The organism is Cupriavidus numazuensis, from assembly GCF_905397435.1.
Taxonomy (GTDB): Bacteria; Pseudomonadota; Gammaproteobacteria; order Burkholderiales; family Burkholderiaceae; genus Cupriavidus; species Cupriavidus numazuensis.
In genome coordinates this window covers 56,979-114,194 of sequence record NZ_CAJPVI010000012.1, presented here as the reverse complement: position 1 = coordinate 114,194, position 57,216 = coordinate 56,979, and the positions used below count along the sequence as shown (strand labels likewise).

Here is a 57,216-nt window from a genome sequence, read left to right as displayed (position 1 = left end):
GGGTCGAGCTGCACCATCGACATCAGCTCGCGTGCGCGTTCGCGGCACTGCTTCTTGTCCCAGCCGAGCATGCGCGGCACCACCATGATGTTTTCTTCGATGGTCATGTTGGGGAACAGGCCGATCTGCTGGATCACGTAGCCGATCTTGCGGCGCAGCGCCACGCCGTCGATGCCGACGGTGTCCTCGCCATCGATGCGCACGGTGCCCGAGGTCGGCTCGATCAGCCGGTTGATCATCTTCAGCGTGGTGGTCTTGCCGCAGCCGGACGGCCCCAGGAACACGCAGATTTCCCCGCGCGGCACCGTCAGCGAGACAGCATCCACTGCCCGCACTTCCGTGCCGTCTTTTTGCGGGAAGGCCTTAGTGAGTCGGTCGAGTTCGATCATAGTCGGATTCCCTTTGGCGTCAGCACCTTCTGCAACCATTGCAGGAAGGCATCCGCCACGATGGCGAGCACGCTGACCAGGACCGCGCCCACGGCCAGCTTGCTCATATTGCTCTGGCTGATCGCTTGCAGGATCAGCACCCCAAGACCACCCGCGCCGATGATGGCGGCAATGGTGGCCACGCCGATGTTCATCACCACGGCGGTACGCACGCCGCCCAGGATCACGGGCACGGCCAGCGGCAGGTCCACGCGGCGCATGCGCTGCCACGTGGTCATGCCGATGCCGCGACCGGCTTCCTGGATGCCGGGATCGATATTGACCAGCGCCGTGTAGGTGTTGCGCATGATCGGCAGCAGCGAATACAGGAACACCGCGGTCACGGCCGGCAAGTAGCCCAGCGCATGGCCGAAGCGCGCGAAGATCGGGATCATGAGCCCGAACAGTGCGATGGACGGCAGCGTCAGCACGATGGTTGCCAGCGTCAGCAGCGGCGTGGCCAGCCAGCGGAAGCGCGTGATCGCAATGCCCAGCGGCACGCCGATCACGATCGCCATGCCCACGGCCGAGCCGACGAGTGCCAGGTGTTCGACGGTGAGCTTCAGCAGCGTCGGCCAGCTATGTTGGAGGTAGGTCAGCAAGTCCATGCGTGCCTCCTCAGATCAGGCCATGGCTGCGCAGGAAGTCTGCGGCCACCTTGTCCACCGGCTGCTGGCCGATATCCACCTGGTAGTTCATCTCGGTCATCGAAGCGTTGTCCAGCTGCGCCGACAGCGCGTTGAGCAGCGTGGCGAGTTCAGGGTGTTTGTCCAGCGCGGCCTTGCGCACCACGGGCACCGCGCTGTAGTCCGGGAAGAAATGCAGGTCGTCTTCGAGCAGCACGAGTTCGAAGCCTTTCACGCGGCCATCGGTCGTGTACACCAGGCCCATGTCGACCTGGTTGTTCTTGAGCGCCGTATAGACCAGGCCCGGGTCGAGCTGGATCACATCGCGGCGCGTGAACGGCAGCTTGTACTGGGCCTTGAGCGGCTCCAGCCCGTCCGGCCGCGCGGCGAACTCCATGTCGACGGCAAACGGATGTTTCGCGTCCTCTCCAGCCTTGCGCATCTTCTCGGCATAGGCCGACAGCGTGGTGACGCCGCTTGCCTGCGCGCGCTCCTTCGGCATGGCCAGCGCATAGGTATTGTTGATGCGCGACGGCTCCAGCCAGACCAGGCCGCGCGCGCCGTCCAGCGCCTTCACGCGTGCGTAGCTTTCCTTCGCATCGAGCTTTTCCTCGACCTTGTTGAAGACGATCAGCGCGGTACCGGTGTAGTCCCACACCACGTCGAGCTGGCCGTTCTCCATCGCCTGGCGCATCAGCGTGCTGCCCAGGCCCGAAGTCAGCTCGGTGCCGAGGCCCTTGGCGCGCAGGTACTGCGACGTCATCGATGACAGGATCAGTTGCTCGGTGAAGTTCTTGCCGCCCACGCGCACGGGCGCGGCATCGGCCGCAGGTGCCTGAGCACGGGCTGGCGCGGAACCCAGCAGCACGGCGGCCACGATGGTTCCCACGAGCATGAAGGCCCAGAAGGCACGGCCTTCGCGGTCTCGTTTCGATTGCATTGGTTTCTCCTCTCGGCCGCCGCTCAGCGCGCCAGCCCGCGCCGACGCAGGTACAGGTTGCCGGCGCCGGCAAACAGCGCGTCCAGCGCCAGTGCCAGCAACGCGGTGGCGGCGGCGCCCAGCAGCAGCAGCGGCTGGTTGTTCAGGTAGATGCCCGGGAAGATCAGTTCGCCAAGGCTGTTGGCGCCGATCAGGAACGACAGCGGCACCGTTCCCACGTTGATCACCAGGCTGATGCGGATGCCGGCCAGCATCACCGGCAGCGCATTGGGCAGTTCCACGCGCAGCAACCGCTGGCATGGCGTCATGCCGATGCCGCGCGCGGCTTCCAGCAGCGTCGGCGAAACATTGCGCAGGCCTTCATAGGTGTTGCGCACGATCGGCAGCAGCGAAGCCAGCCACAGCGCCAGGATCGCGGGCCGCTCGCCGATGCCGAGCACCGCGAGCGCCAACGCGAGTACCGCGAGCGACGGCACCGTATTGCCGACGTTGAAGATCTGCATCAGGCGGTCGGCCCAGCGGCGCATGCACGGCCGGCTCAGCGCGATGCCGGCCGGAATGCCGGTGGCGAGCGCGAGCGCCATCGAGTACGCGACCAGTCGCATGTGGTCGGCCACGTCATAGAGCAGGCGGTCCTGATGCTGGTGGATGACATCCACGCCGATCCAGGCGACCAGTCCGCCCAATGCCAGCGCGGTCAGGCATCCCCAAGCGGCCACCCGCACGGATTGCTTTGACATATATCCCCTCGTTCCGGCCGAAAAGCGCGCAAAGCACCACTTTCCGATCACGGAAAACAAAATGGGCTAGGCGGCCGTGAAGTGGGGAGCCGCCGTCCCGGTTCAGATTGCATTGCCGCCATGACCGGCACGATTGCCGGCGGACGGGCTTTTGGACTCCCATGCCAGGGGGCCGGAAGTCCGATTGACGGGATGCCGCGGCGTTCTGTCCGCGGGCTCCCTGTAGCGGCGCACCCGGTTCGGTCTATGACCGGTAGCGAGTGGCCAGGGCGGCGCAAAAAAGTGAACAAATGGGCGCGCCGCCGAATCCATGAACCGTTGCCTGACAAGGCCTGGCGGGATCGCCCGGCGAATCAATCCACAGCAACGTATGACAAAGAGAGCGCTATTATACTCATCTTCATCGATCTTGTCATCTTCGCCTATCTTGCGGCATTTTCAGGGGCCTTTTGCCGCGATTCCGACTGTCGCTGATGGACTGCCAAACCTGGCTTGACGAGAAATCCTGATCGTTGCCATCGGCGCTTCGAATCCCAGCGGATTGCGTTGATGGATAGAACAATCTGTTGCCCACCCGCCCTCTACTCTTTCCCTACCAAACCTCTACATTGTCGGAGTAGCTGAACACGACGTGGCCCCGATGACGGCGGCAGCAATGCCGCCACCAGGCCCGCGAACCGGAGAAAGAATGATGGAAACCCGCACCCCTCTCGACACCGTCCCGGCCACCGCGCAGGAAACCGTGCAGCGTTCGCGCACGGTGGACCGCGTCGTGCGCGGCATCGCCACCTCGGATGGTGCCGGCGTCAAGCTGACGCGCGTGCTGACCCAGAACCTGCAACGCCGGCTGGACCCGTTCCTGATGCTCGATGCCTTCGGCACCGACAGCAAGGACGACTACATCGGCGGCTTCCCCGATCACCCGCACCGCGGCTTCGAGACCATCACCTACATGCTGGCCGGACGCATGCGCCACCGCGACAGCGCCGGCAACGAAGGCCTGCTGCAGAACGGCGGCGCCCAATGGATGGTGGCTGGCGCCGGCGTGGTGCACTCGGAAATGCCCGAACAGGAAGACGGCCGCATGGAAGGCTTCCAGCTGTGGCTGAACCTGCCGGCGGCCGACAAGATGACGGCGCCGTGGTACCGCGACATGCCCGCTGAGGCCATTCCGACGGTGGCGCTGGACAACGGCGGCACGGTGCGCGTGCTGGCCGGCGCCTCGCACGGCGTGGCTGGCGCGGTAACGCGCCCGGTGACGGAGCCGGTCTACCTCGACGTGCATCTGCCCGCCGGCCAGCAGTTCCGGCAGGCCTTGCCGGCCGGGCATAACGCCTTCGTCTATGTGTACCGCGGCGAGTTGTCGATCGGTGAAGGCAGCGAAAAGGCGGTGGTCGACGCGCAGCGCATGGGTGTGCTCGACAACGCGGACAAGGCTGACGGCGTCATCGTCAATGCCGAGTCCGACGTGCGCTTCCTGCTGATCGCCGGACAGCCGCTGGGCGAGCCGATCGCGCAGTACGGCCCGTTCGTGATGAACACGCAGGAGCAGATCTACCAGACGCTGGCGGATTTCCGCGATGGGCGATTTGCGACGATCGCGGCGTCCACGGGGGGCTAACGCTGATTTAAACCGCGTGTTGTCTCCCCTCTCCCATTTATGGGAGAGGGGCGGGGGAGAGGGCAGGAGTCGCCACGAAGTGGGGTGCTACGGTACTTGCCATGCGCCTGCCCTCTCCCCCAACCCCTCTCCCGCAGCGGGAGAGGGGGGCCAACAGCAGGAAATTTCTACCTCTCGGCGCCCCCAGACCGCCGTCCTCCGAAAGGAGGGCGGCGGTTTTTCTTTTCCTTCCCCGGCATGCGACTTGCAACCACCCGCCAACCGTTGCGCGGCTTGGACAAACACCGCAAACCGGCCGCCACAAAGCCACACACTTATATAATTCATAACCAATATCCGGCATCAGGAAATCATGATGAATGCTGCAATGCGTCGCGGCGATGCTGCGCCACGCACTGCCGCTGACTGCCTGCCATCCACGTTGCTGCCATAACAACCCGAGCCGCCTCAGTGACATCACAACTCCCCCCCAGGCTGGCGCTAGCCCATATCAGCAAGCGCTATCCCGGCGTCATCGCGAACGATGACATCAGCCTCAGCGTCGCCCCCGGCGAGATCCACGCCGTGCTTGGCGAGAACGGCGCCGGCAAATCCACGCTGATGAAGATCATCTTTGGCGCGGTCCGCCCGGACGCCGGCGAGATGCACTTCAATGGCGCCCCCGTCACGATCAACAGTCCGCACGACGCCCGCAACCTGGGCATTGCGATGGTGTTCCAGCATTTCTCGCTGTTCGACACCCTGACCGTGACCGAGAACATCGCGCTGGGCCTGCCCGGCGGACACCAGGGCGCGGGCAGCAGCATGAGGCAGCTGGCCGAGCGCATCCGCACGACAGCCGAGCGCTATGGCCTGCCGCTGGAGCCGAACCGTCATGTCCACACGTTGTCGGTGGGCGAGCGTCAGCGCGTGGAAATCGTGCGCGCGCTGCTGGCCAACCCGCAACTGCTGATCCTGGACGAGCCCACTTCGGTGCTGACGCCGCAGGCCGTGGAAACGCTGTTCGTCACGCTGCGCCAGCTCGCCGCCGAAGGCACCAGCATTCTCTACATCAGCCACAAGCTCGACGAGATCCGCGCGCTCTGCCATCACGCCACCGTGATGCGCATGGGCAAGGTCACCGGCGTGTGCGATCCGCGCCAGGAAAGCGCGGCCTCGCTGTCGCGCCTGATGATCGGCGGCGAGCCGCCGCGCGAAGCGCGCGTGGCCACGCAGCGCGGCGAGGTGCGCCTTGCCGTGGAATCACTGTCGCTGCCGCGCGCGCATGCGTTTGCGACCGAGCTGCAGCAGATTTCGCTCGACGTGCATGCCGGCGAGATCGTCGGCATTGCCGGTGTGTCGGGCAACGGGCAGCAGGAACTGCTGGCCGCGCTGTCCGGCGAGGACATGCGCGTGGACGGCACCGCGGTCCACATCGCGGGCAAGCCGGTCGGCCGGCTCGATGCACGCCAGCGCCGCCGTGCCGGGCTCGCCTTCGTGCCGGAAGAGCGGCTCGGGCGCGGTGCGGTGCCGGGCATGAGCCTGGCGACCAACACGCTGCTGTCGCACCAGACGCCGCCGTATGTAAGCAAGGGCATGATCTCGCCGAAGGCCGCGGCTGGCCTGGCCGCCGCGGTCATCGGCCGCTTCCGCGTCAAGGCGAGCGGACCCGAAGCGCTCGCCCGCAGCCTGTCCGGTGGCAATCTGCAGAAATTCATCGTGGGCCGCGAGATCGAAAGCAACCCGAAGGTGCTGATCGTCGCGCAACCGACCTGGGGTGTGGACGTCGGCGCCGCCGCGCAGATCCACAACGAAATCCTCGCGCTGAAGGCCACGGGCTGCGCGATCCTGGTCGTATCGGAAGAACTCGACGAGCTGTTCGCGATTTGCGACCGGCTTCACGTCATCGCCAAGGGCCACCTGTCTCCGTCGATCCCGACCGAGACGGCCACGCGTGAACAGATCGGGCTGTGGATGAGCGGCCTGTGGGAAGGCGGACCCGCGCAGGCGCGCGACGCCCACGCAGCGGAGGTGAACCATGGCTGAACTGCGCTCGCTCCTGCCCCTCTCCCCCATCACACTCGCGCCGCGCGGCCTGCCGTCGCGAACCATGGCCTATGCCTCGCCGGTGATCGCCCTTGCGCTGACGCTGCTGTTCGGCGCGCTGCTGTTCGTCGCGCTGGGCAAGGATCCGATGGCCGCGCTCAAGGTCTTCCTGGCCGATCCGCTGCGGGACAAGCGCGCCATCGGCGAAGTCCTGCTCAAGACGGTGCCGCTGGTGCTGTGCGCGCTGGGCCTGTCGGTCTGCTACCGGGCCAACGTCTGGAACATCGGCGCGGATGGACAACTGATCCTCGGCGGCATCTTCGCCGGCGCGACGGTGCTGTTCTTTGACGTGCCGGGCCAGACGCTGAACGGCACCGTCGTGCTGATGCTGGCGTCGCTCGCCGGCGTGATCGGCGGCATGTGCTGGGCCGCGATCACGGCGCTGCTCAAGGACCGCTTCAACGCGAACGAGATCCTGGTCTCGCTGATGCTCACGTATATCGCGCAGCAACTCATGCTGTGGGTGGTCAACGGGCCGTTGAAGGATCCCAACGGCATGAACTTCCCGCAGTCGAAGGTGTTCTCGTCCGAATACCTGCTGCCAAACCTGATGTCGGGTTCGCGCCTGCATGCGGGCTTTGCCGTGATGCTGGTGCTGGTCGTGGTGATGACGGTTTTCATCTTCCGCAGCTTCGCTGGCTACCGGCTGCAGGTCGGCGGCACCGCACCGGCTGCAGCACGCTATGCAGGATTCTCGTCGCGCAGCGCACTGTGGAGCGCACTGCTGATTTCGGGTGCGACTGCAGGACTCGCCGGAGCATTTGAAGTCACTGGTCCGATCGGCCAGTTGCTGCCGTCGATTTCTCCGGGCTATGGCTTTACGGCGATCATCGTCGCGTTTGTCGGACGCCTGCATCCTGTGGGCACCGTGCTCGGCGGCATCATGATGTCGCTGTTCTACATCGGCGGCGAGATGGCGCAGTCGCGCCTGGGCCTGCCGTCGGCCATTGGCTGGGTGTTCCAGGGCATGCTGCTGTTCTTCCTGCTCGCCTGCGACACCCTTATCGAAAACCGCCTGCGCTGGCGCGCCACGGCAGCCTGAGCGGAGCAACGTACAACATGGAACAACTCGCTCCTCTCATTGCCACCGCGATCAATGCCGGCACGCCGCTGCTGCTGGCCGCACTGGGCCTGCTTATCAACGAACGCGCGGGGGTGCTGAACCTTGGCGCCGAAGGCATGATGCTCGTCGCCGCCGTGGCCGGCTTCATGGTCGGCTACCAGACGCAGCAACCGTGGCTCGGCTTTATCGCCGGCGCCGTGGCCGGCATGCTGATGGCCACGCTGTTCTCGTGGCTCGCGCTCGTGCTAGCGACCAACCAGGTGGCCACGGGCCTCGCGCTGTCGATCTTCGGCACTGGCCTGTCGGCTTTCATGGGCCAGCGCTTCGTCGGCTTTGCGATGCCGGCTCAGGCCAAGTCGGTCCCATTCCTTGCCGACATTCCGTTCATCGGTCCCGCATTCTTCCAGCATCACTGGATGGTGTATTTCAGCCTGCTGCTGTGCTTCGCGATCATGTGGTTCCTGTTCCGCACGCGCGCCGGCCTCACGCTGCGCGCGATCGGCGAATCGCCGGAATCCGCGCATGCGCTGGGCTATCCGGTGCGCACCATCCGCTTTGGCGCGCTGCTGTTCGGCGGTGCATGCTGCGGCCTGGCCGGCGCGTACCTGTCGCTGGTGTACACGCCGATGTGGGTCGAAAACCTGGTCGCCGGCCGCGGCTGGATCGCGCTCGCGCTGACCACGTTTGCCACCTGGCGCCCGGGCCGCGTGCTGGTCGGCGCGTGGCTGTTCGGCGGCGTCACCATTCTGCAGTTCTACCTGCAAGGCATCGGCGTTTCCGTGCCGTCGCAGTTCCTGTCGATGCTGCCCTACGCGGCCACCATCGTCGTGCTGGCGCTGATCTCGCGCAATCCGGCCTGGATCCGGCTGAACATGCCCGCCTCGCTGGGCAAGCCGTTCCGTCCGGGCAATGCCTGATGCCGCTGCCGGAATCCCATTTCAACGAGCCATCGAACGCAGTCAATATTCATCACAAGGAGAAATCATGATCGTCACGCGCAGGAAGACCCTGGCGGCCCTGGCTGCCACCGCGTTGCTGGCCCTGGCCGGCTGCGGCAAGAAGGAAGCCGAGAAGCCGGCCGAGACGGCCGCCCCGGCCTCCGCGCCCGCCGCTGAACAGAAGGCCGAACCGCTCAAGGTCGCTTTCGTCTACATCGGCCCGGTCGGCGATGCGGGCTGGACGTACGCGCACGACGCCGGCCGCAAGGCCGTGGAAGAAAAGTTCGGCGACAAGGTCAAGACCACCTTCGTCGAAAACGTGCCCGAATCCGCCGCGGACGCCGAGCGCGTGTTCCGCGACCTGGCCAGCCAGGGCAACAAGCTGATCTTCGGCACCACCTTCGGCTACATGGAATCGATGCTGAAGGTCGCCAAGGAATTCCCGGACGTGAAGTTCGAACACGCCACCGGCTTCAAGACCGCCGACAACCTGGCCCAGTACGATGTGCGCACCTATGAAGGCGCGTACCTGGCTGGCGTCGTCGCCGGCAAGATGAGCAAGACGGGCAAGATGGGCGTGGTGGCTTCGGTACCGATTCCCGAAGTGATCCGCAACATCGACTCGTTCACGCTGGGCGCGCGCAGCGTCAACCCGAAGGCGACCGTCAAGGTGGTCTGGGTGAACAAGTGGTTCGATCCGGGCAAGGAGCGTGAAGCCGCCACCACGCTGATCGGCCAGGGCGTGGACATGCTGATGCAGAACACCGACTCCGCTGCCGTGGTGCAGACCGCGCAGGAAAAGGGCGTCTACGCGTTCGGCTGGGACAGCAACATGAGCAAGTTCGGCGAGAAGGCTCACCTTGCCGCGTCGGAGATCCAGTGGGGCGTCTACTACAACAAGGTGGTGGACGACGTGCTGAAGAACCAGTGGAAGACCAACACCACGTGGTGGGGCCTGAAGGAAGGCATGATCGACCTGAAGGACTTCAACACCGTTGTGCCTGACGACGTGAAGGCGCTGGTCGAAGAGCGCAAGAAGGGCATCGTCGATGGTTCGGCGCCGATCTGGAAGGGTCCGATCAAGGACAACACGGGCAAGGAACAGGTCGCCAAGGACCAGACGGCCGACGATAACTTCCTGCACGGCGTGAAGTTCTACGTCGAAGGCGTGGAAGGCAAGATTCCGGGCTGATTTTTCAGTCCTTTTCCGGCATGCCGTGCTGGCATGCCGGCCCGCCCCGGCGCTGCCGGGGCGCACCCCTCGTCTCTTTCCCCTCCCCTGTTTTCCTGCGGAACTTGAAGCCGATCGGATCGGCCCAAGCTATCTGTGCATGCGCCATTGGCTGGCGCCCACAATGTGAAGGAGGCCTCTCATGTGGAAGCGTTTTTCGGCCCTGTGGACGTTGGTGCGTCGGGATGGGCGGCTGTTCTGGTATGCGTTGCGGCATCCGGATGCGCCGGGATGGCTGAAGCCTGCGGCGTTCGGGTTGCTGTTCTATGCGATCTCGCCCATCGACCTGATTCCCGACTTCGTTGCCGGACTGGGCATCGTCGATGATGTCGTGTTGATCCCGCTTGCGGTCCACCTGATCCTCAAGCGCCTGCCGCCGCATATCCTCCGACAGGCCGAGGCGCGCGCGGCCGCGGCCACGGTCAGGTCGCGCTGAACCTTGCAAGCAAAAAAACCCCCGGGCGGCAGAGGCCGCCCGGGGGCTTTTTTTGCTTCGGCAACCGCTACCGCCTCAGTGGGGCAGCAGGATGGTCGATCCGGTCGTCTTGCGCGATTCAAGATCACGGTGCGCCTGCGCCACATCCGCCAACGCATACCGCTGCCGCACATCGATCTTCACCTTGCCGCTGCTGACCACGTCGAACAGATCGGCGACCATCGGCTCCAGCAATTCACGATGCACCACATAGGTCATCAGCGTAGGACGCGTGAGCCGCAGCGAGCCCTTGTTGCCAAGCACAGAGATATCGAACGGCGGCACCGGCCCTGAGGCATTGCCGAAGCTCACCATGGTGCCGCGCGGCGCGAGGCAGTCGAGCGAGCCGCGGAAAGTATCTGCACCGATGGAGTCGTACACGGCCGGCACACCCTTGCCGCCGGTGATTTCCTTCACACGATCCACGAACGATTCGCGCGTATAGACGACCGTATGCGTGCATCCGTGCGCGCGCGCCAGCTCCGCCTTCTCGTCGCTGCCAACCGTGCCGATCACTGTGACGCCAAGCGCCTTCAGCCACTGGCACGCAATCAGCCCGACGCCGCCGGCCGCGGCATGCAGCAGCACCGTGTCGCCAGCCTGCACGCGATAGCTGTCGCGGATCAGGTACTGCACGGTCAGCCCCTGCAGCATCATCGCCGCGCCCTGCTCGAACGAGATCGATTCGGGCAGGCGCACCACGATATCGGCCGGCATCACGCGCACTTGCGAATAGGCACCGTTCGGGCGGCCTGCGTAGGCCACGCGGTCGCCAACGTTCAGGTGCGTCACGCCCTCGCCCACCGCTTCGACCACACCGGCGCCTTCCATACCCAGGCCGCCAGGCAGCGGCTGCTTGTAGAGGCCGGTGCGGAAATAGACGTCGATAAAGTTCAGGCCCACCGCTTCATGGCGAACGCGAACCTCGCCCGGGCCGGGCTCGCCCACTTCTACATCGACCCACTGCATCACTTCCGGTCCGCCGGTCTGCTCGATCCGGATGGCTTTGGTCATTGGCATGTCTTTGTCACTCGATATGGGGTTCGTTCAGGACTGCGATTCCACGCGACACAGCTCGGCGATCAGCAGGTCCGCTGTGGCGACGTTGGTCGCGCACGGCACGTTGTGCACGTCGCAGGCACGCACCAGCGCATTGATATCCGGTTCGTGCGGCTGCGGCGTCATCGGGTCGCGCAGGAAGATCACGGCGCGCACGCGCCCTTCCGCGAGTTGCGCGCCGATCTGCAGGTCGCCGCCCCACGGCCCTGACAGCATCCGGGTCACATCGAGCCCGACTTCATCGATCAGCCGGCCGCCGGTGGTGCCGGTCGCAAGCAGTTCGCACTGCGAAAGGAATTCGCGGTGACGCGTGGCAAAGGCAACGATGTCGTCTTTCTTGTGGTCGTGTGCAATCAGGGCGATACGTGGGCGGGTCATCAAGAATCCTTGTTGCGGTAAGCGACTGCGGGGGGAATGCGGCCAGTACCGGGGCCGCGCCGGGTTCAGAACGTGCCGGGGTAGGCGCCGCCGTCAAGCAGGATGTTCTGCGCCGTGATGTACGCGGCCTGGCGGCTGCACAGGAACGCGCACGTCGCGCCGAACTCGGCCGGGTCGCCGAAACGGCGCGACGGGTTCAGTGCGGCACGGCGTTGCACGACTTCATCCACGGTCAGGTTCGCCTTCTGGGCGGCGCCTTCCATGGTCTTGAACAGGCGGTCGGTGTTGAACGGCCCCGGCAGCAGGTTGTTGACGGTGACGCCGTGCTGCGCCACTTCGCGCGCCAGGCCGGCGATGAAGCCGGTCAGGCCCGAGCGCGCGCCGTTGGACAGGCCCAGCACATCGATCGGCGCCTTCACCGCGCCGCTCGTGATATTGATGATGCGGCCCCACTTGCGCGCGATCATGCCGTCAACGGTGGCCTTGATCAGCTCGATCGGGGTCAGCATGTTGGCGTCGAGCGCGGCCAGCCAGGCTTCACGATCCCAGTCGCGGAAATTGCCCGGGGGCGGACCGCCGGCGTTGTTGACGAGGATATCGAGGTCGCCGAGCTTGGCCACGGCATCCAGCGCGGCCTTGCGGCCTTCCGGCTTGGTGATGTCCGTAGCCACGGCAACCACGCGGCGGCCATGTCGTGCACGCAGGCCCGCGGCTGCCTTTTCCAGCGCCTCGGCGCCGCGCGCCACGATCACGACATCGACGCCCTCGGCCGCCAGCGCGTCCGCGCAGGCGAACCCAAGGCCCTTGCTCGCGCCACACACCAGTGCATGCTTGCCACGCAGTCCCAGATCCATTTTCTCGCTCTCCTTGTTGGCTTGTTTGCTTGTATAGCTTGTCAGGTTCGCTGTCGTCGCGCGGCTTGGTGCGTTATCACGCTTTGCGTGCCGACAGCAGGTACATTCCGCCCAATACCAGCGCGCTGCCCGCGAGCTGCACGCCGCTGACCGGTTCATCGAGCAGCCAGAACGCGAGGAACAGCGTCGACACCGGACCGACCATGCCGGCCTGCGAGGCCATCGGCGCGCCGATGCGGGCCACGGCCACCATCGTCATCGACACGGGCAGCACCGTGCAGAACACCGCGTTGACGAGTGACAGCCACATCACCGGCGCCGGCTGCGCGAGTTCGGCCACGGGGCGCCCGAGCGCCAGGTACTGCAACACGCAGCACGCCGTGGACACGCACATCGCGTAGGCCACCAGCCGCAGCGAGCCGATGCGCTGCACCAGCTCGCCGCTCAGGATCAGGTAGATACCATACGTCAAGGCGCTGCCTAGCACCAGCGCGCCGCCCAGCCAGACCTGGGCGCCGCTGACATCGAGGTCATGCGCGAACACCAGCACGATGCCCGCATAGGCCAGCAGCAGCGATATCCACTGGCGCGCGGCGATCGGACGCCGGAACAGCAGCGCCGTGGCCAGCAGCACGAACGACGGCGTCAGGAACAGGATCAGCCGTTCGAGTCCCGCTGTGATGTACTGCAAGCCCAGGAAATCCATGAAGCTCGACAGGTAATAGCCGATGAAGCCGAGGAACACCACGCGCGCACGGTCGGCCCACGACAGCGCGGGCAGGCGCCGCGACTGCCACCAGCCGATTGCCATGAACAGCGGCACGGCGAACAGCATGCGCAGCGTGATCACCATGACGGCATCGACGCTGTAGCGGTACATCAGCTTGGCGACAATGGCCTTGGCGGAAAACAGCATGGCGCCAATAGCCGCGATGGCCAGGCCCGAACGCTGCGGCGACGGCAGCGCGGCGGGCATGGCAAGGGATTTCTGTGAAGCTGGCACGGGGGAAGACGAGGGACAAAGCAGCCGCCGCAGCCGTGGCCGGCCGGGTCGGCAAAGACGACCAGACGATTGTATGCGAAAAGAGGCATTGGCATCGCCCTACCGCCGGGTATGCCTCCACGTGCGCCTTTGCCTACAATGGGCGCTTCCGCGTTGGCCGCAAGCGGCCATGCGCGGGCAGAACAACACAACCCGAACGAGGAGATCCCCGCACCATGCCGCAACGCCTTGCCCTTCGCCGCCGCTCCACGCTGATCGCTCTCTCGCTCGGCGCCGTGGCAGCCGCCACGCTCGGCACCCTGCCGCTAGCCGCCAGTGCGGCCGACGCGTTCCCGTCCAAGCCGATCCGATTTGTCGTCCCCTACGCGGCCGGCGGCACGACCGACCTCGTGGCACGCACCGTCGGCCAGCGCGTCGCCGAGAAACTGGGCCAACCCGTGGTCATCGAGAACCGGCCCGGTGCCGGCGGCAACATTGGCATGGAAGCCGTGGCCAAGGCCCCGGCCGATGGCTACACCATCGGCTTCGGTGCAATCTCGACCAACGCGCTGAATCCGCATATCTACAAGCACGTGCCGTTCGACCCGCGCAAGGACTTCACGGCCATCAGCCTGCTCGGCACGTCGACGATCGTGCTCGAGGTGAGCCCGTCGCTGCCAGTGAAGACCGTGCCGGAGCTGATCGCCTATGCCAAGGCGCATCCGGGCCTCACGTACGCAACCGCCGGTACCGGCACGTCGATGCACCTGGCCGGCGCGATGTTCTCGCAGATGACGCAAACCGGTCTCACGCATGTACCGTACAAGGGCAGCAGTCCCGCCATCAACGACATGCTGGGCGGCCATATCGGCGTGATGTTCGACAACCTCCCCGCGTCGCTGCCGCATATCCAGGCGGGCAAGCTGCGCGCGCTGGCCGTCGCCGGCAAGACTCGCTCGCCGTCGCTGCCCGACGTGCCGACGCTCGCGGAAGCCGGCCTGTCCGGCTATGCCGTGGAACCGTGGTTCGGCGTCTATGGTCCGGCCAACCTGCCCGCGCCTGTGGTACAGGCGCTCAATGCCGCCTTCGTCGAAGCGCTGGGCCGGGCCGACGTGCGCGAGAAGCTCACGCAGGCCGGCTTCAACCCGAAGGGCTCGAGCGCCGCGGAACTCCAGACGCTGACGCTGCAGGAGTACGACCGCTTCGGCAAGGTGGCGAAATCCGCTGCCATCACGGTCGATTAAGCAGGTCTTCGCCGGTATACTCGGGGGCACACTTTTCATCGCACTACGATCGACGTGCCCTCCTCTTCCGACCAGCCTGCCGGCAACACCGACACCGGCTACGACTTCACCGAACAGGTGGGCCACCTGCTGCGCCGCGCGTACCAGCGCCACGTGGCCATCTTCCAGCAGACCATTCCCGATTCGCAGCTCACGGCCGCGCAGTTCGTCGTGCTGTGCGCGGTCAGGGACCGGCAGCCGTGTTCGCTGAACGAAGTGGTGCGCGCCACGGCCATCGACCAGGCGACGGTGCGCGGCATCATCGAGCGGCTGAAAGCACGCAAGCTGATCGCGGTGTCGCATGATCCGAATGACCGGCGCAAGGTGGTGGTGACGGTAACGGACGATGGTCTCGCATTGATCGACGAGACGGTGCCGTTTGCTAAGCAGATTTCGGAGCAGACGTTTGGTGGCCTGAATCCGGCGGAGCGCGTGGCGGTGACTTATCTGCTGCGCAAGATGAGTGAGATTGATGAGGGGAACGGCGGGGGCTGAGCAACCCCGCTAGTAGTGCCGCCGGTTTGCTCCCCTCTCCCGCCTGCGGGAGAGGGGCCGGGGGAGAGGGCAGGCGTTGGCAATATCGAAGACGCCTGCTTCGTTGAGACTCCCGCCCTCTCCCCAACCCTCTCCCGCAAGCGGGAGAGGGAGCAAGACAGCGGATTGCTAGGGGCGTCGGCCTTGTAACGCCGCCAACACCGTCTCCGGCACGAACGGCGGCCTTCTCAGCCGCACACCCATCGCATCAAACAGCGCATTGGCAATCGCCGGCGCCCCCGGCAACGAGGCCGATTCGCCCGCCCCCAGCGGCGGCTCTGACTGCCGCGGCATCAGCACCACCTCGATCGGTGGAATCTCCGGGAACGTCAGCAACGGGTAGCCTCCCCATTCACGGCTGGCCACACCGTCGCCGTCAAAGCGCACCTGCTCCTTGAGCACGCGGCTCAGCGTCTGCACGACGTTGCCGTGGATCTGGTGACGAACGCCGTCCGGGTTGACCATCATGCCCGTGTCCTGGCCCACGACGATCTTCCTGACGACGATCTGTCCGCTGGCGACATCGACCGATAGATCGAGAATCCACGCAGCCCACGCCGCGCCGAAGCCTGGATAACGGCTGTGGATATATCGCGCATACGCGACGCCCCGGCCGTGCAGCTTGCCGCCAGCGTCAGGCACACCGCGCGACCCGTGCGAGCCGCGTTCCCAGCCCGCCGCGTCCGCCACGGCACGCAGCAGGTCCGCCGCGCGCTCATCGGGAAGATGCCGCAAGCGGAAGTCCACCGGGTCCGTGCCCGCTTCCGCAGCGAGTTCATCGATCATGCATTCGTGCGCGAACGTGTTCGGCAGCGCCGATACGCCACGCAACCACGATGCGCGCACGATGGCCGGCGTGTCGTCGCAGCCAATGCGGCGGCCGGAGTAGGCATACGGCGGCACAGCGGTGCGATCGCCCATTTCGAGCGTGCGCGGTGCATTCGGCACCTGTCCGGTAAGCAGCAATGCCAGCGTCGGTGCATCGTTGGACGGATAGCGGCTGACGAAGTCGTAGCCAAGCAGCTCGCCGTTGCCGCCGAGCGTGGCACTGACGTCCATCAGCTGCGCCGCGCCCTTGGGCTCCCACAGGTGTTCCTGCTCGCGCGAGAGTTGCACGCGCACGGGACGGCCCACCGCGCGCGACAGCAGCACGGCATCGGCGCAAACGTCGTCGGCACAGTTGCGACCGTAGCAGCCGGCGGCTTCCATGCGGACGATCTCGATGTTGCCTTCGCCCAGTCCGGACAGGCGAGCCAGATCGATGCGCAGCACGTGTGGGTTCTGCGTGCCGGACCAGACGGTCAGGCCATCCTCGCGCCAGTCGGCCACGGCGCATGACGGGCCGATCGAGCCATGCATCTGGTAAGGCCACGTGTAATGGCGTTCCAGCGTGGTGCCAGCGCCCGGCGCGGGCATCTCGCCATCATCGAGCAATTCACGGCGCGTGGCGGGGTTGGCGCGCAGCGCGGGCTCGGGATCGTCGAGCGCAGGCAACGGGGGCACCGGCTTCCAATGCACGCGCAGGCGGCGTGCGGCCAGCACTGCGTATTCCTCCCGCTCGGCCACTACACCGATGAAATCGCCCTGCACCACGATGTCCACCAGCCCCGGTACATCGCGCACGGAATTGCGATCGACGTCGAGCAGGCTCGTGCCGACGAAATCGCCGCTGTCGCGGCCGGCGTATGGTGGCCGCACCACGCGGCCGTGCAACATGCCGGGCACGCGAACGTCATGCACGAATGTCAGCGCGCCGCGCGCCTTGTCGGGGATATCCACACGGCCAGCGCCACGGCCGACAATGCGGTAGGACTCGACAGGCTTGGTCGCCACGTCGTCGGCCAGCAGCAGTTCGACATGCTCGTCGGCCACCAGTGCTCCGTAGCCAATGCTGTCCTGCGTCCCCTTCACGCGGAACACACCGTCATCGGCTTCCAGCGCATCGGACATCACGCCGAGCTGATTCGCCGCGCGCGCCTCCAGCCAAGCACGGGCTTGAGCCGCGGCACGCCGCAGAGGAATCGCGGAAATCTGGATCGATGCGCTCGCGATAGTCGGCCCCTGGTTGGGCGTGGCGTCGGTATGGCCGAGCACCATGCGCACGCGCGCTAGCGGCACGTCCAGTTCCTCGGCGACGATCTGCGCGAGCGCGGTGCGGATGCCTGTACCAAGATCCACGTGGCCATTGAATGCCAGCACTTCGCCTGTGTTACGCACGGCCACGAAGATATCGGGCAGCGCCGGCACATAGTCCGACGCGGCGCCGGGCTGCCCCGGCGCGGGACGCGCTGCGACCTGCGGAGCCCGCGTGATCAGCAGGACGCCGCGCTCCTGCAAGAGCGCGAGGCGCTGTGCGCGCGGGGTGGAGGCCTCGGCCTCGGGTACGGTATCGAGGATGGTCGAAGTCATGGGTCGATTATTTTGCCGCTTCGCGTCGCGCGGCAGCCGCTATGCCACCGTTATACTGCCTTCCAACAGACATCATGATGCCGAGCCATCCAACATGACCATCAAGACCGCAACCACGCGCGCGGCAGTCGGAACGCGCGCCCGGCAGGCGCAGGACAGCCGCGACCGGATCCTGAAGGCGGCCATCAAGGTCTTTGCGCAGCGCGGCTACGACGGCGGACGCATCGAACGTATTTCCTCGCTCGCCAAGACCTACGACCGGATGATCTACTACTACTTCGGCAGCAAGGAAAAGCTGTTCGTCGAAGTGCTCGAGACCATCTACCTGCAGCTCAACGAAGCCGAACAGAAGCTCGAAGGCGAACTCGATGCCGCCGATCCGGTGCGCGCGCTCTCGCAGCTCATCGACTTCATCTGGCACTACTACCTCGAGCACCCGGAGTTCGTGGCGATCCTGACCAGCGAGAACATCAGCCAGGGCAAGCACGCGCGCAAATCGGTGCGGCTGCGCGAGATTTCCAGCTACGCGCTGTCCGTGCTCGACGGCATCCTGTTGCGCGGCAAGGCGGCGGGTCTGTTCCGGCCTGACGCCGGCGCGCGCGACGTCTATATGGTCATCGCCTCGCTCGGCTATTTCTACAACTCGAACCATCATACGCTCAGCGCTTTTCTGGGCGAGCCTATGATGGGCGCGCCCGCGCTCGCGCACTGGCGCGATGTGATCCAGCAGACAGTGCTGCGCGCGGTGGCAGTGCCGGGCGCCGTGCCCGATGCCCCGCCCGCGCCGACTCGCGCGAACGGCAAGCCTGCACGAACCCGGCGCGTCGCGGCGGGCTGAGCGTCGCATCAGGCGCACGGCGGCGCGTCCCAACGCGACTCAGGCCGCCGCGCGCACGCCAGCCGGCGCCGCCTGCGAGATCTGCGCGAGCGCCTCGTCGCGGGTCAGCACGGTGGCGTACTTCTGCTCCATGTCGAACAGGTTCGCCGCATGCGGACCGAGCGCGCGGTCGCCCACGCAGTCCGACACCACCAGTGGGCGGAAGCCGAGCGACATCGCATCGACCACGCTTGCGCGCACGCAACCGCTGGTCACGCAACCAGCGACCAGCAGTGTCTGCACGCCACGCTGCGTCAGCCACGCCGCCAGCGACGTGCCGAAGAACGCTGACGGTACGGTCTTGCGCACCACGTACTCGCCCGCAGCGGGTGCCAGCTCCGGCACGATGGCGCTGTTGTGGCTGTCTTCCTTCAGCGTCAGCATGCCAGGCACCTTCAGTGTGAAGATGTTTTGGTCGGCATCGTCATCGGCAAACACGATGCGGCTGTGCGCAACCGGCCAGCCCTGCTCGCGCGCTGCGCGCAGCAGCGGCTGCGTGTTGCGGATGGCCTCCGGAATATTGCCGCCGCCGAACACCGCCGGGTCGGCAAAGCCGTTCACGAAATCGATGATCAGCAGCCCGTACGGCGGCCGCAACTCCATGGCAGTGCCGAAGCCTTGCCGCTGGTAGGTCTGGACTTCGTCATGCATGGCGTGCTTCCTTGAACAGTGTGTTGACCGTGGCGTGGTGGCCGTCCGTCACCTTGCCGCGCACCACCACCGGCTCGCCGTCGAGCGTGACGGTGCAGTGGCGTACGGGGATATCGATATGGCAGGCCGTGGTACGGCTTCCACCGGCTTCGTTATTGGGTCCGAACGAGCACAGGAAGTTGCCCTCGTACGCGCGCGCATCCATGCCGATGGTGGCTTCGCGGTCGTACATGGCCAGCGCCGACCAGCTCGCGCGCGGCTGCAGGCCCCAGCCGATATGCGACATCGCATAGGCTTCCGGATCGTTGAACGACGCCATGTAGTCGGCCAGCAGTTCGGCATCGAGACCACCTTCGATGGCCTTCACGTAACCGGCCTCGAGCGTGATGCGGATCGGCTCCTGGATATACGACTTCATCGGCAGCAGGATGTCGCCGCGGTCGAGCACGATGGTGCCGTTGGTGCCGCCCTCGTTCGGCCAGGTCAGCACGAAGCCGCTCGGCCAGTGGTCCCAGCGGCCGGGCTCGTCGACAAAGCCGTATTCGCTGATCGCCGGGAATTCGCCGAGGCTGCAGCGCAGGTCCATGCCCGCGTCGGACACGATGTGCATTTCCCGCGCGCGCGACAGCCGCGCCGTGGCCGCCTTTACGCGCTTGCGGTCGGCTTCGGTCGGAACCAGGCGAGCCAGCACCTCGGGTGGCTCCACGGCGAGCAGGATCTTTGTGCCACCGCTGAGGATGTCATGCTGCTCGGGCGAGAACAGCAGCGTCATCAGATCGAGCACAAGATCGCTCGCCTTGAGCGCGGCAATCGCGGCCGGGTTGCCGGTCAGCGGCGTGGTGCCGAGATAGGCCAGCGCATCGCGGCTCAGCGCCTTCTCGCCATTGACCGGCGGCAGGTCGAGCCGGTTGACGATGGCGCCCATCGACGCGGCTGCCACCATAGCGGTGCGCAAGGTCTGCGGATGCGTCGCTGCACCGGTCAGCACCGTGACGGTCTGGCCGGCTTCGAGCTTCGACAGCGTGAGCACCTGCTTCCACGCCTGGGTCAGGTCGTAATCGCTTACGGGCATGTTCGCTCCTCCGATCGCGGATTCAGGCCGCGGGCAGTGCGGCACCGAGGAAATCGCCAAAGGCACGGTAGAAACCAGCCTCGTCGTCCCACGGGATCATGTGGCCTGCATCGGCCACGTGGCTGACCAGCACGCCGGGCACGAGCTTGCGGATTTCTTCGACGTCTTCGGCACGGATCACATCGCCACGTCCGGCCGTCATCAGCAGCGTGGGTATCTTCACGTGCGGCAGGTCCGCGTGGATATCGTCTTCGTGGAAGCCATTGAAGCTGGCGAGGATGGCGCGCTCATCGCACGTGTGCAGCCATTCGGCGCGCAGACGCAACTGGTCTTCGGTCCACGTCGGGCAGAAGCGGCGCATGCCTTCGGCGTCGATGCCTGCGCGTGCGAGGCGGATCGAATCGATGTACCACGGCAGTTGCGCGGGATAGGCGCGGCGGCCCGGGCCGGATACGGGCGGATCGACCATCACCAGACGCGTGAGTCCCGCTGGATGCTGGCGCGCGGCGCGCACGCCAATGCGACCGCCCATCGAATGGCCGACGATGGCATAGCGCTGCAGGCCTAGCGCCTGTGCGAATGCGATCACGTCAGCGGCTTGTGCATCGAGGCTGTAGTCGAGCGTGTCGCTCGCTTCAGAGAGGCCACGGCCGCGTACGTCGAGCACATAGGTATCGAAGCGCTGGCCGAACTGCTCGCCGACGAAGCCCCATGTGATGGCCGGGCTTGTGATGCCCGGCACGATGATCACGGCATCGCGCGAGGCGCGTTCGCCATCGCTGCCGCCATAGCGCAGGTAGTGCTGGCGGATGCCGTTGGCGTTGACGTTGCCGCCGTAGAGGAAGGTGCTCATCGCGCGGCCCTCAGTAGGCGCCCGACAGCAGCGCACCGGCGCCCGGCACGACTGGCTCAAGATCCAGTGCGCGCAGCATGGCGTAGGTCGTGGCAATCGCGGCGGTGATCACCGGCTTGCCGGTCATCGCTTCCACCTTCGCCACAGCAGGCAATGACGGCATCTGCACGCAGGCCGACAGCACGATGGCGTCAACATCGGCAATGTTCATTTGCGCGACGATGCCAGGCAGCTTCGCCGGATCGTGGCGACCGACTTCGAGGTTGTCCGGAATTTCGAGCGCGCGGTAGTCGACGACTTCGTAGCCTTCATTGCGGATGTAGTCGACCACCAGCTCGGTCAGCGGCTTCATGTACGGGGCAACCACAGCGATGCGCTTCGCGCCGATCACCTTGAGTGCATCAACCAACGCGCCAGCACTGGTAATCACCGGTGCATCACCGCCGTTCTCAGTGGTGTGCGCCTTCAGGCGCTGCTCGGACTTGCGGTGATAGCCATGCCCCATCGCCATGATCGCAACCAGGCACGCATAGCCGAGCACATCGACACGTGCGTCGGAAAGCTCGACGGCGCAGCGGTCGGACTCGGCATCCATGGCTGCCAGTTCTTCCTTGACCACCTTCTTCATGCGCATGCGGCTCGAATGGAAGGTGAACCGTTCGGGGCGGATCTGCTGCCGTGCGGTCAGCATGGCCGGGATCTCGGTTTCCATCGTGGTGTTGGAGCTCGGCACGATCTGGCCGATTCGGAAAACTTTCTGCACTGTCGACTCCGTCATCTGAGTGTCTGGGGAATGCCTGTCTACCCGCCCGCCCCCGGCATCGAGTGCACCGGACGTCCGCGGTTGCGATTGATTGTAGTGTACACACTCTATATGCGCAAACAGATTCTGCGCCTGACCGACAGCACTCATTCAGTGCATACTAAACAAGATAATCCCTATATTTGCGCATAATTTCGCCGTTGCAGAGCAGCATGAAAAGCGCATCACATCAGTATCAGGGTTTTCCATAGGTTCCGCATAATCTTCCTTTACCTTGCATTTTTGAGTGTGTACACTCGTTTTCAACAACTGGCCGAGAACGGCCCCCACACTCATCGACCCATGTGTCATTGCCAGGAGAAAGAACGTGCAAGGCAAAACGCGAATCGCAATCATCGGCGCCGGACTCGGAGGGACGGCCGCTGCCGCCCTGATGCAGCGGGCAGGCTTCCAGGTCAGGCTCTATGAACAGGCGCCGGCGTTTTCGCGTCTGGGTGCGGGCATCCACGTGGGGCCGAACGTCATGAAGATCATGCGGCGCATCGGCATCGAGGACGCGCTCAATGACATGGGCTGCCACCCGGACTTCTGGTACAGCCGCGACTGGGAAAACGGTGAGGTGATCGCGCAGATCCCGCTGGGGGACTACGCACTGAAGCACTACGGTGCCAGCTACCTGACCGTGCACCGCGGCGACTTCCATAAGCTGCTCACCGATGCCGTGGCACCGGGCACGCTGTTCTTCAACAAGAAGCTCGAAAGCGTGACCGACCAGGGTGATGTAGTGCAGCTGCGTTTCACCGACGGCACGGTCGATGAGGCCGATATCGTGATCGGCGCAGACGGCGTGAACTCGCGCATCCGTGAAACGCTGCTCGGCGCGGAGCCGCCCAAGTACACGGGCTACGTGGCGCACCGCGCGGTGTTCCCGATCTCGCGCGTCAAGGGCTTTACGCATGACCGCTGCACCAAGTGGTGGTCGGACGACCGCCACATGATGGTGTACTTCGACACCAGCAAGCTCGACGAGATCTACTACGTGACCGGCGTGCCCGAGCCCGAGTGGGACATGAGCAAGAGCTGGGTGCCCAGCAGCATCGAGGAAATGCGCGCCGCGTTCGACGGCTGGCACACTGGTGTGCAGTCGCTGATCGAAGGCACGGTCGAAGTGACCAAGTGGCCGCTGCTGGAGCGCGACCCGCTGCCGCTGTGGAGCCGCGGCCGCCTGGTGCTGCTCGGCGATGCCTGCCACCCGATGAAGCCGCACATGGCGCAAGGCGCCGCGATGGCGATCGAGGACGCGGCCATGCTTACGCGTTGCTTCACCGAGGCCGGCACGGAGGACTTCGCCGCCGCGTTCGCGCTGTACGAAGCGAACCGCTCGGAACGCGCCAGCAAGGTCCAACTGGTCTCGCACAACAACACGTGGCTGCGCACCAACGAGAACCCCGACTGGTGTTTCGGCTACGATGTGTACAACGTGCCGCTGGTCTCGGCCGGACGCACGCCGCTGTCGGCAGCGGCATGATGTCCGCCTGAAGCCGAACTGCCTGCATGGCGGCCTTGCCGCCGTGCGGGTCCGAAGCGCCGCAGCCCCTCGCCATGAAGGGGCGCGACGCCGCGATGCGTGAGGTTCAAACTGCCCCCTGCCCCCGATGAACGCGCCCCGCCCCCTGACGCTCCATGTCAACCACGCCGAGCACACGCTGTGCGTGGCGCCTGACACGCCGCTGCTCTATATCCTGCGCAACGACCTGGCCTGCAATGGCCCGAAGTACGGCTGCGGCCTGGGGCAATGCGGCGCGTGCACGGTACTGGTGGATGGCACGGCCGCGCGCTCTTGCGTGTTGCCAGTGAAGGCGGTGGTGGGCCATGCCGTGACCACGCTGGAGGGGCTTGGCACTGCCGCGCAGTCCGACCCCGTGCAGCAGGCATTCATCGACGAGCAGGCCGCGCAGTGCGGCTATTGCCTCAACGGCATGATCATGACCGCGAAAGCGCTGCTCGCGGATAACCCGGACCCGAGCGAGGCCGAGATCCGCGAAGCGCTGCGCTTCAACCTGTGCCGCTGCGGCACGCATGTCGAGATCGTGCGTGCGGTGCAGCGCGCCGCCGTGTTGCAGCGCGAGCATGCGCAAGGAGCACAGCCGTGACCGACACGCTGGCGCCCCGCATGACTGCCCTGACTCCTGCGGCAGTGGATAGTCCACCGCCGTTTCCACAGTGCCTGGCCGCGCAAGTGCTGCGGCCGCCCAGCCTGCGCTGGGTCGGCGGCCAACCGCTCGTAGCACGACTGCTCGATGCGAACCGCGATGCTGCCGCCGGCATGCCGGGCGTGCGCGCCGTGGTCGTACGCAACAACTTCGCCGCCGTGGTGGCGGATTCGGAAGAACAGGCTGTCCGGGCGACCGCTGCACTGCAGGCACGCTGGGCCACACCGCCCTCGCCGGAGGCATCACCCGTTCGCCGACAGACGCTGGCGCAGCGGGGCAATGCATCCACCGCGCTCGAACAATCGCGCGCCCGGCAAGCACAGCATTACCAGTGGCCGCTCGCCGGCATGCAGGCGGCCACTGCAACCTGCACCGTCATCGCCGACTGGCGAGGCGGCACGCTGCGCGTCTGGCTGCCCAGTGCTCGCCCGGGCGCGTTGCGTGCCGAACTGGCCGCGCTGCTCGGCATCACTGAACAACAGATCACGCTGGTGTGCTGGCAAGATGCGGACGACACCGCCGATCCCGGCTTGCTTGCGCATCACGCTGCCGCCGACGCCGCGCTGCTCGCGCATGCCACAGGCGGTTGCGTTCGGCGGACCATTACCGCTGACGGCGTTGGCCTGGCCGACGCCATGCTTCACTGGCAGATCGACAGTGCGCGCGGCGGTGCCGACATCGACGCCTACGCCGCAACGCTGGGCGGCACCTTTGCCCCGTCCGTGCCGCTCGCGCTGTGGTTGACCCACACCGCCGCGCCGGTGGCCGATGTAGCCGCCGACACGGAAGCCGCCGATAACGTGCTTCCGCCCTATCGCATTCCCAATATCGACATCGGCGCTGCCGGAGCCAATGCAGCCGGCGCGTCGCTCGCGGACGCCCGCGCGCAAGTGTTCGCCCAGGAATCGCACCTCGACGAGATTGCCGCCAGCGCCAGCACCGATCCGGTAGCGCTGCGGCTCGGACATCTTGAGGATGCGCGCGGCGCGACACTCGTCCGTGAAGTGGCCGAACGCGCGGGATGGATGCCGTCGGCGCCGGGAACCGGCGCAGCGCGCGGTGGCAATGTGCGCCGCGGGCGCGGCTTCGCCTATGCGCATACGGTCGAAAACGATACTGCGCAAAGCTGGTCCGCATGGGTTGCGGAAGTGGAGGTCGACGGCACCACCGGCGAACTTGCCGTGACGCGCGTGACCGTGGGACATGACAGTGAAGCAGCCGTGCCCGCACGCTCGACCCCGGCATCGCCGGCACTCGAAGACATGGTCGCGCAGACCGCGCGGCAACTGACAGCGCAATCGCCGGGCTTCGACGCATGGCCCGCGGAGTTGCCCGAGGCATCGGACATCACCCTGCCCGCGGTAACCGGCGTCAACGTGCCCGAGATTCGCGTGGCCGGAACACTCGCTGCGCGCGGTACGCTGGCCGCCGGTCCCGCCGCCACGCTACCCGCCGCAGCGGCCGTCGCCAACGCCATCTATGACGCCACTGGCGTGCGCCTGCGCGAACCGCCTTTCAGCGCAGACCGGATCCGGCTGGCGCTGGACGCGCAACAACCGGAGAAGCGCCGCAGCAAGCGCGGCTGGTTCGCCGCCGCCGCTGCGGCTGCAGCGGGCCTGTGCGCCACGGTGCTGCCATGGCGCGCGCCCGTCGCACCCGTGGCGCCAACGGAACCGGGCTTCTATTCCGCCGCCACGCTGGAGCGCGGCCGGCTGGTGGCAGCAGCCGGCGATTGCGCTGTCTGCCATACGGCTCCGGGCGGTGTGAAGAATGCGGGTGGCCTGGCATTGGAAACACCGTTCGGCACGGTCTACAGCACCAACATCACGCCCGATGTCGAAACCGGCATCGGCAACTGGTCGTTCGCGGCCTTCGAGCGTGCCATGCGCGAAGGCATACACCGCGATGGCCGCCGCCTGTATCCCGCGTTCCCGTACACCGCGTTCGCGAAGATCAGCGATGCCGACATGCAGTCGCTGTATGCCTACCTGATGTCGGCCGAGCCGGTGAAGGCGGACGTGCCGCGCACCGAACTGGCTTTCCCGTTCAATATGCGTCCGCTGTTGGCGGGCTGGAACCTGCTGTTCCATCGCAACGAGCAGTTCCAGCCCGATGCCACGCGCTCGGCGCAATGGAACCGCGGCGCCTACCTGGCCGAAGGCCTCGGCCATTGCAGCGCGTGCCATTCGCCGCGCAATGCACTCGGCGGTGAAAAGGGTGGCCGCCACTACCTGACGGGCGGCACCGCCGAAGGCTGGGATGCGCCCGCGCTGACCGCGCTGTCGCGCGCGCCGGTACCGTGGACCGAGGACGCCCTGTTCACGTATCTGCGCGGCGGCTACGCCGTGCATCACGGCGCCGCAGCCGGGCCGATGGCGCCAGTGGTTGAAGAGCTTGCGCTGCTGCCCGAATCCGATGTGCGCGCCATCGCGCACTACGTCGCGTCGTTCAACGCGCCGCCGCCCGCGCCTGCGCAGATCACCGCACAGGCCGCGCAATACGAACGCCGCAGTGCGGAGGCGGCCACTACGCTTGGTGGTCCTGCCGCACGTCTGTATCAGAGCGCCTGCGCGGTGTGCCACCAGTCCGACCAGGGCATGCGGCAGTTTGGCGTGAAGCCTTCGCTGGCACTCAACACGAACCTGCACAGCGACCGGCCCGACAACGTGATCCAGGTGCTGCTGCAAGGCATGCCGGCACCGCCGAACAGCACGCTCGGTGCCATGCCGTCCTACGCGGACAGCCTGGACGACCAGCAGATCGTGGCGCTTACGCAATATCTGCGCGCGCGCTTTGCCCCCGACAAACCCGCGTGGCAGGACGTGGAAGCCACCGTCGCGCGCCTGCGCACGGCGCCTGCTCACTGAGTTAGCCGAGACCTTCCTGCGCACGTTACGTCGCGCGGGAAAACCCCAAGGAGAAAACCGCAGATCGGCCTTGCCGGCCCTTTTCATGTAGCTTACGCTGAACGATCATGTAGTGCACACTACATGAGTGCGACAGCAGCGTGCGGCGGTGCATTCCGGCACAAGAACGGAGCCACCGCGAACCGCGCGCGATGATGAATACAAGACCAGAAATCCACCAAGGGTAGACAAACAGGAGCGACGATGACGTATTCGTACCAAGCCCGCAGGGCGCGAGGACTCCCGGCATAGTTCTCGCTTCGCCAGATTGAAGTAGCCCCCACGTTTCGCAGCAAACCGGCGCGACTGCCTCTCGCAGTCCATGCATCACGCATCCGTTGCCCCCGGTCCGGCCCTGCTTCGACAGACGTGCGCTTCCGAGTTCAGGAATCAGCCTTTACAGACAGGTAGACAACATGTCGTCATCCATTTCATCCATGCCATCCACGCCCATCGCCGAAGCTGCGATAAGCTCTGCCCCACAGCCAAGCACGAGGGCAGCGATGTCGCCAACCATCACCATCGAGCAGGGCATCCGCGCGGCCGGCGTCGGCCGGTTCCAGTACCGGCTGTTCGTGATCTTCGGCCTGGTCTGGCTCGCTGACGCGATGCAGGTGCTGTCGATCGGCTTCACCGCGCCGTCGATCGCCAAGACGTTCGGCATCCCCGTGCCGACCGCCCTGCAGTCCGGCACGACGTTCTTCGTCGGGATGCTGATCGGCGCATTCGTGTTCGGCCGCCTGGCCGACCGGATCGGCCGCCGCCCTGTGCTGATGATGGCCGTGGTCATCGACGCCATCTGCGGTATCGCCTCGTCGTTCGCACCGGATTTCCAGTGGCTGCTGGTGCTGCGCTTCCTGACCGGCATCGGTGTCGGCGGCACGCTGCCCGTCGACTACACGATGATGGCCGAGTTCCTGCCGTCCGACCGCCGCGGGCGCTGGCTGGTGCTGCTGGAATCGTTCTGGGCCGTCGGCACGATCCTGCTCGCAGTGCTGGCACTGATCGCCGTTTCGCACGGTGATGCAGCCTGGCGCCTGATTTTCCTCGTCACCGGCATCCCGGCGCTGGTCGGCGTGGTGTGCCGCTTCTTCGTGCCGGAGTCTCCGCTCTACCTGAACAAGTCGGGACGTTCCGCCGAGGCACGCGCGGTGCTGCAGCGCGTGGCCACCGCCAATCGCGTTTCGGTTGAAATCGGCGCGCTCGAACCCCAGCAGATGGAACGCAAGTCGGTGCTGGCGCTGTTCGCGAGCGGCTTCCGTCGCCGCAGCATCAGCCTGCTGGTGGCGTGGGCGCTGATCTCGATCGCCTACTACGGTGTCTTCGTCTACCTGCCGGTGAAGCTGGCGGGCCAGGGCTTTGGCTTCATGCGCGGCCAGGTCTTCCTGATCCTGCTGGCACTCGTGCAGTTGCCGGGCTTCGCGCTGGCTGCGCATGGCGTCGAGCGCTGGGGCCGCAAGCCGACCCTGATCGGCTTCCTGCTGCTCAGCGCCGCCGGCTGCATGCTCTACAGCCTGGGCCAGTCGACCGCGCTGGTGGTGGGCTCCACGCTGCTGATGAGCTTCTCGCTGCTCGGCACCTGGGGCGCACTCTACGCCTTCACGCCGGAGGTGTTTCCGACCGACCTGCGCGCGAGCGGCATGGGCACCGCGGGCGCCATGGCACGTTTCGGTGGCCTGTTCGCGCCGGCCATTGTGGCGCCGGTCATGGCCACGCAGTTCACGCTAGCGCTGGTGCTCCTGTCCTCGTTCCTGGCCGTGGCGGCGCTCGCGATCTACATGGTCGATATCGAGTCGAAGAATCGCGCGCTCGACTGACGCACGGCGCGGCGGCCCGCTTCCATTACAATCCGGCTACAACGGCGCGGCGCCCCGGTCCACAAGATCGGGGCTGCCCGCTTCCCCCTTCTGCCGCCGAGCCATCGCCGCCGCCATGAAACAAGATCCGCGTTTCCCCAGCCTGTACATCCTCGACCACCCGCTGATCCAGCACAAGCTCTCGCACATGCGCGACAAGGACACGTCCACGCGCACCTTCCGCGAGCTGCTGCGCGAGATCACGCTGCTGATGGGTTACGAGATCACGCGCCACCTGCCGCTCACCACGCGGCATATCGAAACGCCGCTGGTGCCGCTGGAAGCGCCCGTGATCGCGGGCAAGAAGCTGACCATCGTGCCGGTGCTGCGCGCCGGCGTGGGCATGAGCGATGGGCTGGTCGAGCTGATCCCGTCGGCACGCATCGGCCATATCGGCGTGTACCGTGACGAGCAGCACCGCCCGGTGGAATACCTGGTGCGCCTGCCCGACGTGGAAGACCGCAGCTTCATCCTGTGCGATCCGATGGTGGCCACCGGCTATTCGGCCGCGCATGCCGTGGATGTGCTGAAGCGCCGCGGCGTGAAGGACGAGGCCATCACTTTCGTCGCGCTGGTCGCGGCGCCCGAAGGCGTGGAGGTATTCCACAAGGCGCACCCGAACGTGAAGCTATTCGTGGCATCGCTCGACAGCCACCTGGACGAACACGCGTACATCGTGCCGGGCCTCGGCGACGCGGGCGACCGGTTGTTCGGTACCAAGAACTGATATTGCGGCAGGCCAGAACGGCCTGCCTTCTCCCCTGCCTTGCCAGCGCGGCTTGATCCTACTCAATAACCCGCGCGGGGCGGCTCCCTACACTCGACGTCGTACGGCTAACGCCGGAAAACGTCACCATCTCACAGGGAGATCCGCATGGAAGCCTTCAAGATCCTGTTCACGACCGGTACCGGGCTGATGAGCCTCGGGGTGATCGTCTTCATTATTGGCATGGCGTGGTTCTTTGCGCGCATGTTCAGCCGCAAGATGCGCGAAGACGCGGCAGCAGCGAAGGCCGCCGCGGGAAACCGGCCCGCATCGCAGGCCGGCTCGCACTGAACGGGCTTACTTCTTCTTCCCCCCGCCCAGCAGGCTACCCAGCACGCCGCGGATCAGTTCGCGGCCGACCTGGGAGCCGACGGTGCGCGCAGCCGACTTGGCCATCGACTCCAGAATGGAATCGCCTCGGCCGCTCTTGCCCGTGCCCTTGGTCAGCGTGCCGAAGATCTCGCCGGCGGTGCCGAGCCAGCCGCCCTCTTCGGCCGGCGCATTGCCTGCGGGTTTCTGCGCAGCAGTACCGCCGTTGCCGCCACCGTTGCCTGCCGGCGCCACGCTGCCGCGCAGTTTCTCGTAGGCCGATTCCCGGTCGATCGCCTTCTCATACGTACCCGCCACCAGCGACGTCGCAATTAGTTGCTTGCGCTCGTCTTCGGTGATGGGGCCAATGCGGCTGCCCGGCGCGAGCACCCATGCGCGCTCGGTCACGCCGGGCGTGCCCTTGGCGTCGAGCAGCGACACCAACGCCTCGCCCACGCCCAGCTCGCCGATCACCGTTTCGAGGTTGAGCTTCGGATTGGCGCGCATGGTCGTGGCCGCCACCTTGACCGCCTTCTGGTCGCGCGGCGTGAACGCACGCAGCGCATGCTGCACCCGGTTGCCGAGCTGGCCCAGGACGGTATCGGGAATATCGACGGGATTCTGCGTGACGAAGTACACGCCGACGCCCTTGGAGCGGATCAGCCGCACGACCTGCTCGATCTTGTCGAGCAGCGCCTTGGGCGCATCGTTGAACAGCAGGTGCGCCTCATCGAAGAAGAAGACCAGCTTGGGCTTGTCGAGGTCGCCAGCTTCGGGCAGCTTTTCGAACAGCTCGGACAGCAGCCACAGCAGGAAGGTCGCATAGAGCTTGGGCGAGTTCATCAGCTTGTCGGCCGCCAGGATGTTGACCACGCCCTGGCCCTTCTCGGTCTGGATGAAGTCTTCCAGGTTGAGCATGGGTTCGCCGAAGAAGACGTCCGCCCCCTGCGACTCCAGCGCAACCAGCCCGCGCTGGATGGCGCCGATAGAAGCCGCCGAGATATTGCCGTACTCGGTCGTGAACTGCGCCGCGTTGTCGCCAACGTACTGCAGCATCGCTCGGAGATCCTTGGCGTCGAGCAGCAGCAGGCCGTTGGCGTCGGCAATGCGGAACACCAGGTTCAGCACGCCTTGCTGGGTATCGTTCAGCTCCAGCATGCGCGACAGCAGCAGCGGGCCCATGTGAGAGATCGTCGCCCGCACCGGGTGGCCCTTCTGGCCGAATACATCCCACAGTGTGGTCGGGCAGCCGCCCCAGTCCGGCTCGGGCAGGTTCAGCTCGGCCAGTCGCGCCTTGAGCTTGTCGCTGGGCTGCCCCGGCTGGGAAATGCCGGTCAGATCACCTTTGACATCAGCCATGAAGACCGGCACGCCGAGCCGGGAGAACCCCTGCGCGAGCGTCTGCAGCGTCACGGTCTTGCCGGTGCCGGTGGCGCCGGTGATCAGGCCATGCCGGTTGCCCATTTGCGGCAGCAAGGCCAGTTCAAGCTCGGCATTTTTGGCGATCAGGATAGGTTCAGCCATGGTGTCTTGGATCGGGAAGCGTGGCAGGCGGCCACAGGCGCGGCGCGAACAGGTCCGCGTGATAAAATCATGGGCTGATTATAGCCAGCAGCCGGGCCTATCCGTCACCCGGCGCGCCCGTTAGTCGCTGTGTACACCCGGCGCGCGCAAGCTGCAGCCTTCCCGCACAACTACACGTTTTCCGCTTCGGAGAGAATCATGGCCGGTCACTCGAAATGGGCCAATATCAAGCACAAGAAAGCCGCCGCTGACGCCAAGCGCGGCAAGATCTGGACCCGCCTGATCAAGGAAATCACCGTGGCCGCCAAGCTCGGCGGCGGTGACCCCGACTCCAACCCGCGCCTGCGCCTGTCCATGGACAAGGCGATGGACGCCAACATGCCCAAGGACAACATCCAGCGCGCGATCCAGCGTGGCGTGGGTGGCCTGGAAGGCGTGAACTACGAGGAAATCCGCTACGAGGGCTACGGCCTGAGCGGAGCCGCGATCATTGTCGACTGCCTGACCGACAACCGCGTGCGCACCGTGGCCGAAGTGCGCCACGCGTTTTCCAAGTATGGTGGCAACATGGGCACCGAAGGCTCGGTGGCGTTCATGTTCACCCATTGCGGCCAGTTCCTGTTTGCCCCGGGCACGCCGGAAGACAAGCTGATGGACGCCGCACTGGAAGCTGGCGCCGACGACGTCGTCACCAATGAAGACGGCTCGATCGAAGTCACCTGCCCGCCGAACGACTTCTCCGCGGTGAAGGCGGCACTGGAAGCCGCCGGCTTCAAGGCCGAAGTCGCCGACGTGGTGATGAAGCCGCAGAACGAGGTCGAGTTCACCGGCGACGACGCGGCGAAGATGCAGAAGCTGCTGGACGCCATCGAAAACCTCGACGACGTGCAGGAAGTCTTCACCAACGCGGTCATCGAAGAGTAAGTAGACTTGTTTAGCCCTCGGGCGGCAGCACGATCAAGCTGCCGCCTTTTTGCATGCGTTTCTTTTCTGGCAGTGGATCATGAAAGTATTGGTTGTCGGCTCGGGTGGACGTGAACACGCGCTGGCCTGGAAATTGGCCCAATCCCCCAAAGTACAGGTGGTGTATGTGGCACCGGGCAATGGCGGCACCGCGCTCGACAAGCGCCTGCAGAATGTTCCGCTGACGGATCCGGAAGTGCTGGCCGCGTTTGCCGAGCGCGAAGGCGTGGCCTTCACCGTGGTCGGCCCCGAAGCGCCGCTGGCTGCCGGCATCGTGGACGTGTTCCGCGGCAAGGGCCTGCGCATCTTTGGCCCGACCAAGGCGGCCGCGCAGCTCGAGTCGTCGAAGGACTTCGCCAAGGCCTTCATGCACCGCCACGGCATTCCGACGGCGGCCTACCAGACCTTCTCCGACGCTGCCCAGGCCCACGCCTACATCGACGCGCAAGGCGCGCCGATCGTGATCAAGGCTGACGGCCTGGCCGCCGGCAAGGGCGTCGTCGTCGCCATGAGCCTCGAAGAGGCGCACTCGGCCGTCGACATGATGCTGGCCGACAACAAGCTTGGCGACGCCGGCGCGCGCGTGGTGGTCGAGGAGTTCCTCGACGGCGAGGAAGCGAGCTTCATCGTGCTGGTCGACGGCAAAAACGTGCTGGCGCTGGCCACCAGCCAGGACCACAAGCGCCTGCTGGACGCCGACGCCGGCCCCAACACCGGCGGCATGGGCGCCTACTCGCCCGCCCCCGTAGTGACGCCCGCACTGCATGCGCGCGCGCTGCGCGAGATCATCATGCCGACCGTGCGCGGCATGGAGAAGGACGGCATTCCGTACACCGGTTTCCTGTACGCGGGCCTGATGATCGACAAGGACGGCAACCCGAAGACGCTCGAATTCAACTGCCGCATGGGCGACCCGGAAACCCAGCCGATCATGGCGCGCCTGAAGACCGACCTGATCGACGTGATGGACGCCGCCGTGTCGGGCAAGCTCGACGAAGTCGAGCTGGACTGGGACCGCCGCACCGCGCTGGGCGTCGTGATGGCCGCATACGGCTACCCGGATGCGCCGCGCAAGGGCGATGCCATCACCGGCATTCCCGCCGAAACCGACGACAGCGTGACCTTCCACGCTGGCACCACGCTCAAGGACGGCACGCTGCTGACCACGGGCGGACGTGTGCTGTGCGTGGTCGGCCTGGCCGATACCGTCAAGGCTGCGCAACGCGCCGCCTACGCCGCCGTGGAACAGATCCAGTTCGATGGCATGCAATACCGTACCGACATCGGCTACCGCGCCATCAAGCGCTGACCGCCGATATGGCGCCGCCATGGGGCCGGACCGGCTCCGGGCGGCCGGTCACGTTCCGACGGCGCGCGCGGGCAAGTGGCACGCCAGCCGTTACAATCGTGACACCCTCATGACGGCCGAGCCGGCCAACTACTGGCCCGGCCGCCCTTGCATCCGGGGCCCGCGCCCCTACACGCCATGATCGATTCCCAGGCAGTCCGTGCCTATCTGCTCGGTCTGCAAGACCGCATCACCGACGCTGTCGCCGCCATCGACGGGCAGCCGTTCCTGACCGACGCCTGGGAAAAGCCGCCCACCGAGCGCCTGCGCGGCAGCGGCCGCACCCGCATCCTGGAAGGCGGCGCCGTGATGGAGCGTGCCGGCGTGGGCTTTTCGCATGTCACCGGCGACACCCTGCCCCCGTCGGCCAGCGCCAACCGGCCCGAACTGGCCGGGCGCAGCTTCGAAGCCATGGGTGTGTCGCTGGTCTTCCATCCGCGCAACCCGTACGTGCCCACCGTGCACATGAACGTGCGCTGCTTCATCGCGGTCAAGCCCGATGCCGATCCGGTCTGGTGGTTCGGCGGCGGCATGGACCTGACGCCGTACTACGGCAATGCCGACGACTGCGCGCATTTTCACCGCACCTGCCAGCAATCTCTCGCGCCGTTCGGCGATGAGTTGTACCCGCGCTTCAAGCAGTGGTGCGACGAGTATTTCTTCCTCAAGCACCGCGGCGAGGCGCGCGGCGTGGGCGGCATTTTCTTCGACGACTTCTCGGCGCTGGGTTTCGACCGCAGCTTCGAGATGATGCGCAGCGTGGGCGATGCGTTCCTGGACGCCTACCTTCCCATCCTGCAGGGCCGCAAGGACACGCCATTCGGGGAGCGCGAACGCGACTTCCAGGCGTACCGCCGCGGCCGCTATGTGGAGTTCAACCTCGTGTTCGACCGCGGCACGCTGTTCGGACTGCAGTCCGGCGGCCGCGCCGAATCGATCCTGATGTCGATGCCGCCGCAGGTGACATGGCGCTACGACTGGAAGCCGGAACCGGGCAGCGCGGAAAGCGCGCTGTACACCGACTTCCTGCCTGCGCGCGACTGGGCCTGACGGCAACCGTATGGTACATACCAACCAAGACGCCCTGCCGGCCGTAGCCGGCAAAGACGCCCGCCCCTACCGCCTGGGTATCCTCGGCGGCACTTTCGATCCTCCGCATATCGGCCACCTGGCGCTCGCCACGCTGTGCATCGACCATCTCGGCCTCGACGAACTGGTGTGGATTCCGACCGGCCAGTCCTGGCAGAAAGGCGCCGACGTGACGCCCGCCGCGGACCGGTTCGCCATGACCGAACTCGCGGCAGCCGCACTGACCGGCACTGCCGCGAAGATTCGCGTGAGCCGCATGGAAGTGGATCGCGAGGGGCCCAGCTACACCATCGACACCGTGCGGCAACTGCGCGACGAATACGGCCCCGAGGCCTCGCTGTGCTGGCTGATGGGGGCCGACCAGCTCCTGCGCCTGCATACCTGGCATGGCTGGCAGGAATTGTTCGCGCACGTGCACTTGTGCACGGCCACGCGCCCGGGCTTCGACCTGACGGAACTCGAAGGACCGGTGCGCGAAGCACTGGCCGCGCGCCAGGCGGACACGCACCTGATACAATGCACGCCCTCCGGCCGGATGTGGATTGACCAGACCCTTGCTGTCGACCTGTCGTCCACCGGCCTGCGCCAGCGCCTGGCATCCGGCCTTTCGCCGGCGGGTGACCAACTGCCAGCCGGCGTGGCACACTACATTGCGAGCCAGGGGCTATACCGCCCCGCCTCAGGCCAGGCCTGAACTGGCCGCCCCCAACGATTTCAGCTGAACAAGAACGCACCATGGATATTCGCAAACTGCAACGCGCCATCGTCGACGGCCTCGAGGATGTCAAAGCGCAGGACATCAAGGTGTACGACACCACCCACCTGACCGAGCTCTTCGATCGCGTGGTGATTGCCAGCGGGACATCCAACCGTCAGACCAAGGCGCTGGCAGCGTCGGTGCGAGACACGGTGAAGGAAGCCGGCGGCCATATCGTTGCGGTGGAAGGCCTGGAAACCGGCGAATGGGTGCTCGTGGACTGCGGCGACGCCGTCGTGCACATCCTGCAGCCGCAGCTGCGCCTGTACTACAACCTCGAAGAGATCTGGGGCGACAAGCCGGTGCGCATGAAGCTGGCCGCCGCCAAGGGCCTGGCCAAGGCCAGCGAGCCGGTCGATGACGACGAGGACGAAGCCGCGGCCCCGCGCGCACGCCGCGCAAGCAACCTGCGCCCGGCCCTGGCCCGCCTGCCCGAAGGCATGAAGGAACCCTCGCCGCCGATGGGCCACGAGGACACCGATCCGGACGCCATCGCCACCATCCGCAAGCCGGCCCGCAAGACCGCAGCGACCAAGACCACCGCCACCAAAACGGCTACGAAGACGGCCGCTACGCGCGCTGCTGCCCCGCGCAAGACCGCTGCCGGCACCACGGCACGCAAGACTGCCACGCGTACCACTGCGGCCAAGACCACCGCCGCCAAGCCGGCCGCCCGCAAGCGCACCACCCGCTCGGCCTGAGCCTGATCCGATAGCTCGCGCGGCCATGGCCGCGCGGCAACGCACCCCATGCAACTGGTCATCGTGGCGGTCGGCCACAAGATGCCTGGCTGGATCGAAACCGGCTTCAACGAGTATGCCAAGCGCATGCCGCCGGAACTGCGCATCGAACTGCGCGAGGTCAAGCCCGAAACCCGATCGTCATCCAACAACGCCGCCACCGTGATGCAGCGCGAAGCCGCGCGCATTGACGCGGTGCTCGGCTCGCTGTCGCGCCAGTGCCGCATCGTGGCGCTCGACGAGCGCGGCCGCGACTTCACCACGGTGCAGCTCGCGGGTCAGCTCACCGACTGGCAGCGCGAGGGCGGCGACGTGGCGTTCCTGATTGGCGGGGCCGACGGCCTCGATCCGGCACTCAAGGCCAGGGCACAGACGCTGCTGCGCCTGTCCAGCCTGACGCTGCCGCATGGCATGGTGCGCGTACTGCTGGCCGAACAGCTCTACCGCGCCTGGTCCGTCACACAGAACCATCCCTATCATCGGGCCTGATCCGTCTGGCACGGCGCCGGCAGTACAATGCCGGCCTTGAGCAGCCGCTCTGGCTTCCCCGAGCCTCGAACCTCCGCCCTCGTCCGCCGTGATGCACGATTACCTTTACCTCGCCTCCCAGAGCCCGCGTCGCCGCGAACTGCTCACGCAGCTCGGCGTGCGCTATGAACTGCTGCTCGCCGACGATGAAGAAGATGCGGAGGCACTCGAAGTCGTGCAGCCCGGCGAAACGCCCGACGACTACGTCCAGCGCGTCTGCGCACTCAAGGCCGAAGCCGCGCTGCGCCGCCGCGAACGGCGTGCGCTGCCCGACGCGCCCGTACTGACGTCCGACACCACGGTCTGCCTGGGCGGAGACATCCTCGGCAAGCCGGCCGATGGTGCCGAGGCGGCCGCCATGCTGACTGCCCTGTCAGGGTCGACCCACCGCGTGCTGACCGCCGTGACTGTGGTCTCGACACTCGGCATGCATCACGCGCTGTCAATCTCACGCGTCACATTCCGCGCGATGGCCGCGCCCGAAATCGAGCGTTACGTGGCCAGCGGCGAACCGCTCGGCAAGGCCGGCGCCTACGGCATCCAGGGCCGCGCGGCCGAGTTCGTCGAGCGGATTGAAGGCAGCTATTCAGGTATCATGGGACTGCCCCTGTTTGAGACGGCTGCGTTACTCAGGCAGGCCCGCCTGCGGTTCTGAACGGCATGTCCCGATGCCCGCCAGGCCGGGCACACAATACATCGCCGGTACACCGGCAACGCGTTTCATCCGCCATGACTGAAGACATCCTCGTCAACATCACGCCCCAAGAGACGCGCGTTGCCATCGTGCAGCAGGCCGCCGTCCAGGAACTGCACGTCGAACGCACGCTGACACGCGGGCTCGTCGGGAACATCTACCTGGGCAAGGTCGTGCGCGTGCTGCCGGGCATGCAGTCGGCATTCATCGACATCGGCCTCGAACGGGCCGCGTTCCTGCACGTCGCCGACATCTGGCATCCGCGCGATCCCGACAAGAACGGCACCCCGCAGCTCGCCATCGAAAAGACACTGTTCGAAGGCCAGGCGCTGATGGTGCAGGTCATCAAGGATCCGATCGGCACCAAGGGCGCGCGCCTGTCCACGCAGGTCAGCATCGCCGGGCGCACCCTCGTCTATCTGCCGCAGGACCCGCATATCGGCATTTCGCAGCGCATTGAAGGCGAGGTCGACCGCGAAGCGCTGCGCAGCCGCGTGCAAGGCCTGGTGCCGGCCGACGAGCGCGGCGGCTTCATCGTGCGCACGATTGCCGAGGAAGCCAGCGACGAAGAACTCGGCAACGACATCGCCTACCTGCGCAAGATCTGGGCGACGATCCGCCAGAACGCGACCACGCAGCCCGCGCCCAGCCTGCTCTACCAGGACCTGGACCTGGCCCAGCGCGTGCTGCGCGACTTCATCAACGACGCTACCGGCGTGATCCAGATCGACTCGCGCGAGAACTACCAGCGGCTCGTGGAATTCGCGCAGGAATACACGCCGGCGGTGCTGGCGCGCCTGTCGCACTACACCGGCGAGCGGCCGATCTTCGACCTGTTCAATATCGACGCCGAGATCGAGAAAGCGCTGTCGCGGCGTGTCGACCTGAAGTCCGGCGGCTACCTGATGATCGACCAGACCGAGGCGATGACGACGATCGACGTCAACACCGGCGGCTACGTCGGTGCGCGCAACTTCGACGACACGATCTTCAAGACCAACCTCGAAGCCGCGCACACCATCGCGCGCCAGCTGCGGCTGCGCAACCTTGGCGGGATCATCATCATCGACTTCATCGACATGGAGAATGTCGAGCACCGCGAAGCGGTGCTGTCGGAACTCAAGCGCGCGCTGTCGCGCGACCGCACGCGCATCACGGTCAACAACTTCTCGCAGCTCGGCCTGGTCGAGATGACGCGCAAGCGCACGCGCGAATCGCTCGCGCACGTGCTGTGCGAGCAATGTCCGGTGTGCCAGGGCAAGGGCCAGGTCAAGACGCCGCGCACGGTGTGCTACGACATCCTGCGCGAAATCATGCGCGAATCGCGCCAGTTCAATCCGCGCGAGTTCCGCATTCTGGCGTCGCAGGAAGTCATCGACCTGTTCCTCGAAGAGGAAAGCCAGCATCTGGCGATGCTGGGGGACTTCATCGGCAAGCCGATCTCGCTGCAGGTGGAATCGACATTCCACCAGGAGCAGTACGACATCATCCTGATGTAGCCGCAGCGTCATCGGCAACGCATGCGCCCGGGCAAACCTGGGCGCGCGCCAGCCTCAACGCATCACGAACGGATTCGCAGTCGCCGCGCCGGTGTTGATCCACACGCTCTTGGTCTGCAGGTATTCGCGGATCGCGTCCGCGCCGTTCTCGCGGCCCAGCCCGGAATCCTTGTAGCCGCCGAACGGCGACATATAGCTCACCGCGCGATACGTGTTGACCCAGACCGTGCCGGCCTCGATCCGCTCGGCCATGCGGAATGAGCGGCCGATGTCGCTGGTCCAGACACCAGCCCCCAATCCGAAGCGGATGTCGTTGGCCAGCGCAATGGCCTCGTCTTCATCGCGGAAGCGGATCACCGACAGAACCGGCCCGAACACCTCCTCTTGCGCGATGCGCATGTCGTTGCGCACATCGGCGAAGATGGTCGGTTCGACGAACCAGCCATGGCCGCATTCGGGGCGCTGCGCCGGTTTGCCGCCAAGCATCAGCCTCGCCCCTTCGCGGGTAGCCACGTCGATGTAGGACAGCACTTTCTCGTACTGCGGCCGTGTGGTGACCGGCCCGACCTGTGTTTCCGGATCCATCGGATCGCCCATGCGCGCGGTACGCGCCAGCGCAAGCAGGCGTTCGAGGAATGCATCGTGGATATCGTCCTGCAGCAGCAGGCGCGAGCCCGCGATACACGTCTGTCCCGTGGCCGCGAAGATGCCCGACACGGCACCATTGACCGCGTCGTCGAGATTCGCATCGGCAAACACGATGTTGGGCGACTTCCCGCCCAGCTCCAGCGCCACGTGCTTCAGGTCGCGCGCCGCCTGCTGGGCGATGACCTTGCCCGTAGTGTCGGCGCCCGTGAACGTCACCTTGCGCACGAGCGGATGCGACACCAGCGCCGCGCCGACTTCATTGCCGAAGCCCGTCACGACATTGACCACGCCGGGCGGAAAGCCGACCTCGTCGAGCAAGGCCACCAGCGCGACGGTCGACGCCGACGTGAACTCCGACGGCTTGATCACGACCGTGCATCCCGCAGCGAGTGCGGGCGCGAGCTTCCACGCGAGCAGCATCAGCGGCGAATTCCACGGCGTGATGATCGCCACGACGCCGACCGGTTCCTGCCGCGTGTAGTTGAAGTAGCCCTTCTTGTCGAGCGGGATCACGTCGCCGTGGACCTTGTCGGCCAGGCCGCCGAAGTAGTGGAACCACTTCGGGATATAGCGCAGCTGCCCGAGCATTTCGGAGATCAGCTTGCCGTTGTCCCGCACTTCGATGGCCGCCAGGCGTTCGGCCTCGGCGGCGATGCGGTCGCCGAGGCGATGCAGCAGCAGGCCGCGTTCGCTGGCGGTCAGGGCGGGCCACGCGCCGGATCGCAGGCTGCGGTGCGCTGCCTGGACCGCCTGCTCAACGTCGTCGGCACTACCGCGCGCGATCTCTGCCCAGGCTTCGCCGGTGAATGGATTTTCGGTCGGGAAGTACGCGCCGCCGGCCGGCGGGACCATCCTTCCGTCAATGTAGTGTGTGTAGCGTGGCAGCGTCATGCGGCCTCCCGGATGCAGGTGTCGAGGATGTCCAGCGCTTCGTAGAATGTGCTGTCTTCGATGGTCAGCGGATACAGGAAACGGATGGCACTTCCACCCGGGCCGCAGAGCAGCAGGATCAGGCCACGCGCCATCGCAAGCTGTTGCACGCGCTTCGCGTACGCGGCCTCGAAGGCTGTCGGGCCCGCGCCCGGCGTGCAGAACTCGGCGGCGATCATGCTGCCGCGGCCGCGCACCTCGGCGATCGCGGGAATCTCGCGCTGCAGTGCTTCCAGCCGGCTGACGAGCCGGGCGCCGAGCGCATCGGCGCGTGCAAGCAGGCCATCGCGCTCGATCACGTCGATCACCGCAAGGGCCGCCGCGATACTGACCGGGTTGCCGGCGTAGGTTCCGCCGAGACCACCGGGCTCGGCCTTGTCCATGATCGCGGCCTTGCCGATCAGGCCCGACAGCGGATAGCCGCCGGCCAGGCTCTTTGCCACGGTGATCAGGTCGGGCTCCACGCCGCTGTGCTCGACCGAGAACCAGCGCCCGGTGCGCCCGAAGCCGGCCTGCACCTCGTCGGCAATCAGCACGATGCCGTGCTGGTCGCAGGTCTGCCGAAGCTGCCGCATCAGCGCGTCAGGCGCGACGTTAAAGCCGCCTTCGCCCTGCACAGGTTCGACGATGATGGCCGCGACACGCGACGGCTCGATGCTGCACTTGAACAGCTGATCGAGCGCCGCCAAGGCCTGTTCGACCGACACGCCATGCGAAGGAAATGGCACGTGGAAGATCTCCGGCGGAAACGGACCGAAGCCGATCTTGTACGGCGCGATCTTGCCGGTCAGCGCCATACCGAGCATGGTGCGTCCGTGGAAGCCGCCGGTGAATGCGATCACACCCGAGCGGCCCGTATGGGCGCGCGCGACCTTGACGGCGTTCTCGACCGCCTCTGCGCCCGTCGTGAAGAACGCAGTCTTCTTTGCCCCGCGGATCGGCGCCAGTGCATTCAGGCGCTCGGCCAGGCGCACATAGCCTTCATAGGGAACGATGCTGTAGCAGGTGTGCGAGAACGTCTCGATCTGCCGCTGCGCGGCGCGCGTGACTTCCGGATGCACATGCCCGGTGTTCAGCACGCCGACCCCGCCGGCAAAGTCGATGAAGCGGCGGCCGTGCACGTCCCACAACTCGGCGTTGCGCGCGCGGCTCACGAAGAAATCCGCGAGAGCTGGCGTGCCGCGCGGCGTCGCCGCAAGTCGGCGTGCGTGCAGGGCTGCGTTGCTGGATTCGTTGTTCAAGCTGGACTCCTTGAAAGACAATCAGGCGCGCGCCTTGCGGGCCGCGTTGAAGCCACCGAAGAAGGTGCGCGAGTTCAGGTCGAGGGTCTCGATGTGGTAGCCGCCCTCCTGCACGATCAGCGTGGGCAGACCGAGCGCGCCGATCGCTTCGCCCAGTCGCCCGAAGCCTGCGGTGGTCACCGCGACAACGGCCTGCGGATCTTCCATGTAGATGTCGAAGCCGAGCGCCAGCACGAGCACGTCAGCTTCGAAACGCTTCACGGTATGCAGCGCTGCGTCCAGCTGCTCGAAGAACACGGCCTCGCTCGAGCCATGCGCGATCGGCAAGTTGACGTTGTAGCCATCGCCTTCGCCGCTGCCCCGCTCTTCTTCGAAGCCCGCCACAGCCGGATAGAAATTGGTCGGATCGCCGTGGATCGATACGTACAGCACATCGTCGCGGCCGTAGAAGATTTCCTGGATGCCCTGGCCGTGGTGCATATCGGTATCGAGGATCGCCACGCGGCCGAAGCGTTCGCGCAGCACCTGCGCGGCAATGGCGGCGTTGTTCAGGTAGCACAGGCCGCCGGCGCCTTCGATGCGGGCGTGGTGGCCGGGCGGGCGGCACAGCGCGTACGCTTCACGCACACCATCCAGCACGGCGCGCGCGCCGGCCACCGCGCTCTGCGCGGACCAGTAGGCGGAACGGAAGGTGTCGGGGCCAATCGGGCAACTCCCATCGGCAAGAAAGCGCGCAGCCTTGCCGAGCACGCCGCGCAGCGGATTGTTCTCGCGCACGAAGATGTTCGACATGACTTCGTTGCCCCAGTCTTCGGGCATCTGCTTCCACTCGGCATGCGCTTCCTGCAGGAAGCGCAGGTAATCCGCGCCGTGCACGGCGGCAAGCGGCTTATGGCCGGCGTCGGCCGGCTGCCTCACATCGAAGCCCAGTGTCTGGACTGCCTGCAGCAGGCGCACGGCGCGCTCGGGCACCTCTTGCGGTTCGCGCATCTGGCCACGCGAGAAATAGCTGCGCGGGTGGTGCTTCAATTGCTCGGGATGAAAGTAGGTCAGCATGATGATGATTCGTCTCTTGTCGTTGCGGAAGCCAGGCGGGCGGGCGCAGGAAGGCCTGGCATACCCGCCATACAGGGAAAGAAGAAAGGGAGTCAGGAAACGCTGAGGATCAGGGCGTGCTGACCGCCTCGAACGTAATGCCGCGGCGCGACTTCATCGCGTCGAGCGCCACCACGCAAACGAGGGACAGCACGGCAAGACCCGAGAAGAACAGGGCCAGCGGCCACCATTGGCCGGTGAAGCGATGGGCGAGCCAGGTGGCGGCGAGCGGCGTGAGGCCGCCGGCAATCGCGGCGCACACGTGATACGACAGCGAGATCGCGGAGTAGCGCACGTGCGTCGGGAACACATCGGTCATGAAGCCGGCGATCACCGAATAGAACGAGGCCAGGCACACCACCGCAAGCGCAATGCCGATGATCAGCGAGACGCGGTCGCCCGACTGCACGAGCAGGAACATCGGGTATGGCGTGGTCATCGCGGCAAGCGCCGTGAGCTTCAGGAAGCGCGCCGTGCCGATCTTTTCTGCACAGTAGGCGGCCAGCGGCTGCACCAGGAACTGGATCACGGCCACGACGAACAGGCAGTCGAGGATCAGCGAACGCGGCACGCCGAAGTACTGCGTCGTGTACGAGATCATGAACGTGTTGGTGAAGTACACGCCGGCAATGCCGAGCGTGTTGGCGCCGATGCACAGCAGGACCAGGCCGCGCGCAGTGCGGAACACCTCGGCAATCGGCAGCTTGACGGTGCGCTGGCGTTGCTTCTCCCGCTCGAACTCCGGCGACTCGCCGACGCTGATGCGAATAAAGATGCCGACCACCAGCAGCAGCGCGCTGGCAAGGAACGGCACACGCCAGCCCCAGGCCATGAAGTCGGCGTGGTCGAGCGACGTCACGGCGCGGAACGCCAGCAGCGACAGCAGCATCCCGGCCGGACTGCCAAGCTGCGCGAACGATGCGTAGAACATGCGGCGGCCGGCTGGCGCGTGCTCGCCGGCCATCAGCACCGCCCCGCCCCACTCGCCGCCGGCCGAGATGCCCTGGACGATGCGCAGCACGATCAGCAATGCGGGAGCGACCCACGGCGTGGAAAGTTGCGTCGGCATCAGCCCGACCCCGACGGTCGCGACGCCCATCATCACGAGCGTCGTCATGAGCGCCTTCTTGCGGCCGATCTTGTCGCCGAGGTGGCCGAAGATCACGCCGCCCAGCGGACGGGCGAAGAAACCCACGGCAAACGTGCCGAACGATGCCATCGTGCTGATGAACGGATCGGTCGAGGGGAAGAACAATTCGCCGAACACCAGCGCTGCAGCCGTGGCGTAGATGTAGAAGTCATACCATTCGATCGCCGTGCCGATAAAGGCTGCAGCGGCGGCGCGCCTCGGCTGGTGCGTGACCGGGGGTGGGTGTTGCATCGCGTGTCTCCTGTCGTTTTGTGTGATGCGGCGTTGCGCGGGCGCCGCGGTGACAGTTTTATAGCCCGCCCCATTTTATTAATCAAATTTAGAGTTATTATTCTCTACATAATTTTGGCTTATGTATCGAAGGTAGCCCGCGATGTCGCGAAACAAACCGGAGGTGGTCCGCTTCCTCAATGACCGGCTGGACTGGAATCTGCTGCGGACCTTCCTGGTCATCATGCAGGAGCGCAGCGTGAGCCGCGCCGCGGCACGCTTGCACCTGACCCAGCCCGCGATCAGCCTGGCGCTCAAGCGGCTCGAAGAAACGCTCGGGCACTCGCTGATCCAGCGGCGCGGGCAGCAGTTCAAGCCGACGCCGGCAGGCGAAGAAGTGTTCCGCATCGCCGGCGAAATCTATGGCCACCTGTCGAAGCTCGAAACGGAACTGGCCGACAAGGGCGAGGACATCACGGGCTCGGTCCGCGTGCTGAGCGTGAGCCGCATGGATTCCTGGGTCTACGACGAATACCTTGCCGAATTCCATCGCAGCTATCCGCGCGTCGACCTGCAGATCGAGGTCATGCGTTCGTCGGATATCGTCTCGTCACTGCTGCAGATGACGGCAACGGCCGGCCTCAGCGTATGCCGCACGCCGCAGGACAAGCTCGAGCAGCGATGCTTCCTGCGCCAGCGCTACGCGATCTTCTGCGGGCGGCATCACCCCTTGTTCGGTCGCCAGGGCCTGACGATGGCCGATCTGCTCGATCAGGACTTCGTGTCGTTCACGACCGAGCAATTGGGCGAAAGCCTGTCACCGATCAGTGTGTTCCGGGACGAGCATCGCTTCACGGGCCATACCATTGCGATCTCGTCGAGCCTCGACGAGGTACGGCGGCTGATCTTTGCCGGCTACGGCATCGGCTGCCTGCCCGAGCACATCGTGCGCGACGACCTGTTGCAGCAGCGCCTGTGGCGGTTGCCGCCCGACGAGGGCGTCGCCGATATCGACATTCAGCTGCTCTGGCACCGGGCGCGCAAGATGAACCCGGCCGAGCGGATGTTCCTGGAAGGCATGGAGCGCACCATGCAGCGCTATCCGGTTCAGGAGCGTCTGGGATCTCGCTAGCACTGCCTTGCAGTCAACGTGTCCTGTGAGCCTCGGTCAGGCATTCGTGGAACAGCAATGCGGCGCGCGCAGGCTCCGGTGAGCGCCGCAACAGCGACGTGAACCGGCACGCATAGCGGAAGCGCTTGGGCGCGACGGGCCGCATCAACTGCTGGCTTTCGAAGCTCGCCGCATAGTGGTCGGGCAGGAAGCCGAGATAGGCGCCCGAGAGGATCAGCGTCGCGATCGATTCCTGGTCGAATCCCGTCGCCTTGCGCGACAGCTTTTCGCGATGGGCCAGCTCCATGTTCGGCGAGTTGTAGCCGAGGCCGGCAAAGCGGTAATTGCGCATCTGGCGCCATGTCAGCCCGTCGTGCGACGCGGTGAACAGCGGATGGCCTGCTCCGCAGTAGAGCAGCATGGTCTCGTCAAACAGGCCACTGCTGAGGAAGCCGCGCGCAGGCCGGTAGACCGGTGCAATGCCGACATGGAAGCGCCCATCGATTACGCCCTGTTCCACCGCCACCAGCGACGCGACATGCAGGTTCAGCACCACCTCGGGCGCCACTTCCGAGAACCGCGCGATCGCATCGCCCAGCCGCGCGCGCGGGTTGGTGGCGGTCTTGTCGACCACCGCCACATTCAGTTCTCCACCAAGGCGCCCGTGAAGGTCATCGACGCTGCTGCGGAACGATTCGACCGATGCGAGCAGCCGCAGCGTCTGCTCGTAGATGCCGCTTCCTTCCGCCGTCAGTGCAAAGCCCGCGCGCCCGCGACGGCACAGCGTGAGGCCGAGGCGAGTCTCCAGGTCCTTGATATGTCGGCTGATCGTCGAGATGCCGATGTTCAGTTCGCGCTCGGCCGACGCCATGCCGCCGCACTCGACCACGGCCTTGAAGACGCGCAGCAGGCGCAGGTCCATATCGCTCATGAGCCCGAGCAGGGCACGGCGCTTTCCGGTTACTTGCATAAACGTACAAGTGAACGTTGATATTTGATCATTCAAAAGCCTATCGCCGATACCAATAATCCGCAACAGACCCACTCAGCCGCTTGCTGCGCGCCCTGCCATGACAACCATGCCCGTCTCAAACCCGCGTAATCTGCAGAACCCGGATGTCCGCCTCGACCCGGCCTGGCTCGATGCCCACTGGATGCCATTCACCGCCAACCGGAAATTCAAGGCCGATCCGCGCATGATCGTCGGAGCCAAGGGCGCGTATTACACCGACGTCGAGGGCCGCAAGATCTTCGACGGGTTGTCCGGTCTGTGGTGCACGGGTCTCGGCCATGCGCGGCCCGAGATCGTCGACACCGTGAGCCGGCAGATCGCGAAGCTCGACTATGCGCCGGCGTTCCAGTACGGGCACCCGCTGTCGTTCGAACTGGCCAACAAGCTGCGCGAGATGACGCCTGCCGGGCTCGACTATGTGTTCTTCACCGGTTCCGGTTCGGAAGCGGCCGACACCTCGCTCAAGATCGCACGGGCTTACTGGCGCACAAAGGGACAGGCCGGCAAGACTCGCCTGATTGGCCGCGAGAAGGCTTATCACGGCGTGAACTTCGGCGGGATCTCGGTCGGCGGCCTGGCTCCGAACCGCAAGCTGTTCGGCCAGGGCGTCGAGGCGGACTTCCTGCCGCACACGCACCTGGCGGAAAACGCCTTCACGCGCGGGCAGCCGCAAAGCGGCGCCGAGCTGGCGGACCGGCTGCTTGACCTGATTGCACTGCACGATGCGTCGACCATTGCAGCCGTGATCGTGGAGCCCTTCTCAGGCTCGGCCGGCGTGCTGGTGCCGCCGGCCGGCTATCTGCAGCGCCTGCGCGACATCTGCACCGCGCACGACATCCTGCTGATCTTCGACGAGGTCATCACCGGCTTTGGCCGCGTTGGCGCGACCACGGCCGCGGAGGCGTTCGGTGTGGTGCCGGACATCATGAACATCGCCAAGCAGGTGACCAATGGCACGCAACCGCTCGGCGCCGTGATTGCCAGCAAGGATATCTACGACACCTTCATGCAGGCCGGCGGCCCCGACTACATGCTCGAATTTCCGCATGGCTACACGTACTCTGCGCACCCCGTGGCATGCGCCGCCGCCATCGCCACGCTCAACGTGCTGCGCGACGAAGACATGGCCGGCCGCGTGCGTGCGCTCGCCCCGGTCTTCGAAGAGGCCGTGCATAGCCTGAAAGGCAGCCCGCACATCGTGGATATCCGCAATATCGGCCTCGCCGCCGGGTTCTCGATCGCGCATGCGCCGGGCGAACCCGCGCGCCGTCCGTACGAAATCGCGCAGCGCTGCTGGGAAAAGGGATTCTATGTGCGCTATGGCAGCGACACGATCCAGCTTGCGCCACCGTTCATTGCCGAGCCGCGCGAGATCGACGACCTCGTCAATGCGCTCGGGGAGGCGCTGCGGCAGACCGACTGAGTGACCAGTAACAGGCAACAACAGAACGGGGCACAGCAATCATGCTGTGCCCCGTTTCGTTGAATGCCGCTGTCGTTCACTCCGCCACGACCACCGGCACACGCGGCGCCACCGCGCACATCAGCTCATACCCGATCGTCCCCGCCGCTGCGGCAACATCGTCGATCGGAACATGCCGACCCCAGAGTTCGACCGGCGTGCCGACGTTGGCTTCAGAACACTCGCTGAGATCGACGGCCAGCATGTCCATCGATACGCGCCCGACCGTGCGCGTGATCCGGTCGCCCACGCGAACGGGCGCAAAGTGATCCGCATGCGACGAACTTGTACGCGGATAGCCGTCGGCATAGCCGCACGCGACGATGCCGATACGCTGGCGGCGCGTCGCCACGTAGTGCGACCCATAGCCGACCGATTGGCCGGGCAGCAGTTCTTGCACGCCAAGTATGCGGCTCGTGAGCGTCTGAGCGGCCTGCAGTCCGGTGCCGTTCAGGTCTGCCGCGCAGCCCGATGGCGCCGCGCCGTAAAGCATGATCCCGGCACGCACCCAATCCGCGTGGCAATCCGCGTGCCGCATGGTCGTCGCCGAATTGGCAATGGATATCTGACCGGGCAGACCACGTGTGACGGCATGGAATATCGCCGCCTGCTCGGCGACGCCCTTCTGAGTATCGGCGTCCGAGAAGTGGCTCATGTGGGTCACCGACTTCACTGCCGCGACGTCGCTCAGGCGGCACCAGGCTGCGCCGTACGCCTCGGGGGTAAAGCCGAGACGATTCATGCCGGAGTTCAGCTTCAGGCAGACGTCGAGCGACTGTGGCGGCAGCCGGCCATCGCGCGACGCGATCTCGAGCATGCGCAACTGCTCCTCGCCATGCACCGCCGTGGTCAGGCGCAGAGAAGCCAGCAGCGCGATGTCGCTTTCGTCGAAGAAGCCCTCGAGCAGCAGAATCGGTCCGGTCCAGCCGAGATCCCGCAACTGCGCCGCTTCATGCAGATCGAGCAGCGCGAAGCCATCCGCAGACGCGAGCGCTGAGTAGACCCGGGCGATGCCGTGCCCATAGGCATTGGCCTTGACGACGGCCCAGACTTTCGAGGCGGGAGCGAGACGCCGCGCTACGGCCAGATTGTTGGCGAGCGCAGCGCGATGAACGGTGACGGAGATGGGGCGTGGCATGTCTTTGTCGGGATAGCCGGAAAAAGCGTGGGCGAAGCGCGCAGTAGCCAGATCTCCGGAGGAATGACTGACGATTTATCCTGATCCGGCAACAGCGACTATCGTATCGACCTGCTTGAAGGCTTTGTTACTGAAATTCCCTCAGTTTTCAGTAACGTCTGCCAGAGCAGGCGATGTCTGGCGATCCGCCAAGGCCATGAACTCCGCATGCCCCAATTGGTTGGTGTTTCCACCTACGCGCGCAACAGCCCCGCTGCCCTACGCGTTTGCGGCGATCCGCTATAACTCAGTTAACGCCATCCGATCCGCAAGTCCCCGGGGCGGCAGTTCGCATGCCGCAGGCGTTCCGTAGTGAGGTACCCGCATGAAAGCCGCGAACCTGGCCCCCTGTTTGATGGCCATGCTCCTGTGCACTGCCTGCGAGCAGTTGCCGATCGCCCGTCAGGCTCCCCCGCCACTCCCGCCAGCACCAACTGCAGCAAAGCCCCCCGAGCAGCCCCGCCCCACACCGATTGCCGCGCACGATATCAGCCTGGCCGGCACATGCCGCCGCACCGAGGATGATGGCTTCCGCGAAGATGCGGTGATGCGCGTGGTCTCGAACGATGTGAAGACGCTGAAGTGGAAGCTGTGGGTATCGAAGCGCGGTACCTGCCAGTTCGACCTGGCGGACTTCAGGCAGGTCCAGAAAACGCCGCACATCGTGCTGGAAGCGACCGACGGCACCCAATGCAAGCTGCTGATCTGGCAGGACCCGCGACGCGTGACGCTCGCGCACGCCAATTGCCAGCAGCGCTGCACGCCTGGCATCTATGAGCAGGCGTGGCCGGTGCTGTTCAATCCGAGAAACGGAGACTGCGCCGAGATTCGCTGATTGCGCACCTCGGCGGGAAAGGACGCGCTTACTTGCTCTTGGGCACGCGGCCCATCAGGAAGAACTCGTCGTTCGGGCGCATGCCAATGGTATTGGCCATGCGGTTCGACAAGCCGAAGAAGGCCGTGATGGCGGCGATGTCCCAAGCGTCTTCGTCGGTGAAGCCGTGCTCGCGCAGCGCTTCGAAATCCGCCTCGTTGACCTCGTGCGAGGCCTTGCAGACCTTGAGTGCGAAATCGAGCATGGCGCGCTGGCGCGGCGGGATGTCGGCTTTGAGGTAATTCACCGCGACCTGGTCAGCGACCAGGGGCTTCTTTTCGTAGATACGCAGGATCGCGCCATGCGCGACCACGCAATACAGGCACTGGTTGGCCGCCGACGTGGCGACCACGATCATCTCGCGCTCGCCCTTGGTCAGACCACCGTCCTTGAGCATCAGCGCGTCGTGATACGCAAAGAACGCACGAAACTCGTCGGGACGATGCGCCAGCGTCAGGAAGACGTTGGGCGCGAAGCCGGCCTTGTCCTGGACTTCCAGGATGCGCTGCCGGATGTCGTCGGGCAGCGCCGCCAGTTCGGGAACGGGGTAACGGCTGATGGGATGGGCCGGGCTGGTCATGGCTGTCTCACTCACGTCGTTGTTGTCGCCTCATTGTAACGAAGGCGCAACCCGCGAGCCGGCAGCCGCCCGGCAGGGAATCAGTGCGTGGCGAACTGGATCCGGTGCAGGCCCGCGTAAAGGCCGTTGGCAGCCAGCAGTTCCTCGTGGGTGCCATGCTCGGCCACGCGGCCATGGTCGAGTACGACGATACGGTCGGCGTTCTCGATCGTCGACAGGCGGTGCGCGATCACCAGCGTCGTGCGGCCAACCATCAGTGCTTCGAGCGCGGCCTGCACCTGGCGTTCGGATTCCGAATCGAGCGCCGAAGTCGCCTCGTCCAGGATCAGGATCGGTGCGTCCTTGTAGATCGCGCGCGCAATCGCCAGACGCTGGCGCTGGCCGCCGGAAAGCTTCATGCCGTTATCGCCGATATTCGTGTTGACGCCTTCGGGCAGGTTCTTCACGACATCGGTCAGATAGGCGGCCTGCAGCGCACGTTCCACGCGAGCCATGTCGATCTCGTCTTCCGAACGGGCGCCGTAGGCCACGTTGGCGGCAACGGTGTCGTTGAACAGCACCACGTCCTGGCTCACGAAGGCGATCTGGTTGCGCAGTTCGCGCAGCGCGATATCGCCAATGGCATGGCCATCGAGCAGGATGCGGCCATCGGTCGGATCGAAGAAGCGCGGCACCAGGTTGACCAGCGTGGTCTTGCCGCTGCCCGACGGACCGACCAGCGCCACCACCTCGCCGGCGGGTACGCGGATATCGATGCCTTCCAGCGCCGGCCGAGTGCCTTCGCCGTAGCGGAAGCCCACGCCTTCGAACACGAGATCGCCCTTGGCACGTTCGATGCGCACGCCACCGTCCTGCGGCTCGACCGGCTCGTCGATCAGCCGGAAGATCAGCTCGGCCGCAGTCAGGCCGCGCGTGAGCGGCTGGTTGATGTCGGTCAGGTGCTTGAGCGGCGAGATCAGCAGCAGCATGGCCATCACGAAACCGGTGAAGCCACCGATCGTGGTCTGGTTGCCCTGCGCCTGGATCATAGCGATGGTGATGATGACCGACAGCGCAAGCGCGGCCAGGAATGCCGTCACGGGCTGGTTCAGGCCACCGGCGACGGCCATGCGCATCGAGTAGTTCTTGAGCCGCTCCGCCATGTTGCGGAAGCGGTTCATCTCGTAAGCCTCGCCGCCGTGCAGCTTCACGACCTTGAAGCCACCGGCTGCCTCTTCGACCACGTACGCGGCGCTGTTGGTCAGCGTCTGGTGATCGCGGTTGAGGCGGCGCAGGCGCCGGTTGATCTTCGACATCAGGTAGCCGATCACGGGCAGGATCACCGACACGATCAGCGTCAGGCGCCAGTTCGTGTAGAACAGGTAGATCAGCAGCGCGACCACGGTCAGCGAGTCCCGCACCAGCGTGATGAACACGCTCGTCAGGATCGACAGCACCTGGTTGACTTCGAAGATGACCGCGTTGATCAGCGACGCCGCAGTATTGCGGTGATAAAAGTGAGCCGGCGCGTGCAGCATGCGTTCGAACATCTGCATGCGCATCTTCAGCAGCACGCGGTTCGAGATCAGGCTGAGCAGGTAGCCGGACGCGAACTGGGCCACGCCGCGGATCAGCGCCACGCCGGTGAGGATCGCCGGCACATGCCAGAGCTTGCCGGCGTACTCGCCGCCAAAGCCCTTGTCGAGCAGGTCGTTAACGACCTTCGGGATCACGCCCTCGCTGGCCGCAACCACTGCCATGGTCAGGATGGCGGCAATGAAGATGCGCAGCTCGGGCCGCAGATAGCCCATCAGGCGCTTGCCTACCTTAACGTCGTGTCCGGCCGATTGTTCGGACTTAGCTGGATTACTCACTACCGCCCTTAATGTGAAAGATGCGACGCGCACCCGGGGGCGGGTGGCACGGAGATCGCCAAAGGATCACCGGAATATGCTGTCCGGCATGGCGAAAGCGCCACAATGGGGCGCAAAAAACGCAGCCATTGTAACCGCATTCGCCACCGCATTCCCCGGCACGGCAGGCGTGCCGGCATGCGTGGAAAGCACTGTGGCGCCGTACGTTGGCGCCACGTCCGGCCTCAGTACATCAGCTCGACGGCGTCGTTGCCGAGCCACTGCCGCAGTTCACCGAGCAGCGCTTCGTCCGGCTCCACGCGCCAGCTCGGGCCGAGATGGATCTCGCACGCGGCGCTCGGGTTGCGGTAGCGCACCAGCAGGCCAAGGCCTGCCGGACCTGCGTCGCGCGGCTTGGCACGGTACTGCGTAAGCACGGTGCGCAGGCGTTCCATGGTCGAATCTTCGGGCGCCAGCGCAATGCTCAGCGCGCTGGCATAGGCGCTGCGCGCCATGGCCAGATCCATCACGGACTCCGCCGTGAAGCGCACGCCGCCGGTGAAGGTGTCATGGCGCGCGTTGCCGGTCGCGATCAGCAGCTCGTCCTCGCGGAACATGTGCCGGTTGGCGTCGAAGAGTTCGTTGAAGACGGTCATCTCCACCAGGCCGGTGCCATCGTCGAGCTGCACGATGATCATCTTGCCGCGCTGCGTCATCTGCGTGCGCACGCCGGCGATCACGCCAGCGATGGTCTTGCCGCGCACGTCGCGGCCGAAGCCGCCGCCATTGCCCTGCACTTCCTTCTCGAGCCCGCCCAGCGTGCTTTTCACGAAGCGGCGTACCTCATCCCGGCACGCATCGAACAGGTGGCCGGAGAAGTAGTAACCCAGCGCCTGCTTTTCTTCCTGCAGCGTGCGCTTGGGCGTCCAGGCCGGTTCGTCGATCAGTTCGGGGCGATGTGCCTCGCCAGCGTCGTCCATCAAATCGAACAACGACACCTGGTTGGCCGACTCGGCCTTCTGGTCCGCCGCTTCCATGGCGATCGACACCGAAGCCAGCAACTGCGCGCGGTTGTTGTTCAGGCTGTCGAACGCGCCGGCGCGGATCAGTGCCTCGATCGTGCGGCGGTTCACCTGGCGGCGATCGACGCGCTCGCAGAAATCGAACAGATCCTTGAACGGCCGTTCTTCGCGCGCCCGCAGGATGTCTTCGATAGCGCCCTGCCCCGAGCCCTTGATGCCGCCCAGACCGTAGCGGATGGTCTTCGCATCGGTCGGTGCAAAGCGGTATTCGCTCGCGTTGACGTCCGGCGGCAGCACCGCGATCTTGTTGAGCTTGCAGTCCTCGTAGAGGATCTTGACCTTGTCGGTGTCGTCCATGGCCAGCGACATGTTGGCTGCCATGAATTCGGCCGGGTGGTGGGCCTTGAGCCACGCCGTGTAATACGCGAGCAGCGCATACGCGGCCGCGTGCGACTTGTTGAAGCCGTAGCCCGCGAACTTCTCCATCAGGTCGAAGATATCGTCGGCCTGCTCGGCGTTGAGCCCGTTCTTGTCGGCGCCTTCGCGGAACATCACGCGGTGCTGCGCCATCTCCTCGGGCTTCTTCTTGCCCATGGCACGACGCAACAGGTCGGCGCCACCGAGCGAGTAGCCGCCGATGATCTGCGCCATCTGCATCACCTGCTCCTGGTAGACCATGATGCCGTAGGTCTCTTTCAGGACAGGTTCGACGCGCGGATCGGGATACTCCACCTTCTCGCGGCCGTGCTTGCGCGCGCAGAAGCTCGGGATCAGGTCCATCGGGCCCGGGCGATACAACGCCACCAGCGCGATGATGTCCTCGAAGCGGTCAGGCTTCGCGTCCTTGAGCATGCCCTGCATGCCGCGGCTTTCCAGCTGGAACACGGCGACGGTGTTGGCCGTCTTGAGGATGTCGAACGCAGGGCCGTCGGCCAGCGGGATATGGCTGCAATTCCAGTCGGCCTTGCTCGGGTCCAGGCGGCGGATATAGCGCTCGGCCCAGTCGAGGATGGTCAGCGTGGTCAGGCCCAAGAAGTCGAACTTGACCAGGCCGGCGGCCTCTACGTCGTCCTTGTCGTACTGGCTGACGACGCCGCTCATGCCGTCGTTCTGGCCACCCTGCGTATAGAGCGGACAGAAATCGGTCAGGCGTCCCGGCGCGATCAGCACGCCGCCGGCGTGCATGCCGACGTTGCGGGTCATGCCTTCGACGCGCTGCGCCAGCTCCAGCAGCTGGCGTACTTCTTCCTCGTTGTTCTCGCGCTCGGTCAGCAGCGGCTCTTCCTTCTTGGCCTCTTCGATTGTGACGAGCTTGCCGGGCTTGAACGGGATCAGCTTGGCGATGCCATCGACGAAGCCGTAGCCGAGATCCAGTACGCGGCCCACGTCGCGCACCGCGGCCTTGGCCGCCATGGTGCCGAACGTGGCGATCTGCGATACCGCGTCCTTGCCGTATTTCTCTTTCACGTACGTGATCACGCGATCGCGGCCGTGCTGGCAGAAGTCGATATCGAAGTCAGGCATCGATACCCGTTCCGGATTCAGGAAACGCTCGAACAGCAGCGCGTACTTGAGCGGATCGAGATCGGTAATGCCGAGCGCATAGGCCACCAGCGAACCGGCGCCCGAACCCCGGCCCGGGCCGACCGGCACGCCGTTGTTCTTGGCCCAGTTGATAAAGTCCGCCACGATCAGGAAATAGCCCGGGAAGCCCATCTTGATGATGGTGCCGGTCTCGAACTCCAGCCGTGCGTAATATTCGGGCCGCTTCGCCTCGCGCTCCGCCTCGTTGGGGAACAGCACCACCATGCGTTTCTCGAGGCCGTCCTTGGCCATGAAGACCAGGTAGTCGTCGAGCGACATGCCATCGGGCGTTGGGAACAGCGGCAGGCGCGGCTTGCCGAGTTCCAGCGTCAGGTTGCAGCGGCGCGCGATTTCGACGGCGTTCTGCAGCGCGGACGGGATGTCGGCGAACAGCGCGCACATCTCGTCCTGCGTCTTGAAGTACTGGTCCGTGGTGAAGCGGCGCGTGCGGCGCGGGTTGGCAAGCAGTTCGCCTTCGGCGATGCAGACGCGCGCCTCGTGCGCGGTGAAGTCATCCGGTGTCATGAATTGCACCGGGTGCGTGGCCACCACCGGCAGCTGCATCTCGGCCGCCAGGTGCACGGCCTGTTGCACATAGGCGTCCGTGCCGGGGTGTCCGGCACGCTGCAGTTCGATGTAGAAGCGCTGCGGGAACACGGCCGCCCAGTGCGCGGCGGCGCGGCGGGCCGCGTCGACGTTGCCGTTGGCGAGTGCCATGCCGACATCGCCGCCCATCGCACCCGACAGCGCGATGAGTCCGGTAGCCAGCGGCGCACCGCCCTCGCCGGGCTCCTGGAGCCAGCCAGGCTCAATTTCGGCACGGCCGCGGTGCTGGTTCGTCAGCCATGCGCGCGACAGCAGCGTGCACAAGTTCAGGTAGCCGACGCGGTCCTGCACGAGCAGCAACAGCCGCGTGGGCTTGTCGCGGTCGTCTTCGTTGGCGAGCCAGACGTCGGCGCCGACCACGGGCTTGACGCCGCCGCCCCGCGCTTCCTTGTAGAAGCGGATCAGGCCGAAGGCGTTGGCGAGGTCGGTCAGTGCGAGAGCGCCCATGCCGTCAGACGCCGCAGCCTTGACGGCATCATCCAGGCGGACAATGCCGTCGACGACGGAATACTCGGAATGGACGCGGAGGTGTACGAAACGGGGGGCAGACATGGGCGACATTGTAGCGGCTCGGCATGGTGGCGGCCCGGTTATCGCACATCGCGGACGCACCGCGATAGCTGACGAGCGCGGTGGGAAATGCCGGCCAGCAGCATCCCGACGCGCTATAATTTCGCCTTTCCAATCAGGCAGTTATCACGCGCCTTCGCGCGTGCCGGCAGCGCGGCCCTTCCCATGCAGATCGTCAACATCTCCGCTTACAAGTTCGTCTCGCTCGACGACATCGAGACCTTGCGTCCGGAAATGCGCTCGCGCTGCGACGATCTCGACCTGAAGGGCACCATCCTGCTCGCGCCGGAGGGCATCAACATGTTCCTGGCCGGCCCGCGCGAAGCGATCGACGGGTTCATGGCCTGGCTGCATGCCGACGCCCGCTTTGCGGATATCGCCCCCAAGGAAAGCCTGTCGGACAACCAGCCCTTCAAGCGCATGCTGGTCCGCGCAAAGAAGGAAATCATCACGATGAAGCGCCCGCTGATTCGCCCCGAGGAAGGGCGTGCGCCGTCGGTGCGGCCGGTCGACCTCAAGCGCTGGCTCGACCAGGGCCACGATGATGAAGGCCGCCCGGTGGTGATGCTCGATACGCGCAACGATTTCGAAGTGGCGGTCGGGACGTTCGATAACGTGGTCGAGTACAACCTCACCAAGTTCAGCGAATTCCCCGACGTGATCGAAGCCCGCAAGGCGGAATTCGAGGGCAAGACCGTCGTGTCGTTCTGCACCGGCGGCATCCGCTGCGAGAAGGCCGCGATCCACATGCAGGAAGTCGGCATCGGCCACGTCTACCAGCTCGAAGGCGGCATTCTCAAGTATTTCGAGGAAGTCGGCGGCGATCATTACCGCGGCGATTGCTTCGTTTTCGACTATCGCACGGCACTCAATCCGAACCTGGAACCCGCTGGTCCGAAGCAGTGCTTCGCCTGCCGCGCAGTCGTGACGCCCGAGGAACAGCAAAGCCCGCAGTACGTGGTCGGCAAGAGCTGCCCGCATTGCGTCGGGCGGCACGATCAGGCAGCGGCCTGATCCACTGAGGATCAGGCGGCGAGCAGGTGGTAGAGGTTGCGCAG

The 57,216-nt window shown here is 65.7% G+C and carries 52 protein-coding genes (2 of these 52 running past the window's edge); 28 read left to right on the top strand and 24 right to left on the bottom strand.

What is annotated here, in order from left to right; translation table 11 throughout:
* The 4 genes in view from KHO41_RS11910 to KHO41_RS11895 are tightly spaced (at most 23 nt apart) and all read right to left on the bottom strand, a layout consistent with a single transcriptional unit that may run on beyond the window.
* On the bottom strand, positions 1–389 hold the 5' end (the start) of the coding sequence (locus KHO41_RS11910) for an osmoprotectant ABC transporter ATP-binding protein OsmV (RefSeq protein ID WP_211953484.1). Its footprint begins 778 nt before the window's first position; 389 of the gene's 1,167 nt are visible here — the first part of the coding sequence; the start codon lies at positions 387–389; its stop codon lies off the left edge, out of view.
* Positions 386–1,036, bottom strand: coding sequence for an ABC transporter permease (locus KHO41_RS11905; protein ID WP_211953483.1), 651 nt, complete (start codon positions 1,034–1,036; stop codon positions 386–388). The genes KHO41_RS11910 and KHO41_RS11905 overlap by 4 nt, the downstream gene beginning before the upstream one ends.
* A gap of 10 nt (positions 1,037–1,046) precedes the next feature.
* Positions 1,047–1,994: a glycine betaine ABC transporter substrate-binding protein gene (locus tag KHO41_RS11900; protein ID WP_211953482.1), complete on the bottom strand. Its 948-nt coding sequence runs from the start codon at positions 1,992–1,994 to the stop codon at positions 1,047–1,049.
* Between the two features lie 23 nt (positions 1,995–2,017).
* Complete coding sequence (locus tag KHO41_RS11895; RefSeq protein WP_211953481.1) at positions 2,018–2,734, bottom strand: ABC transporter permease; 717 nt, start codon at positions 2,732–2,734, stop codon at positions 2,018–2,020.
* Positions 2,735–2,980: 246 nt separating this feature from the next.
* Between KHO41_RS11895 and KHO41_RS11890 the strand changes: the two genes are divergently transcribed.
* From KHO41_RS11890 to KHO41_RS11860, 7 genes are all read left to right on the top strand, one after another.
* On the top strand, positions 2,981–3,208 hold the full coding sequence (locus tag KHO41_RS11890) for a hypothetical protein (RefSeq protein ID WP_211953480.1): 228 nt from the start codon (positions 2,981–2,983) through the stop codon (positions 3,206–3,208).
* 217 nt (positions 3,209–3,425) lie between these two features.
* Entirely contained in the window at positions 3,426–4,355 is a 930-nt protein-coding gene (locus tag KHO41_RS11885; RefSeq protein WP_211953542.1) for a pirin family protein, read from the top strand.
* A 450-nt stretch (positions 4,356–4,805) separates the two neighbouring features.
* Complete coding sequence (locus KHO41_RS11880) at positions 4,806–6,380, top strand: ABC transporter ATP-binding protein (protein WP_211953479.1); 1,575 nt, start codon at positions 4,806–4,808, stop codon at positions 6,378–6,380.
* Complete coding sequence (locus KHO41_RS11875; RefSeq protein WP_211953478.1) at positions 6,373–7,482, top strand: ABC transporter permease; 1,110 nt, start codon at positions 6,373–6,375, stop codon at positions 7,480–7,482. The genes KHO41_RS11880 and KHO41_RS11875 overlap by 8 nt, the downstream gene beginning before the upstream one ends.
* A 17-nt stretch (positions 7,483–7,499) precedes the next feature.
* Positions 7,500–8,420 carry an ABC transporter permease gene (locus KHO41_RS11870; protein WP_211953477.1) on the top strand — a complete coding sequence of 307 codons (921 nt, stop codon included), beginning with the start codon at positions 7,500–7,502 and terminating at the stop codon, positions 8,418–8,420.
* A gap of 67 nt (positions 8,421–8,487) precedes the next feature.
* Positions 8,488–9,633, top strand: a complete 1,146-nt coding sequence (locus KHO41_RS11865; protein WP_211953476.1) for a BMP family ABC transporter substrate-binding protein — start codon at positions 8,488–8,490, stop codon at positions 9,631–9,633.
* 181 nt (positions 9,634–9,814) lie between these two features.
* A complete protein-coding gene (locus KHO41_RS11860; protein WP_211953475.1) occupies positions 9,815–10,108 on the top strand; it encodes a YkvA family protein in 294 nt (97 codons plus the stop codon).
* Between the two features lie 75 nt (positions 10,109–10,183).
* Here the strand turns inward: KHO41_RS11860 and KHO41_RS11855 are convergent, their stop codons facing one another.
* From KHO41_RS11855 to KHO41_RS11840, 4 genes are all read right to left on the bottom strand, one after another.
* Positions 10,184–11,161: a quinone oxidoreductase family protein gene (locus KHO41_RS11855; protein ID WP_211953474.1), complete on the bottom strand. Its 978-nt coding sequence runs from the start codon at positions 11,159–11,161 to the stop codon at positions 10,184–10,186.
* A gap of 33 nt (positions 11,162–11,194) precedes the next feature.
* Positions 11,195–11,587 (bottom strand): methylglyoxal synthase, encoded by a 393-nt coding sequence (locus KHO41_RS11850; protein ID WP_211953473.1) that lies wholly within the window; start codon positions 11,585–11,587, stop codon positions 11,195–11,197.
* Between the two features lie 62 nt (positions 11,588–11,649).
* Complete coding sequence (locus tag KHO41_RS11845) at positions 11,650–12,438, bottom strand: SDR family oxidoreductase (protein WP_211953472.1); 789 nt, start codon at positions 12,436–12,438, stop codon at positions 11,650–11,652.
* Positions 12,439–12,514: 76 nt separating this feature from the next.
* Positions 12,515–13,414: a DMT family transporter gene (locus KHO41_RS11840; RefSeq protein ID WP_211953471.1), complete on the bottom strand. Its 900-nt coding sequence runs from the start codon at positions 13,412–13,414 to the stop codon at positions 12,515–12,517.
* A 242-nt stretch (positions 13,415–13,656) separates the two neighbouring features.
* Between KHO41_RS11840 and KHO41_RS11835 the strand changes: the two genes are divergently transcribed.
* Both KHO41_RS11835 and KHO41_RS11830 read left to right on the top strand, forming a co-directional pair.
* Positions 13,657–14,664 (top strand): Bug family tripartite tricarboxylate transporter substrate binding protein, encoded by a 1,008-nt coding sequence (locus KHO41_RS11835; RefSeq protein ID WP_211953470.1) that lies wholly within the window; start codon positions 13,657–13,659, stop codon positions 14,662–14,664.
* A 54-nt stretch (positions 14,665–14,718) separates the two neighbouring features.
* The gene (locus KHO41_RS11830) at positions 14,719–15,198 is read left to right on the top strand and encodes a MarR family winged helix-turn-helix transcriptional regulator (protein WP_211953469.1); all 480 of its coding nucleotides are present in this window, start codon (positions 14,719–14,721) and stop codon (positions 15,196–15,198) included.
* Between the two features lie 168 nt (positions 15,199–15,366).
* Here the strand turns inward: KHO41_RS11830 and KHO41_RS11825 are convergent, their stop codons facing one another.
* The gene (locus KHO41_RS11825; RefSeq protein ID WP_211953468.1) at positions 15,367–17,646 is read right to left on the bottom strand and encodes a xanthine dehydrogenase family protein molybdopterin-binding subunit; all 2,280 of its coding nucleotides are present in this window, start codon (positions 17,644–17,646) and stop codon (positions 15,367–15,369) included.
* Positions 17,647–17,740: 94 nt separating this feature from the next.
* Here KHO41_RS11825 and KHO41_RS11820 point away from each other — a divergent pair, with 94 nt between their 5' ends.
* The gene (locus KHO41_RS11820; RefSeq protein ID WP_211953541.1) at positions 17,741–18,484 is read left to right on the top strand and encodes a TetR/AcrR family transcriptional regulator; all 744 of its coding nucleotides are present in this window, start codon (positions 17,741–17,743) and stop codon (positions 18,482–18,484) included.
* A 39-nt stretch (positions 18,485–18,523) separates the two neighbouring features.
* On the opposite strand, the gene KHO41_RS11815 is transcribed toward KHO41_RS11820, so the two are convergent.
* From KHO41_RS11815 to KHO41_RS11800, 4 genes are read right to left on the bottom strand one after another with little or no spacing between them, the layout of a single operon-like run.
* Complete coding sequence (locus KHO41_RS11815; RefSeq protein ID WP_211953467.1) at positions 18,524–19,174, bottom strand: N-carbamoylsarcosine amidohydrolase; 651 nt, start codon at positions 19,172–19,174, stop codon at positions 18,524–18,526.
* On the bottom strand, positions 19,167–20,246 hold the full coding sequence (locus tag KHO41_RS11810) for a M29 family metallopeptidase (RefSeq protein WP_211953466.1): 1,080 nt from the start codon (positions 20,244–20,246) through the stop codon (positions 19,167–19,169). Before KHO41_RS11810 ends, KHO41_RS11815 begins: the two co-directional genes overlap by 8 nt.
* Positions 20,247–20,268: 22 nt before the next feature.
* Positions 20,269–21,099: an alpha/beta fold hydrolase gene (locus KHO41_RS11805; protein ID WP_211953465.1), complete on the bottom strand. Its 831-nt coding sequence runs from the start codon at positions 21,097–21,099 to the stop codon at positions 20,269–20,271.
* Between the two features lie 10 nt (positions 21,100–21,109).
* Positions 21,110–21,862 (bottom strand): maleate cis-trans isomerase family protein, encoded by a 753-nt coding sequence (locus KHO41_RS11800; protein ID WP_376989597.1) that lies wholly within the window; start codon positions 21,860–21,862, stop codon positions 21,110–21,112.
* Between the two features lie 367 nt (positions 21,863–22,229).
* Between KHO41_RS11800 and KHO41_RS11795 the strand changes: the two genes are divergently transcribed.
* From KHO41_RS11795 to KHO41_RS11770, 6 genes are all read left to right on the top strand, one after another.
* Positions 22,230–23,390 (top strand): FAD-dependent oxidoreductase, encoded by a 1,161-nt coding sequence (locus KHO41_RS11795; RefSeq protein WP_211953464.1) that lies wholly within the window; start codon positions 22,230–22,232, stop codon positions 23,388–23,390.
* A 127-nt stretch (positions 23,391–23,517) separates the two neighbouring features.
* Complete coding sequence (locus KHO41_RS11790; protein WP_211953463.1) at positions 23,518–24,015, top strand: (2Fe-2S)-binding protein; 498 nt, start codon at positions 23,518–23,520, stop codon at positions 24,013–24,015.
* A gap of 20 nt (positions 24,016–24,035) precedes the next feature.
* The gene (locus KHO41_RS11785; protein ID WP_211953539.1) at positions 24,036–26,942 is read left to right on the top strand and encodes a c-type cytochrome; all 2,907 of its coding nucleotides are present in this window, start codon (positions 24,036–24,038) and stop codon (positions 26,940–26,942) included.
* A 542-nt stretch (positions 26,943–27,484) separates the two neighbouring features.
* On the top strand, positions 27,485–28,798 hold the full coding sequence (locus KHO41_RS11780) for an MFS transporter (protein ID WP_211953462.1): 1,314 nt from the start codon (positions 27,485–27,487) through the stop codon (positions 28,796–28,798).
* 115 nt (positions 28,799–28,913) lie between these two features.
* Entirely contained in the window at positions 28,914–29,564 is a 651-nt protein-coding gene (gene upp / locus KHO41_RS11775; protein ID WP_211953461.1) for a uracil phosphoribosyltransferase, read from the top strand.
* Positions 29,565–29,711: 147 nt separating this feature from the next.
* Complete coding sequence (locus KHO41_RS11770) at positions 29,712–29,894, top strand: DUF3149 domain-containing protein (RefSeq protein WP_011298669.1); 183 nt, start codon at positions 29,712–29,714, stop codon at positions 29,892–29,894.
* 6 nt (positions 29,895–29,900) lie between these two features.
* Here KHO41_RS11770 and KHO41_RS11765 read toward each other — a convergent pair whose 3' ends face one another.
* Positions 29,901–31,436, bottom strand: coding sequence for a helicase HerA-like C-terminal domain-containing protein (locus tag KHO41_RS11765; protein WP_211953460.1), 1,536 nt, complete (start codon positions 31,434–31,436; stop codon positions 29,901–29,903).
* Positions 31,437–31,634: 198 nt separating this feature from the next.
* On the opposite strand from KHO41_RS11765, the gene KHO41_RS11760 reads away from it, so the two are divergent.
* The 8 genes from KHO41_RS11760 (at position 31,635) to rng (ending at position 39,054) form a co-directional block, all read left to right on the top strand.
* Positions 31,635–32,360: a YebC/PmpR family DNA-binding transcriptional regulator gene (locus KHO41_RS11760; protein WP_211953459.1), complete on the top strand. Its 726-nt coding sequence runs from the start codon at positions 31,635–31,637 to the stop codon at positions 32,358–32,360.
* A 79-nt stretch (positions 32,361–32,439) separates the two neighbouring features.
* Entirely contained in the window at positions 32,440–33,708 is a 1,269-nt protein-coding gene (purD, locus tag KHO41_RS11755) for a phosphoribosylamine--glycine ligase (RefSeq protein WP_211953458.1), read from the top strand.
* Positions 33,709–33,885: 177 nt separating this feature from the next.
* Positions 33,886–34,797, top strand: a complete 912-nt coding sequence (gene hemF, locus KHO41_RS11750; protein WP_211953457.1) for an oxygen-dependent coproporphyrinogen oxidase — start codon at positions 33,886–33,888, stop codon at positions 34,795–34,797.
* 10 nt (positions 34,798–34,807) lie between these two features.
* A complete protein-coding gene (locus tag KHO41_RS11745) occupies positions 34,808–35,530 on the top strand; it encodes a nicotinate-nucleotide adenylyltransferase (RefSeq protein WP_211953456.1) in 723 nt (240 codons plus the stop codon).
* A 41-nt stretch (positions 35,531–35,571) separates the two neighbouring features.
* Positions 35,572–36,294, top strand: coding sequence for a ribosome silencing factor (gene rsfS, locus KHO41_RS11740; RefSeq protein WP_211953455.1), 723 nt, complete (start codon positions 35,572–35,574; stop codon positions 36,292–36,294).
* Between the two features lie 48 nt (positions 36,295–36,342).
* A complete protein-coding gene (gene rlmH, locus KHO41_RS11735; protein ID WP_011298676.1) occupies positions 36,343–36,822 on the top strand; it encodes a 23S rRNA (pseudouridine(1915)-N(3))-methyltransferase RlmH in 480 nt (159 codons plus the stop codon).
* A 91-nt stretch (positions 36,823–36,913) separates the two neighbouring features.
* On the top strand, positions 36,914–37,516 hold the full coding sequence (locus KHO41_RS11730) for a Maf family protein (protein WP_211953454.1): 603 nt from the start codon (positions 36,914–36,916) through the stop codon (positions 37,514–37,516).
* A gap of 74 nt (positions 37,517–37,590) precedes the next feature.
* Entirely contained in the window at positions 37,591–39,054 is a 1,464-nt protein-coding gene (rng, locus tag KHO41_RS11725; RefSeq protein WP_211953453.1) for a ribonuclease G, read from the top strand.
* A 54-nt stretch (positions 39,055–39,108) separates the two neighbouring features.
* Here the strand turns inward: rng and KHO41_RS11720 are convergent, their stop codons facing one another.
* The 4 genes from KHO41_RS11720 to KHO41_RS11705 all read right to left on the bottom strand — a co-directional run bounded on the left by KHO41_RS11720 (position 39,109) and on the right by KHO41_RS11705 (position 44,349).
* Positions 39,109–40,593, bottom strand: coding sequence for an aldehyde dehydrogenase (locus KHO41_RS11720; protein WP_376989600.1), 1,485 nt, complete (start codon positions 40,591–40,593; stop codon positions 39,109–39,111).
* On the bottom strand, positions 40,590–41,873 hold the full coding sequence (gene gabT / locus KHO41_RS11715) for a 4-aminobutyrate--2-oxoglutarate transaminase (protein ID WP_211953452.1): 1,284 nt from the start codon (positions 41,871–41,873) through the stop codon (positions 40,590–40,592). Before gabT ends, KHO41_RS11720 begins: the two co-directional genes overlap by 4 nt.
* A 21-nt stretch (positions 41,874–41,894) precedes the next feature.
* Entirely contained in the window at positions 41,895–42,929 is a 1,035-nt protein-coding gene (locus KHO41_RS11710; RefSeq protein ID WP_211953451.1) for a histone deacetylase family protein, read from the bottom strand.
* 109 nt (positions 42,930–43,038) lie between these two features.
* Entirely contained in the window at positions 43,039–44,349 is a 1,311-nt protein-coding gene (locus tag KHO41_RS11705) for an MFS transporter (RefSeq protein WP_211953450.1), read from the bottom strand.
* Positions 44,350–44,491: 142 nt separating this feature from the next.
* Between KHO41_RS11705 and KHO41_RS11700 the strand changes: the two genes are divergently transcribed.
* The gene (locus tag KHO41_RS11700; protein WP_211953449.1) at positions 44,492–45,460 is read left to right on the top strand and encodes a LysR family transcriptional regulator; all 969 of its coding nucleotides are present in this window, start codon (positions 44,492–44,494) and stop codon (positions 45,458–45,460) included.
* Positions 45,461–45,473: 13 nt separating this feature from the next.
* On the opposite strand, the gene KHO41_RS11695 is transcribed toward KHO41_RS11700, so the two are convergent.
* Positions 45,474–46,409 (bottom strand): LysR family transcriptional regulator, encoded by a 936-nt coding sequence (locus KHO41_RS11695; protein WP_211953448.1) that lies wholly within the window; start codon positions 46,407–46,409, stop codon positions 45,474–45,476.
* Between the two features lie 109 nt (positions 46,410–46,518).
* Between KHO41_RS11695 and KHO41_RS11690 the strand changes: the two genes are divergently transcribed.
* Positions 46,519–47,874, top strand: a complete 1,356-nt coding sequence (locus tag KHO41_RS11690; RefSeq protein ID WP_211953447.1) for an aspartate aminotransferase family protein — start codon at positions 46,519–46,521, stop codon at positions 47,872–47,874.
* Positions 47,875–47,950: 76 nt separating this feature from the next.
* On the opposite strand, the gene alr is transcribed toward KHO41_RS11690, so the two are convergent.
* The gene (gene alr, locus KHO41_RS11685; protein WP_211953446.1) at positions 47,951–49,051 is read right to left on the bottom strand and encodes an alanine racemase; all 1,101 of its coding nucleotides are present in this window, start codon (positions 49,049–49,051) and stop codon (positions 47,951–47,953) included.
* A gap of 364 nt (positions 49,052–49,415) precedes the next feature.
* Between alr and KHO41_RS11680 the strand changes: the two genes are divergently transcribed.
* On the top strand, positions 49,416–49,925 hold the full coding sequence (locus KHO41_RS11680) for a hypothetical protein (RefSeq protein ID WP_211953445.1): 510 nt from the start codon (positions 49,416–49,418) through the stop codon (positions 49,923–49,925).
* A 28-nt stretch (positions 49,926–49,953) separates the two neighbouring features.
* On the opposite strand, the gene KHO41_RS11675 is transcribed toward KHO41_RS11680, so the two are convergent.
* The 3 genes from KHO41_RS11675 to dnaE form a co-directional block, all read right to left on the bottom strand.
* Positions 49,954–50,544, bottom strand: a complete 591-nt coding sequence (locus KHO41_RS11675; RefSeq protein ID WP_211953444.1) for a peroxidase-related enzyme — start codon at positions 50,542–50,544, stop codon at positions 49,954–49,956.
* Between the two features lie 80 nt (positions 50,545–50,624).
* Positions 50,625–52,334 (bottom strand): lipid A export permease/ATP-binding protein MsbA, encoded by a 1,710-nt coding sequence (gene msbA / locus KHO41_RS11670; RefSeq protein ID WP_244873805.1) that lies wholly within the window; start codon positions 52,332–52,334, stop codon positions 50,625–50,627.
* Positions 52,335–52,621: 287 nt separating this feature from the next.
* Complete coding sequence (dnaE, locus tag KHO41_RS11665) at positions 52,622–56,140, bottom strand: DNA polymerase III subunit alpha (RefSeq protein WP_211953442.1); 3,519 nt, start codon at positions 56,138–56,140, stop codon at positions 52,622–52,624.
* Positions 56,141–56,323: 183 nt separating this feature from the next.
* Between dnaE and KHO41_RS11660 the strand changes: the two genes are divergently transcribed.
* Positions 56,324–57,172 (top strand): sulfurtransferase, encoded by an 849-nt coding sequence (locus tag KHO41_RS11660; protein ID WP_211953441.1) that lies wholly within the window; start codon positions 56,324–56,326, stop codon positions 57,170–57,172.
* Between the two features lie 11 nt (positions 57,173–57,183).
* Here the strand turns inward: KHO41_RS11660 and KHO41_RS11655 are convergent, their stop codons facing one another.
* Positions 57,184–57,216 carry the end of a CoA pyrophosphatase gene (locus KHO41_RS11655; protein WP_211953440.1) on the bottom strand. The gene runs 648 nt beyond the window's last position, so only the last 33 of its 681 coding nucleotides appear in the window; its start codon lies off the right edge, out of view — the gene reads right to left on this strand; it ends in the stop codon at positions 57,184–57,186.

Excerpts from the sequence above, each read along its gene's own strand:
- KHO41_RS11695 (WP_211953448.1), bottom strand. The coding sequence starts at position 46,409 with ATGCAAGTAACCGGAAAGCGCCGTGCCCTGCTCGGGCTCATGAGCGAT.
- KHO41_RS11870 (WP_211953477.1), top strand. The coding sequence starts at position 7,500 with ATGGAACAACTCGCTCCTCTCATTGCCACCGCGATCAATGCCGGCACG.
- KHO41_RS11680 (WP_211953445.1), top strand. The coding sequence starts at position 49,416 with ATGAAAGCCGCGAACCTGGCCCCCTGTTTGATGGCCATGCTCCTGTGC.
- KHO41_RS11810 (WP_211953466.1), bottom strand. The coding sequence starts at position 20,246 with ATGCCCGTAAGCGATTACGACCTGACCCAGGCGTGGAAGCAGGTGCTC.
- KHO41_RS11885 (WP_211953542.1), top strand. The coding sequence starts at position 3,426 with ATGGAAACCCGCACCCCTCTCGACACCGTCCCGGCCACCGCGCAGGAA.
- KHO41_RS11825 (WP_211953468.1), bottom strand. The coding sequence starts at position 17,646 with ATGACTTCGACCATCCTCGATACCGTACCCGAGGCCGAGGCCTCCACC.
- upp (WP_211953461.1), top strand. The coding sequence starts at position 28,914 with ATGAAACAAGATCCGCGTTTCCCCAGCCTGTACATCCTCGACCACCCG.
- KHO41_RS11815 (WP_211953467.1), bottom strand. The coding sequence starts at position 19,174 with ATGCATGACGAAGTCCAGACCTACCAGCGGCAAGGCTTCGGCACTGCC.
- KHO41_RS11780 (WP_211953462.1), top strand. The coding sequence starts at position 27,485 with ATGTCGCCAACCATCACCATCGAGCAGGGCATCCGCGCGGCCGGCGTC.
- rng (WP_211953453.1), top strand. The coding sequence starts at position 37,591 with ATGACTGAAGACATCCTCGTCAACATCACGCCCCAAGAGACGCGCGTT.
- KHO41_RS11730 (WP_211953454.1), top strand. The coding sequence starts at position 36,914 with ATGCACGATTACCTTTACCTCGCCTCCCAGAGCCCGCGTCGCCGCGAA.
- hemF (WP_211953457.1), top strand. The coding sequence starts at position 33,886 with ATGATCGATTCCCAGGCAGTCCGTGCCTATCTGCTCGGTCTGCAAGAC.
- KHO41_RS11895 (WP_211953481.1), bottom strand. The coding sequence starts at position 2,734 with ATGTCAAAGCAATCCGTGCGGGTGGCCGCTTGGGGATGCCTGACCGCG.
- KHO41_RS11700 (WP_211953449.1), top strand. The coding sequence starts at position 44,492 with ATGTCGCGAAACAAACCGGAGGTGGTCCGCTTCCTCAATGACCGGCTG.
- alr (WP_211953446.1), bottom strand. The coding sequence starts at position 49,051 with ATGCCACGCCCCATCTCCGTCACCGTTCATCGCGCTGCGCTCGCCAAC.
- KHO41_RS11710 (WP_211953451.1), bottom strand. The coding sequence starts at position 42,929 with ATGCTGACCTACTTTCATCCCGAGCAATTGAAGCACCACCCGCGCAGC.
- msbA (WP_244873805.1), bottom strand. The coding sequence starts at position 52,334 with ATGGGCTATCTGCGGCCCGAGCTGCGCATCTTCATTGCCGCCATCCTG.
- KHO41_RS11760 (WP_211953459.1), top strand. The coding sequence starts at position 31,635 with ATGGCCGGTCACTCGAAATGGGCCAATATCAAGCACAAGAAAGCCGCC.
- KHO41_RS11840 (WP_211953471.1), bottom strand. The coding sequence starts at position 13,414 with ATGCCCGCCGCGCTGCCGTCGCCGCAGCGTTCGGGCCTGGCCATCGCG.
- KHO41_RS11855 (WP_211953474.1), bottom strand. The coding sequence starts at position 11,161 with ATGACCAAAGCCATCCGGATCGAGCAGACCGGCGGACCGGAAGTGATG.
- KHO41_RS11675 (WP_211953444.1), bottom strand. The coding sequence starts at position 50,544 with ATGACCAGCCCGGCCCATCCCATCAGCCGTTACCCCGTTCCCGAACTG.
- KHO41_RS11875 (WP_211953478.1), top strand. The coding sequence starts at position 6,373 with ATGGCTGAACTGCGCTCGCTCCTGCCCCTCTCCCCCATCACACTCGCG.
- KHO41_RS11690 (WP_211953447.1), top strand. The coding sequence starts at position 46,519 with ATGCCCGTCTCAAACCCGCGTAATCTGCAGAACCCGGATGTCCGCCTC.
- KHO41_RS11845 (WP_211953472.1), bottom strand. The coding sequence starts at position 12,438 with ATGGATCTGGGACTGCGTGGCAAGCATGCACTGGTGTGTGGCGCGAGC.
- KHO41_RS11835 (WP_211953470.1), top strand. The coding sequence starts at position 13,657 with ATGCCGCAACGCCTTGCCCTTCGCCGCCGCTCCACGCTGATCGCTCTC.
- KHO41_RS11660 (WP_211953441.1), top strand. The coding sequence starts at position 56,324 with ATGCAGATCGTCAACATCTCCGCTTACAAGTTCGTCTCGCTCGACGAC.
- KHO41_RS11860 (WP_211953475.1), top strand. The coding sequence starts at position 9,815 with ATGTGGAAGCGTTTTTCGGCCCTGTGGACGTTGGTGCGTCGGGATGGG.
- KHO41_RS11790 (WP_211953463.1), top strand. The coding sequence starts at position 23,518 with ATGAACGCGCCCCGCCCCCTGACGCTCCATGTCAACCACGCCGAGCAC.
- KHO41_RS11765 (WP_211953460.1), bottom strand. The coding sequence starts at position 31,436 with ATGGCTGAACCTATCCTGATCGCCAAAAATGCCGAGCTTGAACTGGCC.
- dnaE (WP_211953442.1), bottom strand. The coding sequence starts at position 56,140 with ATGTCTGCCCCCCGTTTCGTACACCTCCGCGTCCATTCCGAGTATTCC.
- KHO41_RS11820 (WP_211953541.1), top strand. The coding sequence starts at position 17,741 with ATGACCATCAAGACCGCAACCACGCGCGCGGCAGTCGGAACGCGCGCC.
- KHO41_RS11905 (WP_211953483.1), bottom strand. The coding sequence starts at position 1,036 with ATGGACTTGCTGACCTACCTCCAACATAGCTGGCCGACGCTGCTGAAG.
- KHO41_RS11805 (WP_211953465.1), bottom strand. The coding sequence starts at position 21,099 with ATGAGCACCTTCCTCTACGGCGGCAACGTCAACGCCAACGGCATCCGC.
- KHO41_RS11705 (WP_211953450.1), bottom strand. The coding sequence starts at position 44,349 with ATGCAACACCCACCCCCGGTCACGCACCAGCCGAGGCGCGCCGCCGCT.
- rsfS (WP_211953455.1), top strand. The coding sequence starts at position 35,572 with ATGGATATTCGCAAACTGCAACGCGCCATCGTCGACGGCCTCGAGGAT.
- KHO41_RS11900 (WP_211953482.1), bottom strand. The coding sequence starts at position 1,994 with ATGCAATCGAAACGAGACCGCGAAGGCCGTGCCTTCTGGGCCTTCATG.
- KHO41_RS11865 (WP_211953476.1), top strand. The coding sequence starts at position 8,488 with ATGATCGTCACGCGCAGGAAGACCCTGGCGGCCCTGGCTGCCACCGCG.
- KHO41_RS11770 (WP_011298669.1), top strand. The coding sequence starts at position 29,712 with ATGGAAGCCTTCAAGATCCTGTTCACGACCGGTACCGGGCTGATGAGC.
- KHO41_RS11720 (WP_376989600.1), bottom strand. The coding sequence starts at position 40,593 with ATGACGCTGCCACGCTACACACACTACATTGACGGAAGGATGGTCCCG.
- KHO41_RS11745 (WP_211953456.1), top strand. The coding sequence starts at position 34,808 with ATGGTACATACCAACCAAGACGCCCTGCCGGCCGTAGCCGGCAAAGAC.
- purD (WP_211953458.1), top strand. The coding sequence starts at position 32,440 with ATGAAAGTATTGGTTGTCGGCTCGGGTGGACGTGAACACGCGCTGGCC.
- KHO41_RS11785 (WP_211953539.1), top strand. The coding sequence starts at position 24,036 with ATGACTGCCCTGACTCCTGCGGCAGTGGATAGTCCACCGCCGTTTCCA.
- rlmH (WP_011298676.1), top strand. The coding sequence starts at position 36,343 with ATGCAACTGGTCATCGTGGCGGTCGGCCACAAGATGCCTGGCTGGATC.
- KHO41_RS11890 (WP_211953480.1), top strand. The coding sequence starts at position 2,981 with ATGACCGGTAGCGAGTGGCCAGGGCGGCGCAAAAAAGTGAACAAATGG.